This window comes from Pseudomonas sp. SDO5591_S426 (assembly GCF_054070755.1).
On record NZ_JBSVXD010000024.1, the window covers coordinates 1 to 48,085 of the forward strand.

General features: G+C 60.2%; 47 protein-coding genes. 23 read left to right on the forward strand and 24 right to left on the reverse strand.

Translation table 11 applies throughout. The features are described 5' to 3' along the window. Positions 1 to 64 precede the first annotated feature (64 nt). A complete protein-coding gene (gene leuD, locus ACW9JC_RS07710) occupies positions 65 to 670 on the reverse strand; it encodes a 3-isopropylmalate dehydratase small subunit (protein ID WP_457454464.1) in 606 nt (201 codons plus the stop codon). A 2-nt stretch (positions 671 to 672) separates the two neighbouring features. After that, complete coding sequence (leuC, locus tag ACW9JC_RS07715) at positions 673 to 2,094, reverse strand: 3-isopropylmalate dehydratase large subunit (protein ID WP_457454465.1); 1,422 nt, start codon at positions 2,092 to 2,094, stop codon at positions 673 to 675. A gap of 238 nt (positions 2,095 to 2,332) precedes the next feature. On the opposite strand from leuC, the gene ACW9JC_RS07720 reads away from it, so the two are divergent. Both ACW9JC_RS07720 and ACW9JC_RS07725 read left to right on the forward strand, forming a co-directional pair. Continuing rightward, positions 2,333 to 2,956 carry an NIPSNAP family protein gene (locus tag ACW9JC_RS07720; protein WP_457454466.1) on the forward strand — a complete coding sequence of 208 codons (624 nt, stop codon included), beginning with the start codon at positions 2,333 to 2,335 and terminating at the stop codon, positions 2,954 to 2,956. 166 nt (positions 2,957 to 3,122) lie between these two features. Further along, positions 3,123 to 4,133 (forward strand): GlxA family transcriptional regulator, encoded by a 1,011-nt coding sequence (locus tag ACW9JC_RS07725; protein ID WP_457454467.1) that lies wholly within the window; start codon positions 3,123 to 3,125, stop codon positions 4,131 to 4,133. A 31-nt stretch (positions 4,134 to 4,164) separates the two neighbouring features. Here ACW9JC_RS07725 and ACW9JC_RS07730 read toward each other — a convergent pair whose 3' ends face one another. From ACW9JC_RS07730 to ACW9JC_RS07740, 3 genes are all read right to left on the reverse strand, one after another. Further along, the gene (locus tag ACW9JC_RS07730; protein ID WP_457454468.1) at positions 4,165 to 5,025 is read right to left on the reverse strand and encodes a CAP domain-containing protein; all 861 of its coding nucleotides are present in this window, start codon (positions 5,023 to 5,025) and stop codon (positions 4,165 to 4,167) included. A 145-nt stretch (positions 5,026 to 5,170) separates the two neighbouring features. Then, positions 5,171 to 5,668: a YkgB family protein gene (locus ACW9JC_RS07735; RefSeq protein WP_457454469.1), complete on the reverse strand. Its 498-nt coding sequence runs from the start codon at positions 5,666 to 5,668 to the stop codon at positions 5,171 to 5,173. Positions 5,669 to 5,809: 141 nt separating this feature from the next. Then, positions 5,810 to 6,763, reverse strand: coding sequence for a cupin domain-containing protein (locus ACW9JC_RS07740; protein ID WP_457454471.1), 954 nt, complete (start codon positions 6,761 to 6,763; stop codon positions 5,810 to 5,812). Between the two features lie 112 nt (positions 6,764 to 6,875). On the opposite strand from ACW9JC_RS07740, the gene ACW9JC_RS07745 reads away from it, so the two are divergent. Further along, a complete protein-coding gene (locus tag ACW9JC_RS07745) occupies positions 6,876 to 7,415 on the forward strand; it encodes a carboxymuconolactone decarboxylase family protein (RefSeq protein WP_457454473.1) in 540 nt (179 codons plus the stop codon). A 47-nt stretch (positions 7,416 to 7,462) separates the two neighbouring features. Here ACW9JC_RS07745 and ACW9JC_RS07750 read toward each other — a convergent pair whose 3' ends face one another. Together ACW9JC_RS07750 and ACW9JC_RS07755 are read right to left on the reverse strand one after the other, a co-directional pair. Then, positions 7,463 to 8,347, reverse strand: coding sequence for an alpha/beta fold hydrolase (locus ACW9JC_RS07750; RefSeq protein ID WP_457454474.1), 885 nt, complete (start codon positions 8,345 to 8,347; stop codon positions 7,463 to 7,465). A gap of 135 nt (positions 8,348 to 8,482) precedes the next feature. Next, positions 8,483 to 9,115 (reverse strand): CGNR zinc finger domain-containing protein, encoded by a 633-nt coding sequence (locus tag ACW9JC_RS07755; RefSeq protein ID WP_457454476.1) that lies wholly within the window; start codon positions 9,113 to 9,115, stop codon positions 8,483 to 8,485. A 137-nt stretch (positions 9,116 to 9,252) separates the two neighbouring features. Here ACW9JC_RS07755 and ACW9JC_RS07760 point away from each other — a divergent pair, with 137 nt between their 5' ends. Continuing rightward, complete coding sequence (locus ACW9JC_RS07760; RefSeq protein ID WP_457454478.1) at positions 9,253 to 10,227, forward strand: zinc-binding alcohol dehydrogenase family protein; 975 nt, start codon at positions 9,253 to 9,255, stop codon at positions 10,225 to 10,227. Between the two features lie 293 nt (positions 10,228 to 10,520). Beyond that, positions 10,521 to 11,786, forward strand: coding sequence for an OprD family porin (locus ACW9JC_RS07765; RefSeq protein ID WP_448107394.1), 1,266 nt, complete (start codon positions 10,521 to 10,523; stop codon positions 11,784 to 11,786). A 127-nt stretch (positions 11,787 to 11,913) separates the two neighbouring features. Here the strand turns inward: ACW9JC_RS07765 and ACW9JC_RS07770 are convergent, their stop codons facing one another. After that, entirely contained in the window at positions 11,914 to 12,942 is a 1,029-nt protein-coding gene (locus tag ACW9JC_RS07770; RefSeq protein ID WP_457454480.1) for an AraC family transcriptional regulator, read from the reverse strand. Positions 12,943 to 13,101: 159 nt separating this feature from the next. On the opposite strand from ACW9JC_RS07770, the gene ACW9JC_RS07775 reads away from it, so the two are divergent. The 3 genes from ACW9JC_RS07775 to ACW9JC_RS07785 are packed head-to-tail and all read left to right on the forward strand — an operon-like array spanning position 13,102 to position 16,211. Then, positions 13,102 to 14,040 (forward strand): 3-keto-5-aminohexanoate cleavage protein, encoded by a 939-nt coding sequence (locus tag ACW9JC_RS07775; RefSeq protein ID WP_457454482.1) that lies wholly within the window; start codon positions 13,102 to 13,104, stop codon positions 14,038 to 14,040. 44 nt (positions 14,041 to 14,084) lie between these two features. After that, the gene (locus tag ACW9JC_RS07780; protein WP_338586276.1) at positions 14,085 to 15,407 is read left to right on the forward strand and encodes an MFS transporter; all 1,323 of its coding nucleotides are present in this window, start codon (positions 14,085 to 14,087) and stop codon (positions 15,405 to 15,407) included. 12 nt (positions 15,408 to 15,419) lie between these two features. Next, on the forward strand, positions 15,420 to 16,211 hold the full coding sequence (locus tag ACW9JC_RS07785) for an SDR family oxidoreductase (RefSeq protein ID WP_457454484.1): 792 nt from the start codon (positions 15,420 to 15,422) through the stop codon (positions 16,209 to 16,211). 102 nt (positions 16,212 to 16,313) lie between these two features. Here the strand turns inward: ACW9JC_RS07785 and ACW9JC_RS07790 are convergent, their stop codons facing one another. After that, positions 16,314 to 20,390, reverse strand: a complete 4,077-nt coding sequence (locus ACW9JC_RS07790; RefSeq protein WP_457454486.1) for a molybdopterin-dependent oxidoreductase — start codon at positions 20,388 to 20,390, stop codon at positions 16,314 to 16,316. 372 nt (positions 20,391 to 20,762) lie between these two features. Between ACW9JC_RS07790 and ACW9JC_RS07795 the strand changes: the two genes are divergently transcribed. Genes ACW9JC_RS07795 through ACW9JC_RS07805 form a run of 3 tightly spaced genes read left to right on the forward strand, consistent with a single transcriptional unit; the run spans position 20,763 to position 21,548 of the window. Continuing rightward, positions 20,763 to 20,933: a YhfG family protein gene (locus ACW9JC_RS07795; protein WP_457454488.1), complete on the forward strand. Its 171-nt coding sequence runs from the start codon at positions 20,763 to 20,765 to the stop codon at positions 20,931 to 20,933. Then, entirely contained in the window at positions 20,930 to 21,139 is a 210-nt protein-coding gene (locus tag ACW9JC_RS07800) for a hypothetical protein (RefSeq protein WP_457454490.1), read from the forward strand. The genes ACW9JC_RS07795 and ACW9JC_RS07800 overlap by 4 nt, the downstream gene beginning before the upstream one ends. Further along, positions 21,129 to 21,548, forward strand: a complete 420-nt coding sequence (locus tag ACW9JC_RS07805) for a Fic/DOC family protein (RefSeq protein WP_457454491.1) — start codon at positions 21,129 to 21,131, stop codon at positions 21,546 to 21,548. Before ACW9JC_RS07800 ends, ACW9JC_RS07805 begins: the two co-directional genes overlap by 11 nt. A gap of 69 nt (positions 21,549 to 21,617) precedes the next feature. Here ACW9JC_RS07805 and ACW9JC_RS07810 read toward each other — a convergent pair whose 3' ends face one another. Further along, the gene (locus ACW9JC_RS07810; protein WP_457454493.1) at positions 21,618 to 22,520 is read right to left on the reverse strand and encodes a LysR family transcriptional regulator; all 903 of its coding nucleotides are present in this window, start codon (positions 22,518 to 22,520) and stop codon (positions 21,618 to 21,620) included. Between the two features lie 119 nt (positions 22,521 to 22,639). On the opposite strand from ACW9JC_RS07810, the gene ACW9JC_RS07815 reads away from it, so the two are divergent. Both ACW9JC_RS07815 and ACW9JC_RS07820 read left to right on the forward strand, forming a co-directional pair. Beyond that, the gene (locus ACW9JC_RS07815) at positions 22,640 to 24,037 is read left to right on the forward strand and encodes an MFS transporter (RefSeq protein ID WP_338586280.1); all 1,398 of its coding nucleotides are present in this window, start codon (positions 22,640 to 22,642) and stop codon (positions 24,035 to 24,037) included. Continuing rightward, on the forward strand, positions 24,034 to 25,308 hold the full coding sequence (locus ACW9JC_RS07820; protein WP_457454495.1) for a glucarate dehydratase family protein: 1,275 nt from the start codon (positions 24,034 to 24,036) through the stop codon (positions 25,306 to 25,308). The genes ACW9JC_RS07815 and ACW9JC_RS07820 overlap by 4 nt, the downstream gene beginning before the upstream one ends. Positions 25,309 to 25,369: 61 nt before the next feature. Here ACW9JC_RS07820 and ACW9JC_RS07825 read toward each other — a convergent pair whose 3' ends face one another. Continuing rightward, positions 25,370 to 26,158 (reverse strand): alpha/beta hydrolase, encoded by a 789-nt coding sequence (locus tag ACW9JC_RS07825; RefSeq protein ID WP_457454497.1) that lies wholly within the window; start codon positions 26,156 to 26,158, stop codon positions 25,370 to 25,372. A 51-nt stretch (positions 26,159 to 26,209) separates the two neighbouring features. On the opposite strand from ACW9JC_RS07825, the gene ACW9JC_RS07830 reads away from it, so the two are divergent. The 3 genes from ACW9JC_RS07830 (at position 26,210) to ACW9JC_RS07840 (ending at position 29,227) form a co-directional block, all read left to right on the forward strand. Further along, positions 26,210 to 27,463, forward strand: a complete 1,254-nt coding sequence (locus ACW9JC_RS07830; RefSeq protein ID WP_457454499.1) for an NTP/NDP exchange transporter — start codon at positions 26,210 to 26,212, stop codon at positions 27,461 to 27,463. A 21-nt stretch (positions 27,464 to 27,484) separates the two neighbouring features. Next, a complete protein-coding gene (locus tag ACW9JC_RS07835; RefSeq protein ID WP_457454501.1) occupies positions 27,485 to 28,429 on the forward strand; it encodes an aldo/keto reductase in 945 nt (314 codons plus the stop codon). Between the two features lie 144 nt (positions 28,430 to 28,573). Continuing rightward, the gene (locus tag ACW9JC_RS07840) at positions 28,574 to 29,227 is read left to right on the forward strand and encodes a peroxiredoxin (protein WP_416127281.1); all 654 of its coding nucleotides are present in this window, start codon (positions 28,574 to 28,576) and stop codon (positions 29,225 to 29,227) included. A 108-nt stretch (positions 29,228 to 29,335) separates the two neighbouring features. Here ACW9JC_RS07840 and yghX read toward each other — a convergent pair whose 3' ends face one another. From yghX to ACW9JC_RS07870, 6 genes are all read right to left on the reverse strand, one after another. Then, a complete protein-coding gene (gene yghX, locus ACW9JC_RS07845; RefSeq protein WP_338586287.1) occupies positions 29,336 to 30,223 on the reverse strand; it encodes a YghX family hydrolase in 888 nt (295 codons plus the stop codon). A gap of 160 nt (positions 30,224 to 30,383) precedes the next feature. Further along, a complete protein-coding gene (locus ACW9JC_RS07850) occupies positions 30,384 to 30,785 on the reverse strand; it encodes a heme-binding protein (RefSeq protein ID WP_457454503.1) in 402 nt (133 codons plus the stop codon). Positions 30,786 to 30,802: 17 nt separating this feature from the next. Further along, entirely contained in the window at positions 30,803 to 32,023 is a 1,221-nt protein-coding gene (gene glcF / locus ACW9JC_RS07855) for a glycolate oxidase subunit GlcF (protein WP_457454504.1), read from the reverse strand. Positions 32,024 to 32,025: 2 nt separating this feature from the next. Further along, positions 32,026 to 33,090, reverse strand: coding sequence for a glycolate oxidase subunit GlcE (glcE, locus tag ACW9JC_RS07860; RefSeq protein WP_457454506.1), 1,065 nt, complete (start codon positions 33,088 to 33,090; stop codon positions 32,026 to 32,028). Continuing rightward, positions 33,090 to 34,589 (reverse strand): glycolate oxidase subunit GlcD, encoded by a 1,500-nt coding sequence (glcD, locus tag ACW9JC_RS07865; RefSeq protein ID WP_457454508.1) that lies wholly within the window; start codon positions 34,587 to 34,589, stop codon positions 33,090 to 33,092. Before glcD ends, glcE begins: the two co-directional genes overlap by 1 nt. 210 nt (positions 34,590 to 34,799) lie before the next feature. Further along, positions 34,800 to 36,563, reverse strand: a complete 1,764-nt coding sequence (locus ACW9JC_RS07870; RefSeq protein ID WP_457454510.1) for an L-lactate permease — start codon at positions 36,561 to 36,563, stop codon at positions 34,800 to 34,802. 178 nt (positions 36,564 to 36,741) lie between these two features. Between ACW9JC_RS07870 and ACW9JC_RS07875 the strand changes: the two genes are divergently transcribed. Next, positions 36,742 to 36,978 carry a hypothetical protein gene (locus tag ACW9JC_RS07875; RefSeq protein WP_457454512.1) on the forward strand — a complete coding sequence of 79 codons (237 nt, stop codon included), beginning with the start codon at positions 36,742 to 36,744 and terminating at the stop codon, positions 36,976 to 36,978. Positions 36,979 to 37,370: 392 nt separating this feature from the next. On the opposite strand, the gene ACW9JC_RS07880 is transcribed toward ACW9JC_RS07875, so the two are convergent. Next, complete coding sequence (locus ACW9JC_RS07880) at positions 37,371 to 37,790, reverse strand: organic hydroperoxide resistance protein (protein ID WP_338586302.1); 420 nt, start codon at positions 37,788 to 37,790, stop codon at positions 37,371 to 37,373. Positions 37,791 to 37,994: 204 nt separating this feature from the next. On the opposite strand from ACW9JC_RS07880, the gene ACW9JC_RS07885 reads away from it, so the two are divergent. After that, positions 37,995 to 38,429, forward strand: coding sequence for a GNAT family N-acetyltransferase (locus ACW9JC_RS07885; RefSeq protein WP_457454515.1), 435 nt, complete (start codon positions 37,995 to 37,997; stop codon positions 38,427 to 38,429). A 12-nt stretch (positions 38,430 to 38,441) separates the two neighbouring features. Here the strand turns inward: ACW9JC_RS07885 and ACW9JC_RS07890 are convergent, their stop codons facing one another. The 3 genes from ACW9JC_RS07890 to ACW9JC_RS07900 form a co-directional block, all read right to left on the reverse strand. Beyond that, the gene (locus ACW9JC_RS07890; RefSeq protein WP_457454516.1) at positions 38,442 to 38,945 is read right to left on the reverse strand and encodes a cupin; all 504 of its coding nucleotides are present in this window, start codon (positions 38,943 to 38,945) and stop codon (positions 38,442 to 38,444) included. A 33-nt stretch (positions 38,946 to 38,978) separates the two neighbouring features. Next, entirely contained in the window at positions 38,979 to 39,197 is a 219-nt protein-coding gene (locus tag ACW9JC_RS07895; RefSeq protein ID WP_416127265.1) for a PLD nuclease N-terminal domain-containing protein, read from the reverse strand. 109 nt (positions 39,198 to 39,306) lie between these two features. After that, the gene (locus tag ACW9JC_RS07900; RefSeq protein ID WP_457454519.1) at positions 39,307 to 41,763 is read right to left on the reverse strand and encodes a TonB-dependent siderophore receptor; all 2,457 of its coding nucleotides are present in this window, start codon (positions 41,761 to 41,763) and stop codon (positions 39,307 to 39,309) included. Between the two features lie 268 nt (positions 41,764 to 42,031). Between ACW9JC_RS07900 and ACW9JC_RS07905 the strand changes: the two genes are divergently transcribed. Next, entirely contained in the window at positions 42,032 to 42,499 is a 468-nt protein-coding gene (locus ACW9JC_RS07905) for a cupin domain-containing protein (protein ID WP_338586307.1), read from the forward strand. Between the two features lie 14 nt (positions 42,500 to 42,513). On the opposite strand, the gene ACW9JC_RS07910 is transcribed toward ACW9JC_RS07905, so the two are convergent. Next, positions 42,514 to 43,926 (reverse strand): MFS transporter, encoded by a 1,413-nt coding sequence (locus ACW9JC_RS07910; RefSeq protein WP_457454520.1) that lies wholly within the window; start codon positions 43,924 to 43,926, stop codon positions 42,514 to 42,516. A gap of 133 nt (positions 43,927 to 44,059) precedes the next feature. Here ACW9JC_RS07910 and ACW9JC_RS07915 point away from each other — a divergent pair, with 133 nt between their 5' ends. Continuing rightward, a complete protein-coding gene (locus tag ACW9JC_RS07915; protein ID WP_457454521.1) occupies positions 44,060 to 44,968 on the forward strand; it encodes a LysR family transcriptional regulator in 909 nt (302 codons plus the stop codon). On the opposite strand, the gene ACW9JC_RS07920 is transcribed toward ACW9JC_RS07915, so the two are convergent. Continuing rightward, positions 44,965 to 45,234, reverse strand: a complete 270-nt coding sequence (locus ACW9JC_RS07920; RefSeq protein WP_457454523.1) for a hypothetical protein — start codon at positions 45,232 to 45,234, stop codon at positions 44,965 to 44,967. The two genes, ACW9JC_RS07915 and ACW9JC_RS07920, sit on opposite strands and share 4 nt — an antisense overlap. A 416-nt stretch (positions 45,235 to 45,650) precedes the next feature. Between ACW9JC_RS07920 and ACW9JC_RS07925 the strand changes: the two genes are divergently transcribed. After that, positions 45,651 to 46,715 (forward strand): hypothetical protein, encoded by a 1,065-nt coding sequence (locus ACW9JC_RS07925; protein WP_457454524.1) that lies wholly within the window; start codon positions 45,651 to 45,653, stop codon positions 46,713 to 46,715. A gap of 16 nt (positions 46,716 to 46,731) precedes the next feature. After that, positions 46,732 to 47,085, forward strand: coding sequence for a DUF1428 domain-containing protein (locus ACW9JC_RS07930; RefSeq protein WP_338586312.1), 354 nt, complete (start codon positions 46,732 to 46,734; stop codon positions 47,083 to 47,085). Between the two features lie 16 nt (positions 47,086 to 47,101). Here the strand turns inward: ACW9JC_RS07930 and ACW9JC_RS07935 are convergent, their stop codons facing one another. Then, entirely contained in the window at positions 47,102 to 47,296 is a 195-nt protein-coding gene (locus tag ACW9JC_RS07935) for a hypothetical protein (protein WP_457454526.1), read from the reverse strand. 108 nt (positions 47,297 to 47,404) lie between these two features. On the opposite strand from ACW9JC_RS07935, the gene thpR reads away from it, so the two are divergent. Further along, positions 47,405 to 47,944, forward strand: a complete 540-nt coding sequence (gene thpR, locus ACW9JC_RS07940; RefSeq protein WP_457454528.1) for an RNA 2',3'-cyclic phosphodiesterase — start codon at positions 47,405 to 47,407, stop codon at positions 47,942 to 47,944. Positions 47,945 to 48,085: the final 141 nt, after the last annotated feature.

Consider the following 48,085-nt stretch of genomic DNA (forward strand, 5'->3'; position numbering starts at 1 on the left):
ATCTTGTTTTTAAAAAGCAAAATCAAAAGATCGCAGCCTGCGGCAGCTCCTACAGGTGAAGCCTTTACAGCCAGGGATTCTCCGCCAGATGCTTTGCTTCAAACTGGCGAATCTGCTCCGCGCGTTGCAACGTGGTGCCGATGGCATCGAGCCCCAGCAACAGTGATTGCTTGCGCAGTTGATCGATCTCGAACGGGATCACGCTGCCGTCCGCCAGTTCGAGGGTTTGCTCCGGCAGATTGACGCTGATCTGTGCCGTCGTTGCGACGCTGACCACATCGGCAATCTGCTTGAGCTGAGCTTCGGACAGCTGAATCGCCAACACCCCGTTACGCTGGCAGTTGTCGTAAAAGATCCCGGCAAAACTGGTGCCGATCAAGGCCCTGATCCCCACTTGCTTCAGACCCCACACCGCATGCTCACGACTGGAGCCGCAACCAAAGTTCGGACCGACAACCAGAAAAGCTGCGTCGTTCCAGGCCGGTTGGTTGAGGATGAAGTCCAGGTTGGGCTCGCCTGATTGCAGAAACCGCACATCAAAGAACAATCCGCGATCCAGTCCCTTGCGATCAATGCCCTTGAGAAACTGCTTGGGCATGATCACATCGGTGTCGATGTTGCCTGCGAGAAGTGGGGCGGCGCTGCCGCTGACGTGAGTGAAAGGTTGCATGCTCAAGCCTCCAGAGCGAACGAGCGGACGTCAGTCAAATGCCCGGTGATCGCCGCAGCCGCGACCATCGCCGGGCTCATCAGATGGGTGCGCGCACCAGCGCCTTGTCGACCTTCAAAGTTGCGATTGGTACTCGAAGCACACCGATCACCGGGGGCGAGCACGTCGTCGTTCATCGCCAGGCACATCGAGCAACCCGATTGCCGCCACTCGAAACCGGCATCCAGGAAAATCTGCGCCAGCCCCTCGCTTTCAGCTTGATTGCGCACCAGCGTCGACCCCGGAACGATCATCGCCCGTACGTGGGATGCAACGCGTTTGCCGCGCACGACGCGGGCAACGTCACGCAAGTCTTCGATGCGCGCGTTGGTGCAGGAACCGATGAAGGCATGGCTGATCACCACATCACTCAGCGGCATGCCGGGCGTCAGGCCCATGTAGTCGAGGGCACGCTGCATGCCTTGGCGCAGGATGAGGTCGGGCTGGCTTGCCGGGTCCGGCACGTGACTGCCCACCGGCGCGGCCTGATCGGGACTGGTGCCCCAAGTGACCATGGGTTCCAGGTCCGCGACATCGAGGATGACTTCGCGATCAAACACGGCACCTTCATCGCTGTGCAGTGCCTGCCATTTAGCGACTGCCCGGGTCCACAACTCGCCTTTGGGCGCGCGCGGTTTGTCTTGCAGATAGGCAAAAACCTTGGCATCCGGCGCCATGAACGCGCCCCTGGCGCCAGCCTCCACGGCCATGTTGCAAATGGTCATGCGCGCTTCGACGCTGAGGGCGGTGATCGCCGGGCCGGCGAACTCAATCGCATAACCGGTGGCGCCCGAGGCACCGATTTTCTCGATCAGGGCCATGATGATGTCCTTGGACGTCACGCCGCTGCCGAGCAAACCGTTGACGGTCACGCGCATGGTTTTCAGGCGTTTGTAGACCAGGGTTTGCGAGGCCAGCAGATGCTCGATTTCCGAAGTGCCGATGCCGAATCCAAAAGCCCCGAGGGCGCCGTAAGTGGTGGTGTGGCTGTCACCGGCAGCCACCACCATGCCGGGCAGGATAAAGCCCTGTTCAGGGGCGACGACGTGTTCGATCCCTTGGCGTTTATCCAGCACATCGAACAGCTCGATGCCGAAGTCGCGGCAGTTCTCTTCGAAGTAAGACACCTGACGGGCGCCGCCGGCATCCGGCATCGTGGCGATGCGAATGGGTGCGGTGGGATTGACATGGTCGACCACGGCCAGCGTCGCACTCGGACGCCAGACTTTTCGTCCCGATTCGCGCAGGCCGCTGAAGGCTTGCGGGCTGGTGTATTCGTTGGCGACCTGGCGATCGATGTACAGCAGCACATGGCCCTGGTCGTCGAGCGCGCAAACGGTGTGACTGTCGATGTGCTTTTGGTAGAGCGTTCTTGGGCGGGTCATGGAGTGGGCTCTTTATTCGTCTTGTGCGAGATCACGGGTACAACGTACCAACAGCATATTCGTCGCGAATGTCGCATCAAGCGTCATTAAGTGAAGGCATTGCCCACGATTTGTGAATAGTCAGAAAGGTCAGCGCCCATCGATAAAGAAATTACCTAGCGCGCGGCTGTTCCTCTCAATATCTCGACCCCGAACGCTGGCATAGGCTGTGCCCGAGCTGATAATTGCCGGAGTCTTTATGCGTTTTTTTGAACTGATTACCTTGACGGTGCGTGTGCGAACCGTCGCCGATGCGCTGGTGCGCATCAAGGCTGCGCTGGATCGCCCGGAAGTCGGTGGCACGTTGATGGGGTGCTGGGCTTCGGAGCTCGGGCAGTTAAACCAGATTGCCGTGTTGCGTGGTTATGAAGATGAACGTGTCAGGCAAGCCGAGCGCGAGCGCTTTCTGTTGAGCGGCGAAGCGTTCGGCATCAACGAATTCATCACCGATCTGCGCATCGAAAATTACACACTGTTTCCCTTTCTTGAACCTTTGAGTGCCGGCAAACATGGCCCGTACTACGAACTGCGCGTCTACGATCTGATCAGCAGCGGCTTGCAACCCACCCTCGACGGGTGGAGCAAAGCCATTGGGCCGCGAACCGCCGAGCAGTATTCGCCGGTGTATGCGGCGTTCTACGCCACCGATGGTTTGCTGCCGCGCTATCTGCATATCTGGCCATGGAATTCGTTGGAGCACCGCCAGCAAGTGCGGGCCCAAGCGGTCGCCGACGGTGTATGGCCGCCGGAAAACTCCGGCCCGCAACTGCGCGACATGCGCTCGACGATCTGCTTGCCCGCGGCGTTTTCGCCGTTGCAATGATTGGGTGCTGAACGCCTTAGCCTACTGTCGATGGAAGACCCACTTGCTCACGGGTTTCAACAGGCGTAAACAGAGCACGCGCCCAGCATCCGCAGGCGCGTGTTTTTTTTGACGCGTAATAAGGCGTTCAATCACACCTAATCAACACGACCAAGCGAGGCGAGCGTTGGTAGAGCGACGTCAGTTCAGCGGTGCCATGAAGGGTAAAAACCTTCGCTACCTCAATGAACATGAAGGCCAATCAGTAAAGGCCCGGGCAGGCTTCTTGCTGCTGGAGCATTTCTCGTTGCCGGCGTTTACCCAGGCACTCGATACGATCATCACCGCCAATCTGCTGCGGCCTGAGCTGTTTTCCACGAAGACCTTCGGGTTGACTGAAGGGGAAGTGATCAGCGACTTGGGCCTGGTCATTCGTCCCGATGCCTGCCTCAGTCAGGCCGCGATTCAAGACCTGGACTTGTTGGTTGTTTGCGGTGGTTACCGCACGGCCCTCAAGGCCGACGATACGCTGATCAGTCTCTTGATCAGTGCCGCCGAACTGGGCGTCAAGTTGGCTGGCGTGTGGAATGGCGCCTGGTTCCTCGGGCGAGCTGGTTTGCTCGACGGCTATCGTTGCGCGGTTCACCCGGAACACCGTCCCGCGCTGGCGGAAATCGCCAAACTGGCCCAGGTCACCAGCGAAGCCTATGTTGTCGATCGCGACCGTCTGACGGCGTCCAGCCCAAACGGCGCGTTTTATATGGCGCTGGAGTGGATCAAGGGCCTGCACGACAAAGCGCTGACTGATGGCATCGAAGACATTCTGGCGTTTGAAGCTTCGCGTTACCGGCGCATCAAACCCGCGCTCAATGTGTCGGTTTGTGGCCCGCTGAGGGAAGTGGTCAATCTGATGGACGCGAACCTGGAAGAGCCGCTGGAGATGGACGCCCTCTGTCTCTACGCCGGCCGGTCGCGCCGGCAGATCGAGCGTCTGTTCAAAGAGCAGCTGGGGACGACGCCCCAGCGCTATTACATGGACTTGCGGATCACCGAAGCCCGCCGACTGCTGCAACACACCACGTTGACCATCGTTGAAGTTTCCGTTGCCTGTGGTTTCGTTTCACCGAGCCATTTCAGCAAGTGCTACAGCGCCTATTTCGGCTATCGGCCGTCCAAGGAAACCCGACTGGTCAAATAGCCGGCTGATGAGGTGTCGCGAATCAGGCCAATCATTTCGCCCCGAACAACATCGTCCAGTAAACCCCTTCATCACTGCGCGCCTCGGTCGCATAACCCGCACCGACCTGAGTGAACATCGGATTCATCAGGTTGGCGCAATGCCCTGGGCTGGCGAGCCATCCAGCCATCGCCTTGTTCGGTGAACCCTGGCCGGCGGCGATGTTTTCACCGATCTGCCGGCCACGGTAACCAGCCGCTCTTGCCCGGTCGGCCGCGGTGTCGCCATCGGGATCGCGGTGAGCGAAATAGTTGCCGTAGGCCATCGCTTTACTGTGCCCTTGCGCGGCAGCGCCAAGGCTCGCGTTCCAGGCCAGGGGCCGAGCGGCGGCGAAGCGCTGGCGACCGCACATTCGCGGTTTGGCCCGGGCGGCGTTGACCTGTGCCAGCAAGGTTTTGCCGACGCTGCGTGTGTCGCCCATCTGCCGGTCCAGCACTGGCTGCGCCAGCACCACTTGCCATTCACCGCGACGGCGACTGACGCCAATGTCGGCGTACTGGCTGTCGAGCAACGCGGCACAGTGGTCATCCACCAACAGGTCGAAAGCCTCTTCGGCATCCTGCGCACCCACCACTCGGATAGAGCGCACAGCCACCGCCTGATATCCCGAATCTCTCAATCGCTCCCGCAAGCCGCCGCCATAACCGATCGGCAACGCCAGATTGGACTTCAGTGCCAGTGGCGCCAGGCGTTGGGCGGGACGCCGTGCACAGTTTTCCGGGTGGGCTCGATAATCGTTGATCGCTTCCACCAGTTCTCGCTCCGCGCCGGCGTGGGCTGGGCTGGCGAAAAGAGGGAGCGAGGTTAGCAGGCACAAGGAAGTGAAGCGCAAGGCGAGGGCAGTTTGGCGCATGGTGCGGACAGCTCTGATGAGATGACAACGATAGGGAGGAGAAATATTCGCCGCTCTATGACTTACGCCCCGGAACAAGGTTCACGGGGCGCGAGGGCTTATTTGCTCATGAGGTCCGCTGTCCGACGGACGTATCAGTGGGCCATCAGACTTTGCGCATGTCGTTGAACATCATGCGTTGCACGTCTTCTTTCAACAAGTAGATGGATACCGCGAGCAGAACAACGTCCTTCATAAGAAACGGAATGTTGCCAACCATCGCAGGAAAGCCGCCAGCCGATTCAGCCCATCCGTCAGGCATGAATGGAATGATCGTCACGGTGCCCAGGAAGGTGATGATCGAACCCAATGCACCAAGTGCTCCGAGCTTCCTGCTCCAGAAACCGGCGAACAGCAACGCGCCGAACGTCCACTCCGCCACGCCGAGAAACCAGCTTGCGCCACGCACACCGAAGGCCGGGTACATCCAGGAAACCAATGGGCCGTTGCTGATGTAGGGAATCAGTACATCGGCTTCGTACTGGAACCATTTCTGGTAACCAAAGAACAGGAAGATGATCACCATCGAGGCTCGCACCAGATGAAAGTCCAGGTCTCGTTTGAGCAGGCCGGAATTGGCGAGGGTGTTGAATAAAGCGTTCATGACTGACTGATTCCTTGGTTCACTTAAAAGGATGTTCTTGATGTCAGTGCGTGATTTGGCTGATCGCAATGACCAGCCCACTTTACGATGAGTAATTGAAATTATCGGGATCGTTAATTCTCAAATAGATGCTCTATCGTCTCAACCTGAATTGAGCCGATTTGACCGCCGCCACTCACCGGGCGTCATGCCCATGTGCTGGCTGAAGGCGCGCCTGAACGCGGCCACCGATTGGTAACCCACCGTCTCCGCGACGGCTTCGGTCGATGCATTGGGGTTCTTCAATTCGTTGGCGGCCAGCGTCATGCGAATCCCGGTCAAGAGATCATTGGCTGATCGCCCGACCTTTTCCTGAAAGTGACGGACCAGCGTTGCGCGCGACATGTTGCAGAGCCCCGCCAGTTCCGGCAGTGTCCAGGGGTGCGCCGGGTCACTGAACATGGCCGTCAGCGCGGGAGCCAAGCGGGGGTGCCCGACTAAAGCGAGTAAACCGATTGGGGCCTCATTCGACTCGCTCGCCATGCGCAACGTCAGGGTAAAGAGCGCTGCCGAAAGCGCATTCAACATTGCATGGCCACCCAGATGGCTGGTGTTGGACTCGGCACGCATCAACGCCAGCAAACCCGCCAGTTGAGTGGAGGTTTCACTGCGACGCGAATCGTCTCCCGATGTCCTGACGACGAGCCGCGTAGGCAAGTAATCACGAATGAAACGATCATGCGGTGGCGCGAGGATGAAGCGTCCGCAGAGCATGTCCAGACGTTCGCCTGTCCCCGTGTTCTCGCTGTATGTCAGATTGAGATCGCCAAGGTAATGTGCCGGGGCAGGGGGTACACCACTGCCGTCATGCAGAACATGCCCTGAGCCATGAGGGAACATCACGATGTCACCCGCACCGAGTTGCTGCGCTCGCCCTGTACCCGGACTCTCCAGCAATGCAGTTCCACTGAGGACGACGTGGTAGGGCATTTCACCTGCATTCGATTCGTCGTAGACCACTTCCCACGGTGCACCGTAGGAGCAGCGCAGCTCCAGCTGACCCCGGACCGTCATCATGCTTATCAGGCGACTGAGCCAATCTGATTGAGGATTCATATTTGTTCATCATTGAGACGTTAGAGCACTATATTGATAATTATGAGGCTGAACAAGCTCAAAGACTTGGCCTAAAGTGGCGACTCCTAACCACTGCTGAAGGATTCCCACCATGAGCCGTATCACTGTTCCAGCTAATGCCTCCGCTACCGGTGCAACCGCCGTTGCCTATGCCGAAGTCAAGAAAATCGCAGGCGGCACCGTGCCTAATTTGTTCGCAGCAATCGGTCATCTGAATCCGGCGCTTTTGACGGCAGTGCTGAATGCCGAAGCGACACTCGCGTCCGGTAGCCTGAGCAAACAGGACCTGGAAACCATCAAGTTGTTGATCAGCGAGCGGACCGGTTGCGACTACTGTGTGGCGGCGCACGTCATGCTGGGCAAGATGGTGGGTTTGACGACAGACACCCTCAAGAAAATCCGTCTGGGTCAAAGCACCGGCGACGCCAAGCGTGATGCGCTGGTGCACTTCGTGCTGAATCTGCATGAGACCAACGGGACGATCAAGGATCAGGAGTACAACGTTATTCGCGCCGCGGGCTACACCGAGGGGCAACTGCTCGAGATCTCTCTGACAGTTGCGATGACCATCTTTACCAACACCTTCAACCGCATCAATGACACCGATATCGATTTTCCTTCGGTGAATTGATTCGGGATTGCAGGCGGATGCACCCTCGCATCCGCCTGACCTTTCACCTACACAGCGTCGCCAAGCTCTTCGATGATGCGTTTGGCGATGTAATCGACATGGGTCTCCAGCGCAAAGTGCCCGGTGTCCAGCAACTCGACGACGGCGTTTGGGTTGTCGCGCTTGAACGCCTCGGCGCCAGGCGGGATGAAGAACGGATCGTGTTTGCCCCAGATTGCCAGCGTCGGGATCTGCCGCTCGCGGAAAAACTGCTGGAATTGCGGATAACGTTCGAGGTTGTTCGCGTAATCGAGGAACAGGTCGAGTTGAATGTCCTTGTTGCCGGGCCGTTCCAGCAGCAAGGCGTCGAGGGTGTAGGACTCGGGGGCGATAACCTCCGGCGTGCTGACACCGTGTTCGTACTGCCAGCGAGTACCGGCCAAATGCAGGACCGCATCGGCAATCGCCTGACGATTTTCGGCTGACGGCTCTGCCCAGTAGGCCTTGATCGGTGCCCACGCATCGCCCAATCCTTCAAGGTAGGCGTTGCCATTTTGTGAGACGAGACCGGTCATTCGTTCGGGATGCTTCACCGCCAGTCTCAGGCCGGTCGGTGCGCCGTAGTCGAATACATACATGGCATAGCGCGTCAGGCCCAGGGCGTCGACAAAATGCTCCAGCGTCTGTGCCAACGCATCGAAGCTGTACACGTAATGGCGCTGATCAGGCACTTCGGTAAAGCCAAAACCGGGCAGGTCCGGCGCGACGATATGGAAGTGTTCGGACAGCAGGGGGATGAGCTGGCGAAACTGGTGGGACGAACTTGGAAAGCCATGCAACAGCAACAGGGTTGGATTGGCCCGCGCGCCCGCTTCTCGGTAGAAGACGCGGACGCCGTCAACGTCGGCAAACTTATAGCTGATGGATGCAATGCCTGGAGTCATGTTGGCCATGATGGACTACCTCGTAACCGCTTTGTGGATGTTTAAGTGGTTTGCAAGGATGACTTTTGCACGCAAATAAATAACCCGTCAAGTACGTTTTGACGGGTTACTATTTTTTGGAGGAGGGAGAATGGCTTTGGCGTATCAAGAGCCGGATGCGTTTTTCTGCCGCTCGCGGTGCGCGGCCGCTTTGGCTCTGTTACCGCAGACAGCCATGCTGCACCAGCGGCGTTTTCTACCACGGGTGTGGTCAACGAACATCAGCGTGCAGCTGGGGCCTTCGCAGCATTTCACATCGGAAAAGTCTTCCGTGCAGACAAACTCTGCGAGGACTTCACCAAGGGGCAGTAGCAGGGAGTCCGGGCCTCGCCAACGTCGTTGGAACTGCCAGGCGAACTTGGGCGTGTCGCCGTCCTGCAGGGCGATCCGGGTAAATTTCTCGTCCCGTTCGAGCAGGCGATTCAACGGCTCCAGCTCCACGAGGGCCGAGGCGTCCAGCGGTTTGCCTTTGTATTTGACGACGAAGCCACGAAACCATTCCCGCAACGACCGGGCCTGTGTCGCGACCATTTCCAGCTCGCCCGGCATGGCCTGCGCTTGCATTCGCTGGAGTATTTCGGGCTCTATCCAGCCGGCATGTTTCAGCCATTCCAGCCAACCGGCGCCATCGTCGATCCAGTCCACCGGCTCATCGATGGGCGTCGCGATCGAGTTCAGGAAGTCCAGGGCGGCGGCGTCGGCCAGGAACATTGCCGGGCCACGGGGTGTGCTGCTCATGAGAGTGTCCCTTGAAAGGGTGATTGGATACCGCTGAGCGTAACCACTCAAGTGGTCGTTGACAAGTTACTGTGCTGATCATAACCTCTTAGCTGTGTTTGGTGCGGTTACTAATAACTCGACTTGGGACAGACATCATGAAAGCAATCGTTCTGGAAAAATTCGGTGGCATCGACAGTCTTTTCTACAAAGACATCCCTGAGCCCGAAGCGATGGCGGGCCATGTGGTGATCGAAATCAAGGCCTTCGGGATCAACCATGCAGAAATGCACATGCGCCGCGGAGAATGGGCTGAAGCTGCCCCGGTTTCAGGTATCGAATGCGTTGGACTGGTCAAGTCATGCCCGGGTGGCGAGTTTCCGGTCGGTGCCAAAGTCGCTGCTTTGATGGGTGGTTTGGGCAGGACGATCAACGGCAGTTACGCGCAATACACTCGGGCTCCCGTGTCGAATGTGGCGTTGATCGAAGCCGATTTGCCATGGTCAGAACTGGCCGCCATTCCAGAAACCTATGCGACCGCCTGGACCTGCCTGTTTCGTAATCTTGAGCTGGCGCCAGGGCAAAAATTGCTGATCAGAGGCGCAACCTCTTCGTTCGGTCAGGCAGCGGTGAAACTGGCCGTCAACGCCGGTGCACACGTGGTCGCGACATCGCGTAACGCTGAGCGCTTTGCCATGCTCGAAGCGTTGGGCGCCGTGCGCGTGGAGCTGGAGGGCGCCGGGTTGTCCGGTCGAATTGTCGACTCGGGACAGTTCGACGCGGTACTGGATCTGGTCGGCAACAGCACAGTGCTCGATTCATTGTCGATCGTGCGCCGGGGCGGCAAAGTGTGCCTGGCGGGATGGTTGGGTGGGCTGGCACCGATCGCTGAGTTCAATCCACTGCTGCAAATGGCGAGCGGGGTCTACCTCACCTTTTTCGGCAGCTTTGTGTTTGGTACCACTGGGTTCCCACTGGCGGACGTGCCCTTGCAGGCCATCGCCCAGGACGTGGCGGCAGGGCGGCTGGATGTCAAACCATCGCGGGTCTTCCGGTTCGAAGAGATTCATGAAGCGCATCGTGTGATGGAAGCAAACGAGGCGGGCGGGAAAATGGTGGTCGTGCACGCTTGAGCGTCATCCAGCCAATGAAAATCCCTCAGGGTTATTGAACCCTGAGGGATTTTTTGTTTTTTCGGTCGGCCATCGAAGCTTTTCAGAATGTCCCTTTAAGATCTCATGATGTCTGGTATTGATCTTTGAATCGGCCAGATTCTCGCTAGTATCGCCTCGTGAAAAACAGTCGATGAAGGTTTGGCAGCGTCAATCAACGACGCCTGGCCAACGCGAAGTTGCGCCTGGAAAAAGGCCTTCGACGGTCCTGGATACACCTGCAAGCTCCCAATAAAAATAAAAGAGAGTCCCCCATGCGATATTGCGCCCTGATCAATACGAAGACTGTTTCGACGTCGTTGAAGCTTCTGGCACTCAGTGGTTCGTTAACCAGTCTTCCGGCTTTTGCGGAAGGCATTTTTGAAGATGCCCACGTCAACGCCAACCTGCGCAACTACTACATCAACCGCAACTTTACCGAGAGCGCCTATCCTCAGGCCAAGGCCGAGGAGTGGACGCAAAGTGTGATCCTTGATGCCCGCTCGGGGTTTACTTCGGGCACGGTCGGCTTTGGCCTTGATGCGCTGGGGCTGTATTCGCAAAAACTCGATGGCGGGAAAGGCACCACCAATACGCAACTGCTGCCCGTGCATGATGACGGCCGGCCAGCAGACGATTTCGGGCGCCTGGCGGTGGCGGCGAAAGTACGTTTTGCCAAAACCCAGGCGAAGATTGGTGAGTGGGTCGTTGCATTGCCGGTGATTCGCTCCGATGACGGTCGCTCACTGCCGCAAACGTTTCGCGGCGCGCAAATCACTTCAAAAGACCTGGACAACTTCACGTTCTACGGCGGCCAGTTTCGCGGTAACAGCCCGCGTAACGATGCGAGCATGGAGCGGATGTCGATGTTCAATCGTCCGGGCGTAACGTCCGACCGTTTCAACTTTTCCGGTGTGGAATACGCCTTCAATAACAATCAAAGTCAGGTCGGCGCGTGGTATGCGCAACTGGAAGACATCTACCACCAGCGCTATTTCAATTTCACCCATAGCCAGAAAGCAGGCGATTGGGTATTGGGGGCGAACCTGGGATTTTTCAGCGGCGAGGATGACGGGAAAAAACTTGCCGGCGAACTGGATAACAAGACCTATTCGGCGTTGCTGTCGGCACGTTATCAGGCCAGCACTTTTTATCTTGGGCTGCAAAAGGTCGATGGCGATAACTGGATGCGCTTGAACGGGACGAGCGGGGCGACGCTGGCCAACGACAGCTTCAGCAACAGCTATGACTTCGCTGACGAGCGCTCCTGGCAATTGCGCCACGACTTCGATTTCGTCGCGCTGGGCGTACCGGGCCTGACCTTGATGAACCGCTACATCAGCGGCTCGAATGTTCACTCCGGTGGCGTTACCGATGGCAAGGAGTGGGGGCGCGAGTCCGAGCTGACCTATGTCTTGCAAAGCGGCGCGCTGAAAAACCTGTCCCTGCGCTGGCGCAACTCGGTGATCAAGCGTGATTTCAGCCTGGCGGACTTCAACGAAAACCGCTTGATCGTCAGTTACCCGGTGTCGATTTTCTAAGCCTGCGCATTCCCTTTGTAGGAGCGAGCCTGCTCGCGAAAAACGCCTGGACGACGCGGTCATTCAGTCAGGGCACGTTATCGTTGACGTCCATCGCGAGCAGGCTCGCTCCTACAGGGGAACGCATTCAGCCCTGGCGATATTCCTTGGTGGTTTTCCCGGTCCAGCGCTTGAAGGCTCGTCGAAAGTTCGTAGGCTCTGAGAAGCCCAGCAACAGGGCGATATCGTCGGTGCTCATGATCGTTGTCTTGAGATATTCCATGGCCAGCGAGCAACGCACGTCATCGGTAATCGCCACGAACGAGGTGTCTTCTTCCTGGAGTTTGCGGCGCAGGCTGCGGGTGGTCATGTGCAGCTTGTCAGCCACCGCTTCCATGCTCGGGAATTCGCCGGGCGTCTGCATCATCATCTGGTACACCTCGCCGGAAATCCCCGAAGACACCTTCGCCTGACCAATCAACCGATCGCAGGTCTCTTGCAGCACCGTCGCGGTCAGGCGATGGGCGAGGTGAGGTTTTTGATCGAGGATCGAGCTGTCGTAATGCAACTCGCACTGGTCATGATCGAAAATGCACGGGCATCCCAGGTACTGCGAATAGATGTCTGCGTGGGCCGGCGCGGGATAGGAAAAACAGGCTTTGGTCGGCGGACAACTCTGGCCGAACACATCCTGCAGATGAGTCACGTGCTGGGTGAACTGCTGCTCGATCAGGAATTGTTTGATCTCCCGCGAAGGGCTCGGGTTGGACGCATCCGGGAATGTCCACACAGCTTCGTCTTCATACTCGTGCCATTCGATGGTCAGCGTTGGCGTGGCCAGCGAGTGGTACTTCACGCCGAGCCGGAAATAGTCGCGCAGCGACAGGCATGACATCAGCGCATAGCCATACATGCCGTAAGCGGACAGATGCAGGCGTGACCCGGTCTTGAACGGCGTGGCCGGATCTTTGGACAGCGACAGCGCATTTCCGCACACCGTCGCGTATTGGCGCACCGAGGTCAGCGCTGTGGCGTCGTAGATTTTGTCCTCGTCGACACCGCTGCCTCTCAAACTGTCGGCAGGCGCGATGCCCTGTTCGCTGAGCACTTCCACCAGCGCGGCAATCTTGTAAGGGGCGTAGATGCGTTCATTGAACAACGGCATTTTCGGTGGCATGGGGGCTCCTGTCGCTGTCCCTTAGGGATCTATAGGTGTCCGATAATGATCTTACCTGGCCGCTGAAAATTCAATAAGCTTCATCCCACAAGCAGTGGCTGCGAATCCCTTCGATCTTCATCGCACTTGCCAAATCCAATAACAAGACAGGTCACCTACATGAGTCAGCCGAGCCGCAAAGTCATCATTTCCTGCGCGATCACAGGTGCGACGCACACACCATCGATGTCCGAATATCTTCCACTGACGCCGGCCGACATCGAGCAGCAATCCATTGAGGCCGCTGAAGCCGGCGCGGCGATCCTGCACCTGCATGCACGCGATCCTCTGGATGGTCGACCGACCCCGGACCCGGCGGTGTTCAGCCAGTTTGTTCCGGCCATCGCCCAGGCCACCGATGCGATCATCAACATCACTACCGGTGGCAGCACGCGCATGACCCTGGCGCAGCGTCTCGCCTATCCGCTGATCGCCAAACCGGAATTGTGTTCGCTGAACATGGGCTCGATGAACTTTTCGATCCACCCGATCGCCCGCAAGATTTCCACCTGGCGCCATGATTGGGAGCAGGAGCACATCGAAGGCATGGAAGACGTGGTGTTCAAGAACACCTTCAAGGACATCAAGGCGATCATGCTGGAGCTCGGTGAGTACGGCACCCGATTCGAGTTTGAATGCTACGACGTCGGCCATCTCTACAACCTGGCCTATTTCGTCGAGCAAGGCCTGGTCAAGCCGCCGCTGTTCATCCAGTCATGCTTCGGCATCCTCGGCGGCCTCGGCGCCGACCCGGAAAACCTGGCAATCATGCGTACCACGGCGGACCGCTTGTTCGGTCGCCAGAACTACGAATTTTCGATCCTCGGCGCGGGCCGGCATCAACTGCCGTTCGTGACCATGGGCGCGATCATGGGCGGTAACGTGCGCGTCGGTCTCGAAGACAGCATCTACCTCGCCAAGGGCGTGAGGGCCAAGACCAACGCCGAGCAGGTGCGCAAGATCCGCCACATTCTCGAAGAGCTGTCCTATGAAATCGCCACGCCCGACGAAGCCCGGCAGATGCTCGGCCTGAAGGGCAAACACAACGTTCACCTGTAAGTGTTCTGCCAGAACCCAAAAAAATAACAAAAAGAGGTTTCACCATGACGATCATGCTCAGTACCGCTGAGACCCATTGGCTTGCGACTCGGCGGGCAATGGCTCGACTCATCCCGCTGATGTGCGCCATCTACTTCATGTCGTATCTGGACCGGACCAACGTTGCGCTGGCCAAAGCGGCACTGAACGCGGACCTTGGCATCAGCGCCGCTGCCTATGGCCTGGGCGCGGGGATTTTCTTTCTTGGCTACGCGTTGCTGGAAGTGCCGAGCAACCTGTTGGCCCACCGCATAGGGCCGCGACGCTGGATCGCACGGATCGCCGTGACTTGGGGCACGCTGTCGTCGGCGATGATGTTCGTCCAGGGTGAGTGGTCGTTCTACCTGCTGCGGGTGTTGCTGGGTATCGCCGAGGCCGGTCTGTTTCCTGCGCTGATGTACATGGTCACCTTGTGGTTTGCGCCCAAGGATCGAGCCATCGCCATTGGCTGGATCTACCTCGCGCCAGCGCTGGCACTGGTCATCGGCAATCCCATCGGCGGTGCGCTGATGAAAATGGACGGCATCGGCGGCTTGCACGGTTGGCAATGGATGTTTTTGCTTGAAGGGCTGCCGAGCATCATTGTCGGGGTGATCCTGTGGTTCAAGCTCCCGGAGCGTCCGCGTGATGCCCGCTGGTTGACCAAGGCCGAGGCCGATTCCCTTGAAGCCCACGCGCTGCTGCCGGGCCATGCCAACTCCCATGAATACTCGGGCCATTGGGTCAAGGCGCTGAAGCGCCCGACAACGATCCTGATCGGCTTGATCTATTTCCTCAACCAGGTCGCGTTTGTGGGGCTGGTGTTCTTCACGCCGTCGATCATCCAGCAGATGCAGATTACTTCGCCGTTGACCGTCGGCCTGCTGTCCAGCAGCGTCGGAATCGGTTTCCTGGCCGGGGTGTTGGTGCTGCCGAGGATTCATCGCAAGATCGCCCGCGACTGCTACTGCCTGGGGCTGTTCACCTGCGGTCTGATCGCCAGTTCCGTGGCATTCACGCTGATTGATGACGCCTCGGCGCGCATTGCGCTGTTCACCGCCACCGCGTTCTTCGCCGGTGGAGTTTTGCCGATCTACTGGGCCATTGCCATGAAGCGCCTGCAGGGCATTCAGGCGGCGGCAGGTTTGGCGTTCATCAATACCATCGGTTTGCTCGGTGGCTTCGCCGGACCTTACCTGTTCGGTCTGGCGGAAAAGGCCTCGGGCTTGAGTTCATCAGGTTTCTACGTGATCGTGGGCGCCGCGATTCTGGGGCTGCTGCTGGTGCCGTTGCTGGCCAAAGCGATCAATGCCGAACCGGTTTTGGTGGCGCAGCCGGTGACTGAATAAGAGGAGAGCATCATGAAGATTGTTGATTTGCTGACACCGCCGCCGGGTCTGAAGGTGGTGATCACCGGGGGCGCAGCCGGCATCGGTGCGGTCATCGCCAAGGCGTTTCATGAAGTCGGTGCGCAGGTCTACATCTGCGACATCAACGCCAGCGCCGTTGACCGCATGAAGCTTGAATTCCCCGGCATGCACGGTGGTGTGGTGGATGTCGGCATCAAGCAGCACGTCGACCGGATCATGGACGAGGCGATATCACTGCTCGGCGGCCTCGACATCCTGGTCAACAACGCCGGTATTGCCGGGCCCACCGGAAACATCGAGGAGCTGGATGCCGAGGCGTGGGAACAGACAATTTCTACCAATCTGAACAGCCAGTATTACTTCCTCAGTAAGGCGGTGCCGTATCTGAAGCAGTCCGGTCAGAACCCGCACATCATCGCGATGTCCTCGGTGGCCGGGCGTTTGGGTTATCCATTCAGAACACCCTATGCCTCGACCAAATGGGCGATTGTCGGGTTGATGAAGTCGCTGGCGGGCGAACTGGGGCCGCACAACATTCGGGTCAACGCCATCTTGCCCGGCGTGGTCGCGGGGGAGCGCATGGATCGGGTGATCGATGCGCGGGCCAAGACGCTGGACATCAGTTTCGAGTCCATGCGAGATCAGTACCTGGAAAAAATCTCGCTGCGCCGGATGGTCACGATGGAAGACGTGGCGGCGATGACGCTGTTCCTGTCTTCCCCGGCGGCAGGGAATATCACGGGTCAGGCGATCAGTGTCGACGGGAACGTCGAGTACCTCTGATTCGACAGAACCCCTGTAGGAGCGAGCCTGCTCGCGATGGCCTATCAGTCGACACCGATGCGATTGACACACCTTCGCAAGCAGGCCCGCCGCCCCAGGTTTTCAGTAAACATCCCGCAAATAGCGCTTCTGCTCACTCAACTGACGCCAGTAATCCGCAGCGCCTTCCGTGCACAGCCCACCGTGATCCTGCGCGACCCGGCGCAAGGCCTGATCGACATCCTTGGCCATGCAACTGGCATCGCCGCAGATGTACAACTGCGCACCATCCTGTAGCCAATGCCACAACTCGGCACCCTGTTCGCGGATACGGTCCTGCACGTAGATTTTCTGCGCCTGATCGCGGGAGAACGCCAGGCTGAGTTCCGTCAGCAGGCCATCGCGCTGCATGCCTTGCAGTTCATCGCGATAGTAGAAATCACTGGCCGCGTGTTGTTCGCCGAAGAAAAGCCAGTTCTTGCCGCTGTCACCCCGTGCGCGGCGTTCTTGCAGGAAAGCGCGGAACGGCGCCACGCCGGTGCCGGGGCCGATCATGATCATCGGCAGGTTGCCATCGGCCGGTGGGCGAAAGTGCTTCGACGGCTGGACGAAGACCGGCACGTCTGTGCTCTGCGCACGGTCGGCGAGGAAGGTCGACGACACGCCTTTGCGTTTGCCGTAGCGCACGGCGGCCACGGTGAGATGGACTTCCTGCGGGTGCGCCTTGGGACTGGAGGCAATCGAATACAGCCGAGGTTGCAGGCGTTTGAGGGTTCCGAGTAGTTCACTGGCCGAGCAGTCCACCGGAAACTCCTGCAACACGTCCGCCAGTTGCCGGCCCCAGAGCCAGTCTTTCAGTTCAGCCTTGCGCTCACCGCCCAGCAGCTGTTTCAACGCCGGGTTGCGGCTGCGTTCGGCGATGAATGCCAGGGTGTCGCTGTTGGGCCGGGCGATCTCGAAATGCTCGGTCAATGCCTGGCTCAATGGCAGCTCACCGACCTTGTCGACCTTGACCAGCGTGTCGGCGCCAAGGCTCGTCAGCTGCAGCATTTCACCGACCAGTTCCGGGCAGTTGCGAGGTAACACGCCCAAGGCGTCGCCCGCTTCATAACTCAACCCGGAGTCGCCTAGCGCCAGGGAAAACATGCGGGTTTCCTTGTTCGAGCTCTGCTGGTTCAGGTGCAGGTTGTTCAGCAATCGAGAGGCAAAAGGTTTGGCCTTGCACGGCGTCGCGACAGGGCTGGCGACAACGTTCGGTGTCGGTTCGACCGTGACCGGGTGCAGGGTTTTCTGGAGGTCCGCCAGCCACTGGTCCGCGCGTGCTTCGAATTCGGTATCGCAATCGACCCGTTCCATCAGCCGCGTGGCGCCCAATTCCTGGAGACGCTGATCGAGTTTTTTTCCGTGCTGGCAGAACTGGTCGTAGTTGGGATCACCCAGCGCCAGCACTGCATAACGCAGGGATTCCAGGCGGGTTTCGGCACGGCTCAAGGTCTGCCAGAAACCTTCACCGTTGTCCGGCGCATCACCGTCGCCGAAGGTGCTGCTGATCAGCGCCAGAGTTTGCGTACTGGCGAGTTTGCTTGCGGGGAAATCGGCCATCGCGCTCAGTTCGACAGCGATTCCACTTTCGCGCAAACGTGCGGCAAAACGTTCGGCCAGGGTTTCGGCGTTGCCTGTTTGCGAGGCCCACAACAGCGTCAGGGTCGGTTGGCTGTCGATCACTGAGAGTGTCGCGTCAGTGCTATCCGCCCGACTGAACAAACCACCCAACACGCCGTCCAGCCAAAGCCGCGTGTCAGCCGCCAGCGGCGCGTTGGCAGGCAGCACCGGAACGCCCAACGCCTGCCGGCCCGCCGTCGATTGCAGGCCACTGACAAAACCAGCCAGATAAAGACGCTCACGGTCATTGAGCGCAGGAGAGGGCAGGCGACTGATGCCGGCGATATCGGCAAAGGCTTCGATACTCGACATGACGGGCTCCTCGGGTAAGGGGGAAAGGTTGTCGGCGACAGGTTCCGGGATTTTGAGAAACTGATGCTCGATCAGCTCGACCCGTTGCAGGGCGACCGCGCAAAACTTGAATTCAGGCTGCAGCGAAATCGGGTCGACCGCGTCGTGGGTCACCGCGTTGATCGCCAGGTTTTCCCCGAACACATCGTTCCAGTGGAAAGGCGCAAAGCAGTTGCCCTGGCGCACCCGGTGGGTGACCACGGCCGGCAATACGGCGCGGCCACGTTGTGAGCGCACCTCGACGTGGTCCTTGTCGCGAATGCCGAGACTGGCGGCATCTTCCGGATGGATCTCGACGAAGGGGCCGGGGTTGAGCTTGTTAAGGGTCGCGACCTTGCCGGTCTTGGTTAGCGTGTGCCACTGGTGCTGCAAGCGCCCGGTGTTGAGGACAAAGGGGAACGCTTCATCCGGCATTTCCGCAGGCGGCATGTGCGGGCGGGCGAGGAATATGCCCTTGCCGCGCTCGGTGGCGAAGACGATGGCGGGACGGCTGCCATCGGCCTCGACCTTGAGCGTTTGGCTCATGCCATCGTTCAGGTAGCGAATCGGATGGCGATCCTCGGCGTCGTTTTCCGCACACGGCCATTGCAGCGGTTTTTCCCGCAGGCGCGTGTAACTCGCGCCACGGATGTCATAGCCGGTCTTGGGATTCCAGGCCTGTTTGATCTCTTCGAACACCTCGGAGGCGCAGCTGTAGCTGAACGCCTCGGCGAAGCCCATTTCACAAGCGACCCGGGCGATGATCTGCCAGTCGGCCAGTGCTTCGCCCGGCGGCTCCACGGCTTTTTGCATCAGTGTCAGGTTGCGCTCGGAGTTGATCATCACGCCTTCTGCTTCGGCCCAGAGGGCGCCGGGCAGGAGGATGTCGGCGTAGCGGTTGGTCTCGGTGTCGAGGTAGGCGTCCTGGGTGATGACCAGTTCAGCGGCCTGCAAGCCTTCGATCACTTTGCGCCGGTTGGGCACCGACGCCACGGGATTGGTGCAGATGATCCAGCAGACCTTGATCCGGCCAGCGGCCATTTGCTCGAACATGTCGACGGTGCCAGCGCCCACCGTGCGCGGCAGGCTATCGGCGGGGATGCGCCACATGTTCTCGATGAACGCCCGATCTCCCTCGACCAGCACCGAACGCTGACCGGGCAGGCCTGGGCCCATGTAGCCCATTTCCCGTCCGCCCATGGCGTTCGGTTGCCCGGTCAGGGAAAACGGGCCGCTGCCCGGCCGGCAGATTGCGCCGGTAGCCAAGTGCAGGTTGCAGAGGGCATTGGTGTTCCAGGTGCCGTGGGTACTTTGGTTGAGCCCCATCGTCCAGCAGCTCATCCATTCGGCGGCTTCACCGATCCATTGCGCCGCCTGGCGAATGTCGGCTTCGGCGAGGCCGGTGAGGGCGGCGACCTTGTCCGGTGCGTAGTCTTCGAGGAACTCGGGCATCACCTCCCAGCCTTCGGTGAACGAGGCGATGAAGTCCGGGTCGGTATGGCCGTTTTTCACCAGCAGATGCAGCAAGCCATTGAGCAGTGCCAGATCGGTGCCGGGGCTGATTTGCAGGAACAGGCCGGCCTTGTCTGCCGTGGCGCTGCGCCGTGGATCGACCACGATCAGTTTTGCCCCGGCCTTGACCCGGTCCATCATGCGCAGAAACAGGATCGGGTGACAGTCGGCCATGTTGGCACCGATCACGAAGAACAGATCGGCGCGGTCGAAGTCTTCGTAGGAGCCAGGTGGCCCGTCGGAACCCAGCGAGAGCTTGTAGCCGCTGCCCGCGCTGGCCATGCACAGGCGTGAGTTGGACTCAATGTTGTTGGTGCGGACAAAACCCTTGGCCAGTTTGTTGATCAGGTATTGCGCTTCCAGCGACATTTGTCCCGACACATAAAAGGCCAATGCATCAGGCCCGTGGAGGTCGAGGATGTTACGCAGTCTGCTCGCCGTTTCGCTTATGGCCTGGTCCATGGCAACCCGCACCGGGTCGCGGTCACGCGCCTGGCGCAAGTAAGCGTTTTCCATCCGGCCGGAGTCGGCAATCGCTTGCCCGCAGGTCGTACCCTTGGTGCAGAGTCGGCCAAAGTTCGTCGGGTGCGTCTTGTCTCCGGAGACCTTGACCACCCGGTTGCCTTCGACCTGCATGACGATGCCGCAGCCCACACCACAATAGGGGCACACACTGCGTACGGTTTTGTCGGCCATCCTCGTCCCTCGAAACTTTGCCAGCTGATCGGCCCGGAAACGCAAAAGGCGCCATGCGGCCCTCCGTCGAAACGGGGGCTACACGGCGCCTTTGTCGTATAGGGTGCAATCTGCGTTGACTGCGTAACGAGTGTTTGCAAGCAGCGGGCCAGAATCCGGCAGCCCTTGCCGTAGCGGACTTCAACGTAGGGAGAGGGCAAACCACGCATGCTGCGTGCACTTTTTTATTGCGACGTCCGGTCGGGGTGCACCAGCCCAAGGCGAGGTACGATCCAGGCAACACACACATCATTATTGTGATGTTGCTTGGCGGGCCCTAAGCAGGGACTCAATCAGCTATATTTGCCAGACACTGACATTGGGGTGCCGAAAATGGAAAAGCTGAGTCTGCAGACCAAAAAAGCGTGGTTCGCCAAGCACCGTAAGGCCAATTTCGCCGCCAGCCTGCGTCTGGAAGGTTTCGTTCCTTCTCCAGATGATGGCGACATCAAACTCCCTACTCGCGAAGCTGCCCTTAAAGCTGTGCGGCATGTCAAAGTTTGAGTAACGACAAATACGGCACTGATCAAGCCCCGGATTGCTATCCGGGCACCGACGTTCTGGTAAACCTGCTCGACCTGCATGACGCCGATGATCTTGACGAGGCCGAACGCTATCTCAACGAAGTTGCCTCCATACAGCTGGAATTCGTCGAACCCCCTTACAGCGTGGCCACACTGAAGCAGATTCACCGCATTTTTGTTTGCTAAAGCTTATGGATGGGCTGGAGAGATCCGTACACTTGCAATCAGCAAAGGCGACACTCGATTCTGCAGCCCGGAATTCATCGAGACGGAAATCGGAAAGGAGCTTTCAAAGATTGCCAATGCGGGTTGGTTTGAGGGGTACTCCCGCGACTTGCTCGTTTCGTCTGTAGCCGAGTCCTATGGCACCATCAACGTTGCGCACCCCTTCAGAGAGGGGAATGGTCGAACCCAGCGGATCCTCTTTGAGTGGCTCATCCTCAATACGGGATACACGATCGATTGGAGCTTGGCTGATCGCCAAGAGTGGATCGATGCCTGCATACACTCGTACTACGGTGATGATGAACGTCTGATCGGCGTATTTGATCGGTGCATCGGAACGAAGATTCAAGAAGATCAGCCACAGAGCTAATGGAAAAGGGCGTTGTGGACGGCACCCCAGTCACCTGTGCCGACCCGTAAGTGCGCCTGCAGCCTTTTGCTAGATGCCCCACCCCTCACGCACCGCCCGCCGAATCCCTTCCAGCAACATGGCGAACGCCGGGTTGTCGTTGTTCTCGCGCCAGATCAGGTGCAGTTCGCTTTGCACGCCTTCACCCAGGTCGATATCGCGGAACACCACATTCTTGAACACCACACTGGTCGCACAGCGCGGCACCAGGGCCAGGCCCATGGCGGCGTTGACCAGCGCGAGGATGGTCAGGGAGGAACCTAGCCACTGCACGTAATCCGGGGCGACGCGGGCCGAGCGCAGCATGCCGGTCAGCAATTCGTTGAACGGCGGGTAGGCGGCGTGGGAATACATCAGGAACGGTTGGCCGTCGAGATCCTGGACCGACACGCTGGCGGCCGTTGCCAGAGGGTGGGTGCTGGGCACCGCCAACACGAACGGTTCGCGCACCAGGCATTCGGTGGAGTATCCGGGCTCCAGCAACGGCGCACGAGCGATGCCCAAATCGATGCGGCGGGCGCGCAGGGCTTCGTGCTGCTGGTAGGTGTTCATCTCCGACAGGTCGATCTTGACGTGCGGCTGCGTCAGACGCGCCTCGGCAATCACCTTGGGCAGGAACTCATACACCGCGCTGCCGACAAAACTGATATTGACAGAACCAATGTCGCCCTCGGCAAAACGCCGTGCGGTGAATGCCGCCTGCTGAGCGCGCTCCAGCAGGTTCTGCGCTTCGATGAAAAACGCCCGGCCTGCAGCGGTGAGGGCGACGCTGCGAGTACTGCGGGTGAACAGCGCGACGCCGAGGTGATGTTCCAGCAATTGAATCTGCCGACTGAGCGGCGGCTGGGTCATGTTCAGCCGTTCGGCGGCGCGGCGAAAATTCAGTTCAGTGGCGACGGTGGTGAAGCAGCGCAGTTGAGTCAGCTCGAACATTGATCTAATCCAGGTATCAATCGAATGCCAAGTTAGATTAGACGGGATCAATGTCGGCGTCCATGATCGGCCCACGCCTCAAGCAATCCCTATAAAAACAAATGATCGGGAGTCGCCCCTTGAAAACCCTGCAGAGTCCACCCGACCCGAATGTGCTGGCCCGCGCGGCGGCCAAAGTCAAACGCCACGTGTTGCCGCTGTTCGTGGTGATGTTCATCGTCAACTACATCGACCGGGTCAACATCGGTTTCGTCCGTAGCCACATGGAAACCGACCTCGGTATTGGCGCTGCCGCTTATGGCCTGGGTGCCGGGCTGTTCTTCGTCGGTTACGCGATCTTCGAAGTGCCGTCCAACATGCTGCTGCAACGCTACGGCGCACGGGCCTGGCTGACCCGAATCATGTTCACCTGGGGCGCGGCGGCGATGGCGATGGCCTTCGTGCGCGGTGAAACCAGCTTCTATGTACTGCGCTTTATCCTCGGCGCCGCCGAAGCCGGATTCTTTCCCGGCATCATTTACTACTTCACCCAATGGCTGCCATCGACCGAGCGCGGCAAGGCCATGGCGATTTTCCTCAGCGGTTCGGCCATCGCCTCGGTGATCTCCGGTCCGGTGTCCGGCGCGTTGCTGCACATCAACGGCTTGAGCCTGCACGGCTGGCAGTGGATGTTTCTCATCGAAGGCTTTGCGTCGATCGTGCTCTGCGGTTTTGTCTGGTTCTGGCTGCAATCCCATCCGCGTGAAGCGAAATGGTTGAGCGATGAAGAAAAGACCGCGCTGACCACCGCCATCGCGCAGGAGCAACAGGCCCGCGAAGCCACGCAGACGGTCAAACCGTCGATGTTCAAGTTGCTGGCCGACAAGCAGATCGCGCTGTTCTGCTTCATCTATTTCTCCATCGCCCTGACCATCTACGGCGCTACGTTCTGGCTGCCGAGCATGATCAAGAAGATGGGCAACCTCGGTGACTTCCAGGTCGGCCTGTTCAACTCGATTCCGTGGATCATCTCGATCATCGCGATGTACGGCTTCGCTGCGATGGCCAGCAAGTGGAAATACCAGCAGGCGTGGGTCGCGGTGACACTCGTGATCGCGGCGTTCGGCATGTTCATGTCCACCACCGGCGGGCCGGTGTTCGCCTTCGTCGCCATCTGTTTTGCCGCGATCGGTTTCAAGGCTGCCTCGGCGTTGTTCTGGCCGATCCCGCAAGGCTATCTGGATGCACGCATCGCGGCGGCGGTGATCGCCTTGATCAACTCCATCGGCAACCTCGGCGGCTTCGTCGCGCCAACCGCGTTCGGTTTCCTCGAGCAGACCACCGGCTCCATCGAAGGTGGTTTGTATGGCCTGGCCGCGACATCGCTGGTGGCCGCCGTGGTGATCTTCTTCGCCCGAACCGCACCTCGCGGCGACAGCCTCCTTGCGTTGACCGGCGCATCGCCAGAAGGCGTCGCCGCAAAAAAGCCAGTCAGTCATCAAGCCCTGAAATCTGATCCAACGGGAGCAGCCTCTTGAAAATCAAACGAGTCACCGTCACCCCCATCGCCTTCCGTGATCCGCCATTGCTGAACGCCAGCGGCATTCACGAACCCTTTGCGTTGCGTTCGATCATCGAGGTCGAAAGCGACAATGGCTACATCGGTCTGGGTGAAAGTTACGGCGACGCTCCGGCGCTGGCGATCCAGCAACAGCTGCAGAGCCAGTTGATCGGCCTTGACCCGTTCAACCTCAATCAACTGCGCGCCATCGTTCAGGCGACTGTGGCGGCGAACAAACCGGCGAGCCTTGCCGGCGCGGAACTGGCCCCCGGTTCCCATGCGAGCAAAGCGGTGAGCAACGCTTACTCGGCGTTCGAAGTGGCGTTCCTCGATTTGCAGGCGCATTCGTTGAACGTGCCGTTGGTGGACTTGCTGGGCGGGGCGATCCGCGACGAGATTCCGTTCAGCGCTTACCTGTTTTTCAAATACGCGCAGCACGTCGACTCACCCTACAAACCAGACAGTTGGGGCGAGGCGCTGAACGAAGAGCAGATCGTTGCCCAGGCGCGGCGGATGATCGAGTCCTACGGTTTCAAGAGCATCAAGCTCAAGGCCGGCACGCTGCCGCCGGAGCATGAAGTGTCGTGCATCAAGGCGCTGAAAAAAGCCTTCCCGGGCTACCCGCTGCGCATCGATCCGAACGGCAACTGGTCGCTGGAGACCTCGATCCGCATGGCCGAATTGCTCGGCGATGACCTGCAATATTACGAAGACCCGACGCCAGGCCTGGACGGCATGGCCGAACTGCACAAACGCACCGGGCTGCCATTGGCGACCAACATGGTGGTCACCGACTTCGACGAGTTCCGCCGCAGCGTGGCGCAGAACAGCGTGCAGATCGTGCTCGCTGACCACCATTACTGGGGCGGCCTGCGCGACACCCAGGCGCTGGCGAAAATGTGCCAGACCTTTGGCCTCGGCGTGTCGATGCATTCCAACTCGCACCTGGGCATCAGCCTGATGGCCATGGCCCATGTCGCCGCTTCGGTGCCGAACCTCGATTACGCTTGCGACACCCATTATCCATGGCAGGAACCGGACGAAGAGGTGATCAAGGGCGGCAAGCTGCCGATCGTTGATGGCTGCGTGAAGATCACCCGGGCGCCGGGGCTGGGCCTGGAACTGGATCACGATCAACTGGGCAAGCTGCATGACCAATACCTGACCTGCGGCATTCGTCAGCGCGATGACGTGAAGCAGATGCAGCGTTACAAGCCGGAATGGAAAGCGGTTAAACCGAGATTCTGATTGCGTGTAGTCCTTTGGTCCGGGCAGCGTGGGCGCGCTGCCCGGACCATTTTTTTTGTCGCTACAACCCGTCCCCCAGCGCCTTGAAATACTCAGGGCTGTCACTGATCGAATTGTGTCCCGTGCCCTTGATGACCTGCATCGCCGCCACTCCCTTGGCGAAATGGCCGTATAGCCGCTGCGTGCTTGCACCCGGAATCACCTCGTCATGTTCGGCAGCGATCAGCCGCGTCGGCACCGTGATGTGCGAGGCGTAGCGCCAGGATTCGAATTTGTCCTTCAACAACCACTGCACCGGAAACCAGCGAAACTGGCGGGCGGCGAGTTCTTCGAGGCTGTTGTAAGGCGTGACCAGCAGCAGTCGCGTGGCCGGACGGGAACTGGCCAGACGCACGGCAACCCCCGAACCCAGACTTCGCCCGACCACGGTAATTTGCGGATGATCGGCGTAGACCTTGTCGAACAAAGTCATGGCATCACGGGCAATCGCCTCTTCGGAGGGTGAGCCGCTGCTACCGCCATAACCCCGGTAATGCATGAAATACAACGCATGATCAGGAAAGGCCTCGGCGAACCCCGGCAGGCTCCGCGAGACGTCCTCGGCATTGCCGCCAAAGTAAATCAGCGCCTTGGGGCCATCGTACGGTCTGACTGAAACCAGCACCTGCGCGTCATCGACGGGCAGCGTGAGCAACGTTTCGGCTGAGCCGACGGCGCGCGGTTGCGGGTAGTAAATGAGCGAACGCTGAAAGACGAATAGCGCAACGCAAAGCGCCAGGTACACCGCTGCGGGGATGACGACGAGTAACACCAGGGTTCGAGACATTCGGCTAACGTTAGTGGGCGGCATTGACGGCTCCGGGTGCTGTCAGAGTGTAGCTGCCGCTAGAGGAGGGCGCCGATGCCCATCGGTCTCAAGTGGCTCAATGTGTTGCCATCGGAAAGAGCGGCCCTGGCCTTGGGTTTCGCCTTTCATTTTTGTGTGCTCGCCAGCTACTACCTCGTGCGCCCGTTGCGCGATGCCCTGGGTCTTGAAGGTGGCGCGGACAAGTTGCAGTGGCTGTTTACCGCCACCTTCGTGGTGATGCTGCTGATGGTACCGGTGTTCGGTGCGTTGGCCTCGCGGCTGCCGGCCACGCGATTCGTGCCGTTGATCTACCGCGTGATTGCCGCGTCGATGCTGGTGTTCGGCGTGCTGATCGCCAACCACGTCGCGCCGGTGATGGTCGGTCGGGTGTTCTTCGTCTGGATCAGTATCTACAACCTGTTCATCGTCTCGATTTTCTGGAGTGTGCTGGTCGACCGTTTTTCTAGCGAACAGGGGCGGCGGCTGTTCGGTTGCATCGCGGCGGGCGGCACCCTCGGCACGTTTATCGGGCCGTTGCTGGCGGCGACCATGGCCACCCGGCTGGGCCCGGTGGCATTGACCGTCGCCGCAGCATTGTTGCTGGAAATCGCCGTGCGTTGCTATCGGGCGTTATTGCTGCGTACGCAATCACAGTCGGGCAATCCACTACTCGACGAACGGCGCCTGGGCGGCGGCATGCTCGCCGGCATCACCCTGATCCTGCGCTCTCCGTACCTGTTGGGGCTGGTGCTGTTCATGCTGCTGCACACCAGCGCCGCCACCTTGTTGTATTTCGAGCAGGGTCGGATCGTCGCTGGCAGCTACGCTGATACGGGCAGCCGGACGCAATTTTTCGCCGTCGTCGATTTGATCGTGTCGGCACTGACCTTGACGCTGCAACTGCTGCTGACGGCGCCGTTGATCCGTTTTGTGGGCATTGGCGGAGCCCTGGTTGCGATGCCACTGGCGACCATCGTCGCGTTTGCCGCTATGGCACTGGCGCCGGTGCCGGCCACTGTGGCGCTGGCGCAAGGGCTGCGCCGCGCGGTGGAGTTCGCGATTGTGCGACCGGCGCGGGAAGTGCTGTGGACGGTGGTCAGCCGTGAAGAGAAGTACAAGGCCAAGAACGTGATCGAGACCCTGGTCTATCGCGGTGGCGATGCCGCCAGTGGCTGGTTGTCCGCCGGTTTGACGACGATGGGCGCAGGGTTCGGCCTGGTGGCGCTGTTCATCGTGCCGTTTGCCGGGCTATGGGCCGGGTTATGTCTGTGGCTGGCCCGGCGACAGGCGCAACAAGTCGAAACCTGATTGGCGGGCGAGGGACGATTTATGAGCCATCCTGTGGGGTACACCCGTAGAGAAATACTCACGCTGGCTGCCGGTGTTTCGGCGGTCTTCACGTTCGGTCCGACCGGCGCGCAAACCCCGCCGTCGACGGGAACAGGAGGCAAGACCATGCAGACCCGCGTCATTCCTTCCAGCAAAGAGTCGCTGCCCATCGTCGGGCTGGGCACCTATCGCGGTTTTGATGTGGCCCCCGAAGATCCGGCCTACAAACAACTGCCCGCCGTGCTGCACGCGTTGTTCGAGAAGGGCGGGACGGTGATCGACAGCTCACCGATGTACGGCCGTGCCGAACAGACCACCGGTGAACTGCTGTCGATCCACGAGCCGCGCTCGCCGGCATTCCTGGCGACCAAGGTGTGGACCCGGGGCCGCGAAGAAGGCATCGCGCAGATGGAAGAGTCCTTCAGGCTGTTGCAGACCGACCGCATCGACCTGATGCAGATTCATAACCTGCTGGACTGGCAAATCCATTTGCCAACCCTGCGTCACTGGAAGGAAGAGGGCCGAATCCGCTACATCGGCATCACTCATTACACCGCGTCGGCGTATGAAGAAGTGGAAGCGGTGCTCAAGGCCGAGCCGCTGGATTTCCTGCAAATCAACTATGCGTTGGATGATCGTGGTGTCGAGAAACGCATCCTGCCGCTGTGCCGCGAGCGCGGCGTGGCGGTGATCTGCAACCGGCCATTCGGCGGCGGTGGCTTGCTCGGTCGATTGAAGGACAAACCGCTGCCGGGCTGGGCCGCGCAAGTCGGGGTCAAGAGCTGGCCGCAGCTGGCGCTGAAATTCCTCTTGTCGCATTCGGCGGTGACGTGCGTCATTCCCGGCACTGGCAACCCGCGCTACATGGCGGAAAACGCCGGGGCCGGTTTCGGTCCGATGCTCACCGATGCCCAGCGCCATCAGATGATTGCGTTGGTGGAATAGCCAACGAATCCGGGGCTTTCATGCTGATTTCGCCGTTCGCCGGCGTGTCATGAAAGCTCTCCTATACTGTTTCGCGAAGATCAGTTCCTGACTGCCCGCAGCATGGCGCGGGCGCCCCTGTTCACTACTGCAAGGAGATCGATTATGGCAATTCGTATTGGCGACGAAGCTCCGGATTTCACTGCCGAGACCACCGAAGGCACGCTCAATTTCCACCAATGGATCGGTGATGGCTGGGCCATCCTGTTTTCCCATCCGAAGGATTTCACTCCGGTTTGCACCACTGAACTGGGCTATCTGGCCAAACTCAAGCCAGAGTTCGACAAGCGCAACACCAAGATCCTCGGGCTGAGCATCGACCCGGTCAGCGACCACAACAAGTGGGTCGGTGACATCGAGGAAACCCAGGGCAACGCCGTCAACTATCCGCTGATTGGTGATGAAAACCTGGTGGTGGCCAAGCTCTACGACATGATTCACCCGAACGCCAGCGGCGGTTCGCGCACTGCCGTGGACAATGCCACAGTGCGTTCGGTGTTCCTGGTCGGCCCGGACAAGAAGATCAAGGCAATGCTGATCTACCCGATGAGCGCCGGGCGCAATTTCGATGAAGTGCTGCGTTTGCTTGACTCACTGCAACTCAATGCCAAGCACACCGTGGCCACGCCGGTGAACTGGCGTCCGGGTGAAGACGTGATCATCCCGACGTCGGTGTCTGACGAGGATGCGAAGAAGAAATATCCGGATGGGTTCAAGACTCACAAGCCGTATTTGCGGACTGTGGCGCAACCGAAATAGATTGGTAAATCTTGATGCCGCAATCGCGAGCGAGCTCGCTCCCACAAGGTTCAACTCGATACCTGTGGGAGCGGGCTTGCCCGCGATGGGGCCGGCCCTGCTGGCCAATCAAACCAGATACTTGCGAAACCACTCCACCGTCCGATCCCACGCCAATTTCGCCGCCGCCTCGTCATAACGCGGTGTCGAATCATTATGAAAACCATGATTGGCGCCGGGGTAGATAAAGGCCTCATAGGTCTTGCCCCCAGCCTTCAAGGCCTGCTCATAGGCCGGCCAGCCTTCGTTGATGCGCGTGTCCAGTTCGCCGTAGTGCAGCATCACCGGTGCCTTGATTCGCGGCACATCCTTGGCTTCTGGCTGACGCCCATAAAACGACACCGCTGCACCCAGTTCCGGGTAGGCCACGGCGGCCGCGTTGGTGACGCCACCGCCGTAGCAGAACCCGGTAATGCCCACTTTGCCGCTGCCGGCGGGGTGTTTCATCATGAATTCGACGGCGGCGAAGAAGTCATTCATGAGCTTTTCCGGGTCGACTTTTTCCTGAAGCGCACGGCCCTTGTCGTCGTTGCCGGGATAGCCGCCGACCGAACTCAGGCCGTCCGGGGCGAGGGCGATGAAACCGGCCTTGGCCACACGCCGGGCGACATCTTCGATGTATGGATTGAGCCCACGGTTTTCATGGACGACCACCACCGAGGCGACTTTGCCGGTGGCCTTGGCCGGGCGAACCAGATAGGCACGAACCTCGCCGTGGCCCTTGGGCGAAGGGTAGGTGATGTACTCGGCGATGATGTCCGGGTCGGTGAACTCGACCTGCTCGGCGAGGGCATAGTTCGGGCTTAGGGACGCCAACAGCGCACTGGCCGTTAACCCGCCCAAGGTGAACAACGCCGCCCGATCGAGAAACTCACGCCGGTTGATCAGGCCATGGGCGTAATAGTCGTAGAGCTCCAGCAATTCGGGGGCAAAGTCTTTCGCAGTGAGACGGGGCATCTGTGCGTTTCCTTTTCGGCTGGTTTAACGCGGACCTTGTGGGAGCGGGCTTGCCCGCGATGACGGAGTATCAGACACATGGATGCTGGATGTGCCGCCGCCTTCGCGGGCAAGCCCGCTCCCACAGGGATCTATGGTGGAGGATAGATTTGCATTCTGCTCACTTTAGACACTGCGCCCCGGCTTTCGCCACTTGCGCATCCTGCTCGGCCTTGACTCCGGACACCCCGACCGCGCCAATCACCTGGCCGTCGACGATGATCGGAACGCCGCCTTCAAGCGACGTCAGCAACGGCGCCGAGACAAAAGCAGTGCGCCCGCCGTTGATCATGTCTTCGTAGCCTTTGGACTCGCGTCGTCCGAGGGCTGAGGTGCGGGCCTTTTCGGTGGCGATGTAGGCGCTGATGGGCGCGGCGCCATCGAGGCGTTCAAGAGCCAGCGGGTGGCCGCCGTCATCGACGACTGCGATGGTCACCGGCCATTGATTGTTTTGCGCTTCGGTCCGCGCCGCAGCGAGGATTCGGGTCACTTCGGTCTGGCTCAGCACGGCTTTGCTTTTCATGGGCGTTCTCCAAAGCGCTATTGCGACAATGCGGCTTCGACCACTTCGATCCAGTGCCGGACCGGCGTGCGGCCCGCGCCGTCGAGGTGGGACTGACAGCCGATATTGGCCGTGACGATGACTTCGGGGTAACCGCTTTCCAGGGCATTCATCTTGTTGTCGCGCAGTTGCCGGGACAGTTCCGGTTGGGTCAGCGAGTAAGTGCCCGCCGAGCCACAGCACAGATGGCCGTCGGGCACGAAGGTCAGGTTGAAGCCCAGGCGCTCCAACACCGTTTCTACCGCGCCACCGAGTTTTTGCGCGTGCTGCAAAGTGCAAGGGCAGTGGAAGGCCAGACGCTGGGCACTGTGGATGCCGAGTTGTTCCAGGGGTTCAGCGCGCATCACTTCAACCAGATCCCTGGCCAGCGCACTGACTTTCTTGGCCTTCTCCGCGTAAGCCGGATCGCGTTCGAGCAGATGTCCATAATCCTTGATAAACGCCCCGCAACCACTGGCCGTCTGCACGATGGCTTCGGCGCCTTGTTCGATGCTCGGCCACCAGACATCGATGTTGTGGCGGGCGCGATCAAGGCCGGCGGCCTGGGCGTCCAGGTGATAATCCACGGCCCCGCAGCAACCGGCCTCGCGGGCCGGGGTGACGCTGATCCCGAGTCGATCCAGCACCCGCGCGGCGGCCACGTTGGTATTGGGCGACAGGCCCGGTTGTACGCAGCCTTCTAGCATCAACACGTGCCGCGCATGGCGGGTGGCGGGGCGCGGCTTGGTCTGTGCTGCGCGGCGCGGCAGTTTGCTTTGCAGTGCGTCGGGCAGCAGCGCGCGGAATATCTGACCGCTGTTGACCAGGCCTTTGAACAGGTCCGGATGGGGCACGAGCGTGCGCAAACCTTCGCGCAACAAACGCTGGCCGATTGGCCGCGGTACCGCCGCATCGACCACCGCGCGGCCGATATCCAGCAAGTTGTGATAGTCGACGCCGGACGGGCAGGTGGTTTCGCAGTTGCGGCATGACAGGCAGCGGTCCAGATGCTGCTGGGTTTTTTGCGTGACCTCGTTGCCTTCCAGCACTTGCTTGATCAGGTAGATGCGCCCGCGCGGGCCATCCAGCTCATCGCCGAGCAACTGATAGGTCGGGCACGTGGCGTTGCAGAAACCGCAGTGCACGCAGGTGCGCAGGATGCTGTCGGCTTCTTCGGCGCGGGGTAGTCGGCGGGCGCTTTCGCTCAAGGTGGTTTGCATGTTCAAAGCTCCGCGTACAGGCGACCGGGGTTGAAGATGCCCCGGGGATCGAGTTGTTGCTTGAGGCTTTGGTGATAGCGCAGCAACGGGCCGGGCAACGGCTGGAAAGGGCAGTCGATCAGGCCGTGGCTGTAGCAGGTCACATGGCCGCCGACTTCCTCGACCACCTGGCGAATGAACGTCGCTTCGGCGTCGGATTTGAGCCAGCGCTGGGCGCCGCCCCAGTCGATCAGTTGCCGACCGGGCAGGGACAGTTTAGGTGTGTTGTGCGGCAAGGACAGACGCCAAAGCGGCTGATCCTCATCGAAGAAACTCAAGCGATGTTCGTTGAGGTCGGCCCAGTAGGCGTTGTCCAGCCATTGACCGCCCAAACGATCCTGGGCCGCCGACACCGAACCTCTGCCACCTTCAAGACGCAAGTGCAGGTACTCACCGTCGTGACAGGCGGCGCTGATCGGCAAGGGTTGCTGGCCCCACTGCGCCAGATGCTGCAGGGCGCGCTCGCTGTTCATCTCCAGGCTGATGCTCACCGATTGCCGGGGTTTGGGCAGGACCTTGAGCGAGACTTCCGTGATCAGCCCCAGCGTCCCGTAGCTGCCGGCCATCAGGCGCGACACATCGTAGCCGGCGACGTTTTTCATCACCTCGCCGCCGAATCGCAAATGCTTGCCGAGACCGGTGATCACCCGAGTGCCGAGGACAAAGTCGCGCACCGATCCCGACCATGGGCGTCGTGGTCCCGACAGCCCGCAGGCAATCATGCCGCCCACGGTGGCGCCATCGCCGAATGACGGCGGTTCGCAGGGCAGCATCTGTTGCGCGGCGTCCAGCACTTGCATCAGTTCGGCCAGTGGCGTGCCGCAGCGTACCGTGACCACCAGCTCCGTCGGGTCGTAGCTGACGATGCCGCGATGCGAACGGGTGTCGAGTATTTCCCCCGCAGTCACCCGGCCAAGAAACGCTTTGCTGTTGGATCCCTGGATGCGCAGCGGCGTGGCGTTTTCCAACACCTGATTGACCTGCTCCAGCAGGGTGCCGCTGTCATCGAAATCGCCTGTGCCGTGCATCAGAAACGCTCCAGGTCAGGGAAGGGCAACTGCCCGGCGTGTACATGCATCGCGCCGAATTCGGCACAGCGGTGCAGGGTCGGAATGTTCTTGCCGGGGTTGAGCAAACCGCTCGGATCGAACGCCGCTTTGACCGCATGAAACAGGGTCAGCTCGTCGCTGTTGAACTGCGCGCACATCTGATTGATCTTCTCGCGGCCCACGCCGTGTTCGCCGGTAATGCTGCCACCGACCTTCACGCACAGTTCCAGGATCTTGCCGCCCAGGGTTTCGGCGCGCTCAAGTTCTCCCGGCGTGTTGGCATCGAACAGAATCAGCGGGTGCATGTTACCGTCACCGGCGTGGAACACGTTGGCCACCCGCAGGCCGTATTCGGCCGACAACTCTTTGATGGCGTGCAGTACGCCGGGCAAGGCGCGGCGTGGAATGGTGCCGTCCATGCAGTAATAGTCCGGCGACAAACGGCCAACGGCCGGGAACGCATTCTTGCGCCCGGCCCAGAAACGCACGCGCTCGGCCTCATCTTTGGCCAAGCGTACTTCCGTGGCGCCGGCCTGTTCCAGCACTTGGCGCACACAGTCGCAATCGTCATGAACGTCAGCTTCGACGCCATCGAGTTCGCACAGCAAAATGGCCTCGGCGTCCACCGGGTAACCGGCGTGGATAAAGTCCTCGGCGGCGCGGATCGCCAGGTTGTCCATCATTTCCAGGCCACCGGGGATGATGCCGGCGGCAATGATGTCGCCGACGGCGCGTCCGGCCTTTTCCACGGAGTAGAACGCCGCCAGCAGCACTTTGGCGGACTGCGGTTTGGGCAGCAGTTTGACCGTGACTTCGGTGATTACCCCGAGCATGCCTTCGGAGCCGGTGAACAAGGCCAGCAGATCGAGGCCCGGTGAGTCGAGGGCGTTGGAGCCAAGCGTCAGGTGTTCGCCGTCGACGGTGAGAATGTCCACCTTGAGCACGTTGTGCACGGTCAGGCCGTACTTCAGGCAATGCACGCCGCCGGCGTTTTCCGCGACGTTGCCGCCGATGGAACAGGCGATTTGCGACGACGGGTCGGGCGCGTAGTACAAACCATGCGGCGCGGCGGCCTGGGAAATCGCCAGGTTGCGCACCCCCGGCTGGACCCGTGCGATGCGGGCGGCGGGGTCGATGTGCAGGATCTGGTTGAAGCGCGCCATCACCAGCAGCACGCCTTTTTCCAGAGGCAGGGCGCCACCGGACAATCCGGTTCCGGCACCCCGGGCAACCACCGGCACTTGACGCTCATGACACAGGCGCAGCACGCCTTGAACTTGCGCGATGTCCCGAGGCAACACCACCAGCATCGGCGTGGTGCGATACGCCGACAGGCCATCGCATTCGTACGGTTTGAGTTCTTCTTGCTGATGCAGGATTTCCAGCTCCGGCATCTGCGTTCGCAGGGCTTGCAGCAACGCGTTTCTGTCGACGTCAGGCAGGGCGCCGTCAACGCGTTCATCGTAGAGAATGTTCATTGGCGCTCGACCCTCGCTTTGTTGTTATGTGAGGTCTGTTTTCGCGATCCACTGTCTTAATCATTGGCCCGCCAGGCTCAGCTGTCCATGGGATCTTTGTCTGCTCGACGGACGATTCATTCAATAAAATCATCATCCATGTATAACGCCACGCCCGGGCAATGAGCCCGGGCGTGGATGAGGTTTATGCAAGAAAGCGCTGTGCTGGAATCAATGCCCGCCCACCACCATATGGCTGAACGGCGCGACATACGCCTGCAACGTCACCAGCCCACCGACCAGGATCGCCAGGATGATCGAGTGGAAGAACACGTAGCGCAGGATTTCCCCTTCGTGGCCGTACCAGCGCGTAGCGGTGGAGGCGACCACGATGGATTGGGCATCGACCATCTTGCCCATGACCCCGCCAGAACTGTTGGCAGCGGCCATCAGCACCGGGCTCAGGCCCAGTTGCTCGGCGGTGACCCGCTGCAAGCCGCCGAACAGCACGTTGGACGCGGTGTCGGAGCCGGTCAGCGCTACGCCGAGCCACCCAAGTAACGTGCCGAACATGGGGTAGAAAATCCCCGTCGCGGCAAAGGCCAGCCCCATGGTCGCATCCAGCCCCGAGTAACGCGTGAGGAACCCGAGGGCGAGCATCGCGGTGATGGTAATCAAGGAGTAACGCACCACCCACAATGTCCGCAGATACTGATGGATCAGTTGCGGGATGGAGTAACCCATCAGCAATCCGCCGACAATCGCTGCCAGCAGGATGCCGCTGCCGGTGGCGGTGAACCAGGTGAATTTGTACACCGCTTCTTCGACTTTTGGTGCAGGCACTACCGGCGGCACTTTCTCGATCTGCTGGTGAATGGTGGTGAAGGTCAGCACGGGGGCGAATACCGGGTTGGCTTCGCGCATTGGCTTGCCCTGCGGGTCGAGCTTGGCCGAATTGGTGGCCGGATCAATCGCCGGGCGGGTGTCGAACATGTTTTTGAAGCCCTGGGTGCCCCAGGCGAACACGAAGATGGTGAGGATGATCCACGGCATCCACGCGCGCATCACAGCCTTTTTCGAGTCGCCGGAAAAGGCCGCGGTGGGCTCGGTTTTCGATTCATATTCAGCGTCGATCTTCGAATCGTCGACCCGACCGGTCAGGGCTGCGGAGGTATGTATGGTGGCCGGTTTCCACACTTTCAGGAAACCGGTCAGGCAAGCCATGGAAATCAGCGCGGCGATCACGTCCACCAGCATCGGCCCGTGATAGTTGGAAACGAGGAATTGCGGGATGGCAAAACTGACCCCAGCGACGAGGATTGCCGGCCAGATCTCCAGCATCTTGCGCCAACCGGCAAACGCCCAGATCAGCCAGAACGGCACGATTACCGAGAAGAACGGCAGTTGTCGACCGACCATCATCGACAGCTCCATTTCATCCAGCCCGGTGACTTTGGCCAGGGTAATGATCGGCGTACCCAGCGCGCCGAATGCCACCGGCGCGGTGTTGGCGATCAGCGCCAGGCCCGAAGCGGCCAGCGGGGAGAAGCCCAGACCGATCAGAATCGCCCCGGTCACTGCCACCGGCGTACCGAAGCCGGCCGCGCCCTCGAAGAAGGCGCCGAAGCAGAAGGCGATCAGCAAAAGTTGCAGACGCCGGTCGTCGGTGATCCGCGCCAGGGAATCCTGCAGCACTTTGAACGAGCCATTCTCGGTGGTCAGACGGTGCAGAAAGATGATGTTCAACACGATCCAGCCAATCGGCAGCAGGCCGTTGGCGGCGCCATAGAGTGCAGCGGAGCCGGCCATGTTGGCGGGCATGCCGAACGCGAAGATGGCGATCACCAGCGCCGAGGCCAGGGCGAGCAGTGCCGCCAGGTGTGCCTTGACATGGAAGAACGCCAGCGCGGCCAGCATCACCCCCACCGGCACGGCGGCCATGAGGGTGGATATGACCGGGTTACTGAACGGATCGTAGATTTGCTGCCAAACCATGTTCCACCTCTGCTTTTTATTGTTGGATATGCAGACCCCGGAGGGGCGGTGGCTTGTAGTATAGGTGGCATTTCGCCGCTGTCAGGTTGAGTGGTCAGACCTGCGAACCAGCGCAATTTCGGGGCTGAGCTAGCATTGCCAGTAAGGTCGAAAATCCTGCGACGGGAGGAAAATTGCCATGACTGAGCGCCATCTGGAGCACAAGGAGACGCTGTCGAATGGATGCAGCATTCGGGTCAAAGCCGAAATATTGAAGGACGGTTCGCTGGGGATGTTTATCGGTGTCTACTGGCCGGACGGCACGTCAATCGACGAAAACCACGATCCAAAACCGCACATGCTGGACATGGAGGCGGCGATGGATTGGGGCATCGATATCGCCAAGGGCATCGGCAATAGTCAGCGAACGTTGTGAGACTCGGCCGGCATAGCATTTTTGAGTCCTGCCACGGGGCCTGAAAAAGGAAATCGGTCTAAAAACAGCGACCCACACTTCGGGTGTTTTGCTACTCTGAAGGTGTAGGTGAAAACGCAGACTGATGCGCAAGCGGATAGCGAGGACGCGTGGGGCGCGCTCCGAAGGGTACACGGTTAGAAAGATCTCCGCGCTGAGATCCAGCCCTTATGCCGTGTGAAGCAGGACAGCACATTGCTGTTGCTGTGAGAGTCCTGATAAACCTCGTAAGCCAGAGACCAGCGCTGGCCACCTACTGGGCTCTCGAAGCCTGCTTGTGCAGCTGTGCAAATGCAGCTCGCCAAGATCAAATGCCCCGCCTGCCGGGGCATTTGTTTGTCCGCGCTATGCCATCAAACCAGATTGATCGTCACGTCGATGTTGCCACGGGTCGCCTTGGAATACGGGCAGGTTTGGTGAGCAGCGTCCACCAGCGTGCGCGCCAGCACCGGGTCCACGCCCGGCAGGCTGACGTTCAGGCGCGCCTGGAGGAAAAACGCATTGTCGGTCTTGCCCAGGTCTATCTCGGTTGCAACGCTGGTATCAGCCGGCAGGCTCACTTTCAACGCGACCGCCGCCTTGCCCAGCGCACCGATGAAACAGGCCGACCAACCGGCACCCAGCAGTTGCTCTGGATTGGTGCCGCTGCCGGCAGAACCAGGCGGGGACAGCTTGATTTCCAGACGCCCGTCATCACTGCGCGACTCGCCCTGACGGCCGCCAGTGGTGACGGTCTTGCCGGTGTACAGCACGGTTTCGATTTGGTTGATCATGAATGGCTCCTGCAAAGGTTGAACTGCGACCCGCGCACTTTTCCACCTTCATGTACGCCGTATGTGTCTTGAACCGCCGGTTGTGTATCGCCGTGTAAGCGTGCCTGTCGTGAATACACAGCGATACAAATCATCAGCTGTTCACACAACGCCGGAGAGGCTTTTGTTAGGCTGCTGAGCCCGTCATTCCGCAGGCCAAAACCCATGTTCAATATCCGTGTCATGACCCTGGACGATTACGAGGCGGTCATCGACCTCATGAAAAACACACCGGGCATCTCATTGCGCGATGCCGACTCCCGCGAATCGACTGCGCGATATCTGCAACGCAATCCCGGCATGAGCTTCGTGGCTGAAGTCGACGGCACATTGTGCGGCTGCGTGATGTGCGGGCATGACGGTCGTCGGGGTTATCTCCAGCATTTGCTGGTGCTTTCCGAATTTCGTCGGCAGGGCATCGCCAACGCACTGGTAGAGCGTTGCCTGTCGAGCCTTGAGCGCGAAGGCATCCTCAAGTGTCACCTTGACGTGTTCAAGACCAACGAGGCAGCAGCCCGGTATTGGCGGGGGCAGGGGTGGCAGTGGCGTACGGATATTGATCGGTATTCGTTTATCCGCTCGGGGAATGCAAATGCGTAATGAGTTAGGTGCTCAAGCGCGTTCCCAGTATTGCGTCAACGCGCCATCCACACCCTCGACCGGATCCTGATCGGGAAACGGCAGTTTCGTGATGTTCGCCAGTTGTTCAGCGTTCGGCGCTTCTCGGCAAATATCAGGACGCTGGCCCGGTGGGTAAGCCCCAACCACTAGAAAATCATCGCTGGCGCCGAGGTTGCAATGACCAGTGCCGGCAGGCAGCAACACCACATCGCCCGGACCGACCTCCAACACATGTCCCTCCGGGCCACCGAGCATCAACCGCGCATGACCGCTGGCGATGCCCAGCACCTCATGACCCTCGGTGTGATAGTGGTGATAGCTGTAAATCCCGTCGCGCCACTGCGGCGGCCAGCCATTGGCGCTGAAGGTTTTCTCGAACAGCGCCGCCGGGTCGCTGCCTTCAATGACAATGGCCTTCGGGTAAACCAGCACCGGCAGACGCGGGTTGTTGGGCACCCAGCCGTTGCGTTCAAGCGGCAAGATTTGAGCAGTCATGAGCGACCTCCTGAGCCTGGTGCATGTCTCGGATTATTGTCGGGCCTGCGCCGACTGCGGGTTATGCGCGATGTGCTTCGGCCCGGCCAAGGCCCAGGCGATCAACCCCAGCAACGGCACGAACACGATCACCACCATCCAGACGCCTCGGGTGCTCGCCTTGCCGTCGCTTTTGCGCAGCCGATTGATCGCCCACAATTCAATCAGTAGAAGAACAGCCGCGAGCACGATCCACGTTGTTTCAAATTGCATGTGTCACCTCCTGATGGTCATTCAGTTAGGTGAGTGTGGGCGCGCAGGGTTCATTAAATTTGCGGATTGCTGTGGCCGATCATGTCGTTATGACCGGCGTAGCGAGCCCTTAGAAATCCACCGTCGCCGACAATTTCAGCGTCCGTGGTTCGCCCTGGGTTAGGTAGTTGTTGGAAGTCGAGGCCGAGGACCAGTACGCCTTGTTCGCCACGTTTTCGACGTTGGCGCGCAGGGTGATGTATTTGTCGTCGGCCTTGAAGCCGTAGCGGGCGCCGAGGTCGACGCGGGTCCAGGCCGGGATGCTCAGGCTGTTGGCGGCGTTCACGTATTCGCCGCCGGTGCGCAGCATGCGTCCGCTGAGGGCCGCGCCTTGAATACCTGGTACATCCCAGTCGGCGCCGAGGTTGTACTGGAAGCGCGGCACGCCTGCGGCGCGGTTACCGTCGTTGAGGCCGTTGGAGGTTTTCTTCTGTTCGGTGTCCATCCAGGTTGCCCCGGCCAGCACGCGCAGGCCATCCAGCGGCTCGCCGAACACGTTCAGCTCTACGCCTTTGTTCACTTGCTCGCCGTCGACGCTGAACGTCGGCAAGCGGTTGCCGGTCACGGTCGAGGTCGAGCTGTTGGGCATCTCGATGCGGTACACACCCAACGTCGCGCCGAAGCTGTTCCAGTCCAGTTTTACCCCGGCCTCGGTCTGTTTGCTGCGGTTGGGGGCGAACACTTCGTTGGGGTTGGTGACGCCGGTGGACGGCGAGGTCGGGCCTTGTTGCAGGCCTTCGATGCGGTTGGCGTAGAAGGACACATGCTCCCACGGCTTGATCACCAAACCGTAGACCGGTGTGGTGATCGACTCTTCGTAGTTGGCGGTACGTGCACCGCTCGTGGTGTTCCACGCATCGGTTTCGATGGTCTGGCGGCGCACGCCGAGGGTCAGCAGGACGCGGTCGTCGATAAAGCCCAGGGTGTCGGAAACGGCGGCACTCTTGACTCGGGTTTTGCCGACGATGCGCGGGTCATGGATATCGCTGCCGAAATAGGTATTGGTCGGGCGCGGTACTTGAACCGGGTTGTACAAATTGCCGTTGACGCGGTTGGCCACCAGGATCGCTTCGAACGCCGAACGCTGTTCACCCCAGGTGCCGGACAAACCGAAGTTCATTTGGTGCGTGACCGGGCCGGTAGTGAAATGACCGTTCAAACCGGCGATCGCGCTTTTGTTGTCTTCGTCATGGGGCGAGTAAAGGAAGCCGACTTTGCCGCTGCCGTCGTTGCCGACATACAGCGACGAATACTGGCCGTTTTCCCGGGTGTGCTTGGCGCCACCGCCGGCGTAGGCGGTCCAGTTGTCGTTGAGGTCGTACTCGGCGTTGACCATGCCGTAGGTGTCTTCGAGCTCCGACCAGGTCCAGTCCTGGGCGTAGTTGTCCTTGGCCGACGGTGCGTGCGGGACTTTGGTGCCGGTGGGGTAGACCACCGAGCGACCGTTGTTGATGCGTTGCTTTTGATAGCCGAGGTCGGTGGAGACGCGCAGGCGCTCACCGCGATAATCGAGGCCGACGGCGATCAGCTGTGAGTGTTCGCTTTCATCGTCCACGGCAGTATCGCCACCGTGCTGGGCGAGGTTGACCCGTGCGCCGAAGCGGTTGTCTTCACCGAAGCGCTGGCCGAGATCGATGTGCCCGCCGACCTGACTGTCACTGGCGTAATCGAGGGTCACGCTGCGGGTCGGGATGTCCTGCGCGCGCTTGGGCACCAGGTTGACGCTACCGCCGATACCGCTGCCGCCCGGCGCGACACCGTTGATGAACGCGTTCGGGCCCTTGAACAGCTCGACCCGCTCCAACGCTTCGGTGGTGATGATCTGCCGTGGCAGCACGCCGTACAGGCCATTGAACGAAATGTCGTCGGTGGTCAACGGCAGACCGCGGATGGTGAACACCTGTGAGAAGTTGCCGAAGCCCGCGGACTGGCGCACTGACGCGTCGTTGAGCAGCACATCGCCGACGGTTCGCGCCTGCTGATCCTCGATGGTCTTGGCGGTGTAGCTGACCACGCTGAACGGCACGTCGTTGATATCGCGATTGCCCAGCACGCCCAGGCGCGCCGAACGGGCCACCTGACCGCCGGCATAGGTATCGGCTTCGGTGGCGATGCCACTGACCGTGGTGGCGCCCAGCTCCAGCGCCGCGCCGCTGTTGACCTGCGGTGCCACGGTGTAGCTGTCGGCGCCGGTGGCGATCAGCGAATAGCCGCTGCCTTGCAGCAACCGGGCGAAACCGGACTGCACGGTGTAACTGCCTTGCAGGCCTTGGCTGTTTTGATCCTTCAGCAAATCTGCATCGAAAGACAACAACACGCCTGACTGCGCCGCGAACTGCGCCAATACGCTGGACAGCGAGCCGGCGCCGATGGCGTAAGTGCGCGAAGCAGTATTTTGAGTAGGGTCGGCGGCCCAGGCGCTGTGCGCGGGAGCCATGGCGGACAAGGCGATGGCCAGGCTCAGCGCATTCATGGGGACGCGGGCCGGTCGGAGTTTGCTGCGGTTCGGGAGCGATCGGAAAGTCATTCGGCAATGCCTGTGGGTGCAAAGGAAAAAGGAGAACTTCCCTACACACCGAACGACCGCGAAAAAGGTATCAGCAAAAGTTGAAAATATTTTCGAGCGTCGTTCACCGGCCCGTGTATCTGAACGTATCTCCCTCGCCAGCCGCTACTTGCGCATACAAAAACAGCCCCGGTGGGACACGAACGCGATACACGTCGGCCGCGTAATGGGGCTGCCGCACAACGGCACCCCGCGCATTTTTTTACCCCGCGCTCATTGGAGAATTGCGATGTCCCGAAATAACAAAACCAACGCCGCCAGCCTGCTCGGCGTCGCCATCGTCGCCGCGGCACTCACCGCTTTCGCTGGTTTGTCTCAGGCCCAAGAGACCAAACCAGCCGCCGACGCCGGCCAGGCTCCCGCCAAGAGTTGGCAGACCGGCATCAAGCGTACCGATCTGGTGCGGCACGACCTCGATGTAGAAGGCCGGGAAGTGATTCAGGTGCTGGTCGATTTCGATCCGGGTGTCGCGTCGCCGAAGCACTCGCATCCGGGTGTCGAAGTCGCCCACGTGATTTCCGGGACCTTCGAGTACGAACTTGAAGGCCAGCCGAACGTCACGCTCAAGGCCGGCGACTCCTTGTACATCCCGGCTGGCACCGTGCATAAGGCGAAGAACGTCGGCACCGTCAAGGCTTCGGAACTGGCCACGTACATCGTCAAGAAAGACACGCCGCTGTTGAAAATCGAGCAGTAAGCGCTCGAGACTGCTTAGCGCTGATCACGCCCCGTGGTCAGCGCGTGGCTGCCCGCCGCGATCAGGCAGGCAATGCCAATCAACCCCAGTGCGACGGTAAACGTCATGCGCATGCCGCTGGCAATCGCGTCGGGTTGTGCGGTACTCAGGTCGACCGTTGCCGAAGCCATGGCGAACACTGCGCCCAACACCGAAGCTCCGGTGATCAACCCCAAATTGCGTGACAGATTGAGCAAGCCCGACACCACGCCCCGTTGCTCCGCTTGGACATTGGCCATGACCGCCGTGTTGTTGGCGGTCTGGAACACGGCATAGCCCAACGTGATCACCACCATCGGTGCGATGTAGCCGCCAATGCCGTAGCTACTCGGCAGCACCGACAACAGGAAACAGCCGAGTGCGATGGCGATAAGGCCAGCGAAGGTCATGCGTCGTGCGCCGAAACGGTCGGCAATCCGTCCGGCAGGTACGCCGGTCAGCGCGGCAACCAATGGCCCGACGGACATCACCAGCCCGACCCCGATGGCGTTCAACCCAAGCGCCTGGGACAAATAGAACGGCCCGACCACCAGGGTCGTCATCAATACCGTTGTCACCAACAGGCTCATGACCAGGCTGCCACTGAGTTGCGGATCGCGGAACATTGCCAGGCGAATCAACGGGGCGGCCACTCGATCTTCAACCCACACAAACACACCGACGCCGACGCAAGCTGCCAACAGCAGGGCGATATTCAGCGCGCCGAAATGACCGCGTCCGAGGGTCATGGCCAGCGCGTAGGCGCCGAGTGTCAGAGCTAGTACCAAAGTACCCAGCGGATCGAAAGCGGCGCGTTTTGCTGTCTGCCGATCAACGGGCAAGTAGCGGTGGGCGAGCAGCAGGGTCAGCAAACCCAAGGGCACGGTGATCAGGAAAATCGCCTGCCAGCCGAACGTGGCAATCAGAACACCTCCGAGCGATGGCCCCATCGCCGTACCGATGGCCGACATGGTGCCGAGCAGGCCCATGGCGCTGCCGGTCTTTTCTTTGCTCACTGTTTCGCCGACGAACGCCAGGGTCAGCGCCATCATGATCGCCGCGCCGAGGCCTTGCAGCGCCCGGGCGCCGATCAGCAGATCAAGGGTCGGCGCCAGACCGCACAGGGCTGAAGCGAGCGTGAACAAACCGACCCCGGACAACAGCAGGCGACGCCGTCCGATGAGATCACCGAGGCGACCAACGCTGACGATCAGGGTGGTAATGGCCAGCAGGTAGGCGAGGACGATCCACTGCACCTGTTGAAACGACACGTCGAACACTTCGACCAGCGTTGGCAAACCTACGTTGGCGATGCTGGTGCCCAGCGACGACAGCAGCATCGACAGCGACAGGCTGGCCAGCGCCCATCTGACTGACAGCGCAGGTGTGACGGCTGTTGTGGATTGCATGCGGACTCTCTTTTGTGGCCACTCCCGATTGGAGCTACCGCAAATCTACGCCCGGGCCTAACATGGCGGAAGGCGCACTGATTGCACTTAATACGTGCGTAAAACGCCACTTCACCCAAGCACGGTGCGATCCATGTCCGCTCCCGATTTCAACTTGTTGATTACCCTGGATGTATTGCTGACCGAAGGCAGCGTGGCGCGGGCCGCCAAGCGCTTGCGCCTCAGTCCGTCAGCGATGAGTCGGGCGCTGGCGCGTCTGCGCGAAACCATGGGCGATCCGCTGCTGGTCCGGGCCGGGCGCGGCCTGGTGCCGACGCCGCGAGCACTGGAGCTGCGTGAGCGTGTCAGTCAACTGGTACAAGAAGCAGAGGCGGTGCTGCGCCCGGCCGAGCAACCCGACCTCATGCACCTGGAACGCACCTTCACCATGCGCACCAGCGAAGGCTTCGTCGAAAACTTCGGTGCTGCGCTGATCGCCCTCGTCGCTGCACAGGCACCAGGCGTGCGCCTGCGTTTCGTGCACAAACCCGACAAGGACAGCACGTCACTGCGCGACGGTACGGTCGATCTGGAAACCGGTGTAGTAGGGCAGGCCGCCAGCCCGGAGCTGCGCACTCAAGGCTTGTTCCGCGACCGTTTCATCGGCGTGGTGCGCCTGGGACATTCGCTGGGTGATGACGCGATCACGCCCGCGCGCTATGCGGCGGGCAGCCATATCAGCGTGTCACGACGGGGATTGGAAAAAGGGCCGATTGATGAGGCCCTGGAGTCGCTCGGATTCAAGCGGCAGATCGCAACGATCGTCGGCGGTTTCTCGACGGCGCTGGCCTTGGCCCGCGGCAGTGACCTGATCGCCAGCGTGCCCGACCGTCATACCGCCAATTTGCGCACCGGCATGCGCAGCTTCGAGCTGCCGTTGTCCATGGAGGAATTTACCGTGGCGATGCTTTGGCATCCGCGGCTGGATGCTGACCCGGTGCATCGCTGGTTGCGAGGCTGCTTGCGTGAAGTGTGCGGGCAAGCAGCAAACGGGGCGCTCTAGAAGGTAAACGAGCGTGCCGAGCGTGGGGCGTTCTGGGCCATCTCGATTTCCAGCAAATGCTCGGCCAGCACGTCATTCAAAAACCGGAACTGATCGTTGAGCCCGACCACTTCGTTGTTGAAGTGATGACCGGCTGACGGAATCAGCAATGCTTCGAATTTTTCGTCGAACATCAGGGTCAACACCTTACGAGACTCGAATTGCTGCGAGTAGTAGTTGTTGCCGAATACCGGGAAGCTCACGGCCAGGGTGACTTCAGTGATCATGACGTGCGCTCCTCGGACAGGAGGAACCAGGCAAATGCGCTCAACGTGAAGGCCGTCAGGGCCAGGCAGGTCAGGAGATGGATCAGCATGGTTCGACCCTCCGCTACAGGGTTTCGTGTTGGGTTGAAATTGATCCTACGCTGACGGTTTTGGAGCGGAAGGCATTCGTGGCGATGGTGAATATCGATGGGAGTGATGGTCGGTTTTTGCGGTGTTTCTCAAGGGCCTCATCGCTGGCAAGCCAGCTCCCACAATAGACCGGGTTGGCCAATAACCTGTGGGAGCGGGCTTGCCCGCGATGGCGGCATCAGCGACAACATCAACGTTGGGTCGGTAGAGACTGCCACCTATACTCAAATCAGGGCCTTTTGAGCGCCGGGCACTCGGCTCGGCGCAGACTTTTGGGAACTGCGATCTTGAACCTGCGTTCGCTGATCGTCGCCGTGCTTTTGGTGTTGGCGGGATGCGTCACGGCACCGCGCGCGCCGGTGGAAGTGCCGCAGGTGATGATATCGCCGAGCACCTGGCAACAAGTCGATCGGGAAATTGTCACGGCGTCGCAATCGGCCACCGAGCAGACCAAAATCTACGCCCGCGGCGCCATGGATTACTGGCGCACCCGGGTCTATCAATTGACCGAAGAGAACTTCATTCCCTGGTTCAGCAGTTACTGGACCCAGGAATGGCTGTCGATGAAAGTCAGTTGGTACACCATCAGCGCCAAGGGCGAGCAGGACACCTCGGAAAAACGCTTGGCCGCTTATTTGCTGGAGCAATACCAGGAAAAGGTCTTGGCTCCTGTAGCGGTTGAAATTGATCCGGACGCAATACTCAGCCTGGCGGCCGCGTTCTACGTGGACATTCTCAAAGAAGAACTGCAGAAAATCTCGCAACGCCACGGCGTGCCGATGGCCCAGCTCAACGGCCGCATCCAGAAAGTCCCGGCCATCGCCCTCGGACCACCCTCGGCGCGGGATGCTTCGCTGTACACCGTCGTCCACGCCGAGCCGCTGAACTCATTGCCGGCCTACGCCGCGTTGGTCGATAAAGTGCACAAGGCCGGTGGCGAGAAGGGCGTCGACTCGACCGACACCGCGATGGCTCCCGTGGCCAGGCGCGCCAGCCAACGCATGGAAGCCGAAATGGCCCCGCGCGGTGCGGCCAGTGCAGTGGCGGCGGCAGCGGGCAAATTGGCCGGGGGATTGATTACCGTGGGGGTCGCGGGCATTCGTGCATTGATTCAGGCCGCTGATCGCCCGGACAGCGAAGCGTTGATCCGCAGCAGCCTGGGCAACACCTTCGACAAGGCCTGGACGAAGCTGGTGCAGAACCCGACCAGCGGCGTGATGGCCGGTACGTTGTACATGGCGGCGCAGATCGAAGGCAGCCTGGCCGGCAGTGCGCAACCGCCGGTCGGTCAGGATGTCGGCAATGTCGAATGGAGTCCCAGTCAATCGACTAACCAGCAGATCAACCCATGAAGCAAGGAGAAGACTCATGTCTTATGTCGATGGCTTTGTTGCTGCTGTACCCACCGCCAACCGCGAAAAGTTCAAGAAGCACGCCGAGATGGCCGCTGCCATTTTCATCGAGAACGGCGCGCTCAGCCTCGCCGAGTGCTGGGGCGACGATGTCCCCGACGGCAAGGTGACCTCGCTGCCCATGGCGGTGAAACTCAAAGAGGACGAAACCGTGGTGTTTTCCTGGATTGTCTGGCCGGACAAGCCTACCCGTGATGCCGGGATGGCGAAGCTGATGACCGATCCGAGGGTCCAGCCAGACGTCAATCCAATGCCTTTCGATGGTCAAAGGATGATTTTCGGCGGTTTTGAAATGATCGTGAAAGCTTGAACCGAAATCGCAGGATTTACTCCGCCGCCGGGGTGATCCTGCAACTCTTGCGATTGCGGATTTCGTTATCCGTCGGCCGCTCGCGGATGAACTCGAAACGCGGCTCGCCTTCGCTGTAATGCACCAGCCAACCCCATTCCAGCTCGAACTCGTCCTGCCCGGGCTTGGGTGGTGCGGCCCACCATGGCTCTTTGCTGAGGATCTGTCGCATGCCAGCCTCCGGTTCAAAGGTTTGCTTGAACTATAACGTGGATGTCGCAAGGCGCCAGAAACGCCTTGTCGGTTGTAGACTCAGGTGATCCGGCAAGAGATCCCCCGCATGAGTGACGAATCCCGTGAACCGTTCAAGCGGCTGTTCTTCGCACTGGACTGCGCCCCGGCGCAACGCAAGGCCATAGCCCAATGGCGCAGCGCGTTGCAGCTGAGGAGCGGACGCCCGGTGCCGGCGGAGAATTTTCACCTGACCCTGAAGTTTCTGGGTTCGGTCGCCATAGCGCATATTGCTGATATCTGTGATGCGGCTGCATCTGTGCGCACGTCGGGCGAACGTTTGACCGTGGTGCTCGATCGATTGGATGTCTGGCGCAGGGCAGGGGCGTTGGTCCTGGCACCGAAGCAGGCACCGCCGGCGTTGTTGCGGCTGGTGTATGACCTCGAACAGGCGTTGTTGCCGTTTGCGCTGGAGGATGCGCCACGGGAATTTCGACCGCACCTGACGCTGGCCCGCGACTATCGCGCGCCGGTCCCGGAATCCGCCACGCCGCCGGAATTTTTCCTGCGCGCCGATCGCTTCATCCTGTTCGAATCGCACAAGGGCCGTTATCGGGCGCTGGCCGAATGGCCGCTGGGCAACGGATAAAAACACAAACAAAAAAAGGCGCCCGAGGGCGCCAAACTTCACCTTAACCGAGGAGCCAGGTGAGTGATGCAGCGGTGGTAAGGCGCTGCATGATTGGAAAACATTTCAAGATCCCCTGTAGGAGCTGCCGCAGGCTGCGAT

Excerpts from the sequence above, each read along its gene's own strand:
- ACW9JC_RS07755 (WP_457454476.1), bottom strand. The coding sequence starts at position 9,115 with ATGAGCAGCACACCCCGTGGCCCGGCAATGTTCCTGGCCGACGCCGCC.
- glcE (WP_457454506.1), bottom strand. The coding sequence starts at position 33,090 with ATGCACGGCACAGGCGATTTCGATGACAGCGGCACCCTGCTGGAGCAG.
- ACW9JC_RS07910 (WP_457454520.1), bottom strand. The coding sequence starts at position 43,926 with ATGCAATCCACAACAGCCGTCACACCTGCGCTGTCAGTCAGATGGGCG.
- ACW9JC_RS07825 (WP_457454497.1), bottom strand. The coding sequence starts at position 26,158 with ATGCCGCCCACTAACGTTAGCCGAATGTCTCGAACCCTGGTGTTACTC.
- ACW9JC_RS07850 (WP_457454503.1), bottom strand. The coding sequence starts at position 30,785 with ATGAAAAGCAAAGCCGTGCTGAGCCAGACCGAAGTGACCCGAATCCTC.
- ACW9JC_RS07885 (WP_457454515.1), top strand. The coding sequence starts at position 37,995 with ATGTTCAATATCCGTGTCATGACCCTGGACGATTACGAGGCGGTCATC.
- glcD (WP_457454508.1), bottom strand. The coding sequence starts at position 34,589 with ATGAACATTCTCTACGATGAACGCGTTGACGGCGCCCTGCCTGACGTC.
- ACW9JC_RS07810 (WP_457454493.1), bottom strand. The coding sequence starts at position 22,520 with ATGTTCGAGCTGACTCAACTGCGCTGCTTCACCACCGTCGCCACTGAA.
- ACW9JC_RS07775 (WP_457454482.1), top strand. The coding sequence starts at position 13,102 with ATGAGTCAGCCGAGCCGCAAAGTCATCATTTCCTGCGCGATCACAGGT.
- ACW9JC_RS07920 (WP_457454523.1), bottom strand. The coding sequence starts at position 45,234 with ATGATCACTGAAGTCACCCTGGCCGTGAGCTTCCCGGTATTCGGCAAC.
- ACW9JC_RS07930 (WP_338586312.1), top strand. The coding sequence starts at position 46,732 with ATGTCTTATGTCGATGGCTTTGTTGCTGCTGTACCCACCGCCAACCGC.
- ACW9JC_RS07760 (WP_457454478.1), top strand. The coding sequence starts at position 9,253 with ATGAAAGCAATCGTTCTGGAAAAATTCGGTGGCATCGACAGTCTTTTC.
- ACW9JC_RS07750 (WP_457454474.1), bottom strand. The coding sequence starts at position 8,347 with ATGGCCAACATGACTCCAGGCATTGCATCCATCAGCTATAAGTTTGCC.
- ACW9JC_RS07890 (WP_457454516.1), bottom strand. The coding sequence starts at position 38,945 with ATGACTGCTCAAATCTTGCCGCTTGAACGCAACGGCTGGGTGCCCAAC.
- glcF (WP_457454504.1), bottom strand. The coding sequence starts at position 32,023 with ATGCAAACCACCTTGAGCGAAAGCGCCCGCCGACTACCCCGCGCCGAA.
- ACW9JC_RS07780 (WP_338586276.1), top strand. The coding sequence starts at position 14,085 with ATGACGATCATGCTCAGTACCGCTGAGACCCATTGGCTTGCGACTCGG.
- ACW9JC_RS07875 (WP_457454512.1), top strand. The coding sequence starts at position 36,742 with ATGACTGAGCGCCATCTGGAGCACAAGGAGACGCTGTCGAATGGATGC.
- ACW9JC_RS07730 (WP_457454468.1), bottom strand. The coding sequence starts at position 5,025 with ATGCGCCAAACTGCCCTCGCCTTGCGCTTCACTTCCTTGTGCCTGCTA.
- ACW9JC_RS07900 (WP_457454519.1), bottom strand. The coding sequence starts at position 41,763 with ATGACTTTCCGATCGCTCCCGAACCGCAGCAAACTCCGACCGGCCCGC.
- ACW9JC_RS07870 (WP_457454510.1), bottom strand. The coding sequence starts at position 36,563 with ATGGTTTGGCAGCAAATCTACGATCCGTTCAGTAACCCGGTCATATCC.
- thpR (WP_457454528.1), top strand. The coding sequence starts at position 47,405 with ATGAGTGACGAATCCCGTGAACCGTTCAAGCGGCTGTTCTTCGCACTG.
- ACW9JC_RS07735 (WP_457454469.1), bottom strand. The coding sequence starts at position 5,668 with ATGAACGCTTTATTCAACACCCTCGCCAATTCCGGCCTGCTCAAACGA.
- ACW9JC_RS07905 (WP_338586307.1), top strand. The coding sequence starts at position 42,032 with ATGTCCCGAAATAACAAAACCAACGCCGCCAGCCTGCTCGGCGTCGCC.
- ACW9JC_RS07720 (WP_457454466.1), top strand. The coding sequence starts at position 2,333 with ATGCGTTTTTTTGAACTGATTACCTTGACGGTGCGTGTGCGAACCGTC.
- yghX (WP_338586287.1), bottom strand. The coding sequence starts at position 30,223 with ATGCCCCGTCTCACTGCGAAAGACTTTGCCCCCGAATTGCTGGAGCTC.
- leuD (WP_457454464.1), bottom strand. The coding sequence starts at position 670 with ATGCAACCTTTCACTCACGTCAGCGGCAGCGCCGCCCCACTTCTCGCA.
- ACW9JC_RS07895 (WP_416127265.1), bottom strand. The coding sequence starts at position 39,197 with ATGCAATTTGAAACAACGTGGATCGTGCTCGCGGCTGTTCTTCTACTG.
- ACW9JC_RS07790 (WP_457454486.1), bottom strand. The coding sequence starts at position 20,390 with ATGGCCGACAAAACCGTACGCAGTGTGTGCCCCTATTGTGGTGTGGGC.
- ACW9JC_RS07915 (WP_457454521.1), top strand. The coding sequence starts at position 44,060 with ATGTCCGCTCCCGATTTCAACTTGTTGATTACCCTGGATGTATTGCTG.
- leuC (WP_457454465.1), bottom strand. The coding sequence starts at position 2,094 with ATGACCCGCCCAAGAACGCTCTACCAAAAGCACATCGACAGTCACACC.
- ACW9JC_RS07830 (WP_457454499.1), top strand. The coding sequence starts at position 26,210 with ATGCCCATCGGTCTCAAGTGGCTCAATGTGTTGCCATCGGAAAGAGCG.
- ACW9JC_RS07935 (WP_457454526.1), bottom strand. The coding sequence starts at position 47,296 with ATGCGACAGATCCTCAGCAAAGAGCCATGGTGGGCCGCACCACCCAAG.
- ACW9JC_RS07745 (WP_457454473.1), top strand. The coding sequence starts at position 6,876 with ATGAGCCGTATCACTGTTCCAGCTAATGCCTCCGCTACCGGTGCAACC.
- ACW9JC_RS07840 (WP_416127281.1), top strand. The coding sequence starts at position 28,574 with ATGGCAATTCGTATTGGCGACGAAGCTCCGGATTTCACTGCCGAGACC.
- ACW9JC_RS07880 (WP_338586302.1), bottom strand. The coding sequence starts at position 37,790 with ATGATCAACCAAATCGAAACCGTGCTGTACACCGGCAAGACCGTCACC.
- ACW9JC_RS07770 (WP_457454480.1), bottom strand. The coding sequence starts at position 12,942 with ATGCCACCGAAAATGCCGTTGTTCAATGAACGCATCTACGCCCCTTAC.
- ACW9JC_RS07765 (WP_448107394.1), top strand. The coding sequence starts at position 10,521 with ATGCGATATTGCGCCCTGATCAATACGAAGACTGTTTCGACGTCGTTG.
- ACW9JC_RS07785 (WP_457454484.1), top strand. The coding sequence starts at position 15,420 with ATGAAGATTGTTGATTTGCTGACACCGCCGCCGGGTCTGAAGGTGGTG.
- ACW9JC_RS07835 (WP_457454501.1), top strand. The coding sequence starts at position 27,485 with ATGAGCCATCCTGTGGGGTACACCCGTAGAGAAATACTCACGCTGGCT.
- ACW9JC_RS07740 (WP_457454471.1), bottom strand. The coding sequence starts at position 6,763 with ATGAATCCTCAATCAGATTGGCTCAGTCGCCTGATAAGCATGATGACG.
- ACW9JC_RS07795 (WP_457454488.1), top strand. The coding sequence starts at position 20,763 with ATGGAAAAGCTGAGTCTGCAGACCAAAAAAGCGTGGTTCGCCAAGCAC.